43 protein-coding genes, 1 other RNA gene and 1 pseudogene (1 of these 45 running past the window's edge) are annotated in these 57,671 nt (G+C 44.3%); 27 read left to right on the top strand and 18 right to left on the bottom strand.

The window, feature by feature from the left end:
- Positions 1-56 precede the first annotated feature (56 nt).
- From efpL to BM528_RS10750, 4 genes are all read right to left on the bottom strand, one after another.
- The gene (efpL, locus tag BM528_RS10765) at positions 57-623 is read right to left on the bottom strand and encodes an elongation factor P-like protein EfpL (RefSeq protein WP_071981271.1); all 567 of its coding nucleotides are present in this window, start codon (positions 621-623) and stop codon (positions 57-59) included.
- A gap of 229 nt (positions 624-852) precedes the next feature.
- Positions 853-1,038, bottom strand: coding sequence for a hypothetical protein (locus tag BM528_RS10760; RefSeq protein WP_071979804.1), 186 nt, complete (start codon positions 1,036-1,038; stop codon positions 853-855).
- A gap of 27 nt (positions 1,039-1,065) precedes the next feature.
- On the bottom strand, positions 1,066-1,668 hold the full coding sequence (locus tag BM528_RS10755; RefSeq protein ID WP_232230473.1) for a demethoxyubiquinone hydroxylase family protein: 603 nt from the start codon (positions 1,666-1,668) through the stop codon (positions 1,066-1,068).
- Positions 1,668-2,084, bottom strand: coding sequence for a DUF4149 domain-containing protein (locus BM528_RS10750; RefSeq protein WP_071979803.1), 417 nt, complete (start codon positions 2,082-2,084; stop codon positions 1,668-1,670). The genes BM528_RS10755 and BM528_RS10750 overlap by 1 nt, the downstream gene beginning before the upstream one ends.
- A 239-nt stretch (positions 2,085-2,323) precedes the next feature.
- Between BM528_RS10750 and BM528_RS10745 the strand changes: the two genes are divergently transcribed.
- The 3 genes from BM528_RS10745 to BM528_RS10735 all read left to right on the top strand — a co-directional run bounded on the left by BM528_RS10745 (position 2,324) and on the right by BM528_RS10735 (position 5,880).
- Positions 2,324-3,409 (top strand): SMP-30/gluconolactonase/LRE family protein, encoded by a 1,086-nt coding sequence (locus tag BM528_RS10745; RefSeq protein ID WP_232230472.1) that lies wholly within the window; start codon positions 2,324-2,326, stop codon positions 3,407-3,409.
- Between the two features lie 246 nt (positions 3,410-3,655).
- Positions 3,656-5,314 (top strand): S41 family peptidase, encoded by a 1,659-nt coding sequence (locus tag BM528_RS10740; RefSeq protein WP_071979802.1) that lies wholly within the window; start codon positions 3,656-3,658, stop codon positions 5,312-5,314.
- A complete protein-coding gene (locus BM528_RS10735; RefSeq protein WP_156844050.1) occupies positions 5,311-5,880 on the top strand; it encodes a hypothetical protein in 570 nt (189 codons plus the stop codon). Before BM528_RS10740 ends, BM528_RS10735 begins: the two co-directional genes overlap by 4 nt.
- A 115-nt stretch (positions 5,881-5,995) precedes the next feature.
- Here BM528_RS10735 and BM528_RS10730 read toward each other — a convergent pair whose 3' ends face one another.
- Positions 5,996-8,302 carry a YgiQ family radical SAM protein gene (locus BM528_RS10730; RefSeq protein WP_071979800.1) on the bottom strand — a complete coding sequence of 769 codons (2,307 nt, stop codon included), beginning with the start codon at positions 8,300-8,302 and terminating at the stop codon, positions 5,996-5,998.
- A 169-nt stretch (positions 8,303-8,471) separates the two neighbouring features.
- Here BM528_RS10730 and BM528_RS10725 point away from each other — a divergent pair, with 169 nt between their 5' ends.
- Complete coding sequence (locus tag BM528_RS10725) at positions 8,472-8,942, top strand: EVE domain-containing protein (RefSeq protein ID WP_071981268.1); 471 nt, start codon at positions 8,472-8,474, stop codon at positions 8,940-8,942.
- Between the two features lie 14 nt (positions 8,943-8,956).
- On the opposite strand, the gene BM528_RS10720 is transcribed toward BM528_RS10725, so the two are convergent.
- On the bottom strand, positions 8,957-9,439 hold the full coding sequence (locus BM528_RS10720; protein WP_232230471.1) for a hypothetical protein: 483 nt from the start codon (positions 9,437-9,439) through the stop codon (positions 8,957-8,959).
- Positions 9,440-9,594: 155 nt separating this feature from the next.
- Between BM528_RS10720 and BM528_RS10715 the strand changes: the two genes are divergently transcribed.
- The 9 genes from BM528_RS10715 to BM528_RS10675 all read left to right on the top strand — a co-directional run bounded on the left by BM528_RS10715 (position 9,595) and on the right by BM528_RS10675 (position 21,872).
- The gene (locus tag BM528_RS10715; protein ID WP_071979799.1) at positions 9,595-11,955 is read left to right on the top strand and encodes a TonB-dependent receptor; all 2,361 of its coding nucleotides are present in this window, start codon (positions 9,595-9,597) and stop codon (positions 11,953-11,955) included.
- A 19-nt stretch (positions 11,956-11,974) separates the two neighbouring features.
- Positions 11,975-14,128, top strand: coding sequence for an FAD-dependent oxidoreductase (locus BM528_RS10710; protein ID WP_071979798.1), 2,154 nt, complete (start codon positions 11,975-11,977; stop codon positions 14,126-14,128).
- A gap of 47 nt (positions 14,129-14,175) precedes the next feature.
- Positions 14,176-15,090, top strand: coding sequence for a DUF547 domain-containing protein (locus BM528_RS10705; RefSeq protein WP_232230470.1), 915 nt, complete (start codon positions 14,176-14,178; stop codon positions 15,088-15,090).
- 119 nt (positions 15,091-15,209) lie between these two features.
- Positions 15,210-16,334: an ABC transporter substrate-binding protein gene (locus BM528_RS10700; RefSeq protein WP_232230469.1), complete on the top strand. Its 1,125-nt coding sequence runs from the start codon at positions 15,210-15,212 to the stop codon at positions 16,332-16,334.
- Positions 16,334-18,124 (top strand): ABC transporter permease, encoded by a 1,791-nt coding sequence (locus BM528_RS10695; protein ID WP_071979796.1) that lies wholly within the window; start codon positions 16,334-16,336, stop codon positions 18,122-18,124. Before BM528_RS10700 ends, BM528_RS10695 begins: the two co-directional genes overlap by 1 nt.
- Positions 18,125-18,763, top strand: a complete 639-nt coding sequence (locus BM528_RS10690) for an ATP-binding cassette domain-containing protein (RefSeq protein ID WP_442855883.1) — start codon at positions 18,125-18,127, stop codon at positions 18,761-18,763. It begins immediately after the preceding gene.
- A complete protein-coding gene (locus tag BM528_RS10685) occupies positions 18,757-19,392 on the top strand; it encodes a CDP-alcohol phosphatidyltransferase family protein (protein WP_071979795.1) in 636 nt (211 codons plus the stop codon). The genes BM528_RS10690 and BM528_RS10685 overlap by 7 nt, the downstream gene beginning before the upstream one ends.
- Positions 19,393-19,436: 44 nt before the next feature.
- Complete coding sequence (locus BM528_RS10680; RefSeq protein WP_071979794.1) at positions 19,437-20,258, top strand: sterol desaturase family protein; 822 nt, start codon at positions 19,437-19,439, stop codon at positions 20,256-20,258.
- 141 nt (positions 20,259-20,399) lie between these two features.
- Complete coding sequence (locus tag BM528_RS10675; RefSeq protein WP_156844049.1) at positions 20,400-21,872, top strand: sensor domain-containing diguanylate cyclase; 1,473 nt, start codon at positions 20,400-20,402, stop codon at positions 21,870-21,872.
- A gap of 23 nt (positions 21,873-21,895) precedes the next feature.
- Here the strand turns inward: BM528_RS10675 and BM528_RS10670 are convergent, their stop codons facing one another.
- From BM528_RS10670 to ssrA, 3 genes are all read right to left on the bottom strand, one after another.
- Complete coding sequence (locus BM528_RS10670; RefSeq protein WP_071979793.1) at positions 21,896-24,097, bottom strand: TonB-dependent receptor; 2,202 nt, start codon at positions 24,095-24,097, stop codon at positions 21,896-21,898.
- Positions 24,098-24,235: 138 nt separating this feature from the next.
- Positions 24,236-25,429 (bottom strand): MFS transporter, encoded by a 1,194-nt coding sequence (locus BM528_RS10665; RefSeq protein WP_071979792.1) that lies wholly within the window; start codon positions 25,427-25,429, stop codon positions 24,236-24,238.
- 449 nt (positions 25,430-25,878) lie between these two features.
- Positions 25,879-26,235, bottom strand: a transfer-messenger RNA (tmRNA) gene (gene ssrA / locus BM528_RS10660).
- A 131-nt stretch (positions 26,236-26,366) separates the two neighbouring features.
- Between ssrA and BM528_RS10655 the strand changes: the two genes are divergently transcribed.
- Positions 26,367-27,605, top strand: coding sequence for an NADH:flavin oxidoreductase/NADH oxidase family protein (locus tag BM528_RS10655; RefSeq protein WP_071979791.1), 1,239 nt, complete (start codon positions 26,367-26,369; stop codon positions 27,603-27,605).
- A 23-nt stretch (positions 27,606-27,628) separates the two neighbouring features.
- Here BM528_RS10655 and smpB read toward each other — a convergent pair whose 3' ends face one another.
- On the bottom strand, positions 27,629-28,108 hold the full coding sequence (gene smpB, locus BM528_RS10650) for an SsrA-binding protein SmpB (RefSeq protein ID WP_071979790.1): 480 nt from the start codon (positions 28,106-28,108) through the stop codon (positions 27,629-27,631).
- A 207-nt stretch (positions 28,109-28,315) separates the two neighbouring features.
- Here smpB and BM528_RS10645 point away from each other — a divergent pair, with 207 nt between their 5' ends.
- Both BM528_RS10645 and BM528_RS10640 read left to right on the top strand, forming a co-directional pair.
- A complete protein-coding gene (locus BM528_RS10645; protein WP_071979789.1) occupies positions 28,316-28,747 on the top strand; it encodes a type II toxin-antitoxin system RatA family toxin in 432 nt (143 codons plus the stop codon).
- Entirely contained in the window at positions 28,744-29,088 is a 345-nt protein-coding gene (locus BM528_RS10640; RefSeq protein ID WP_071979788.1) for an RnfH family protein, read from the top strand. The genes BM528_RS10645 and BM528_RS10640 overlap by 4 nt, the downstream gene beginning before the upstream one ends.
- 5 nt (positions 29,089-29,093) lie before the next feature.
- On the opposite strand, the gene BM528_RS10635 is transcribed toward BM528_RS10640, so the two are convergent.
- Together BM528_RS10635 and BM528_RS10630 are read right to left on the bottom strand one after the other, a co-directional pair.
- Positions 29,094-29,573 (bottom strand): MarR family winged helix-turn-helix transcriptional regulator, encoded by a 480-nt coding sequence (locus BM528_RS10635; protein WP_071979787.1) that lies wholly within the window; start codon positions 29,571-29,573, stop codon positions 29,094-29,096.
- A gap of 41 nt (positions 29,574-29,614) precedes the next feature.
- Positions 29,615-31,582, bottom strand: a complete 1,968-nt coding sequence (locus tag BM528_RS10630) for a BCCT family transporter (RefSeq protein ID WP_198033552.1) — start codon at positions 31,580-31,582, stop codon at positions 29,615-29,617.
- Positions 31,583-31,921: 339 nt separating this feature from the next.
- Here BM528_RS10630 and BM528_RS10625 point away from each other — a divergent pair, with 339 nt between their 5' ends.
- Positions 31,922-34,609 carry a TonB-dependent receptor gene (locus BM528_RS10625; protein WP_071979785.1) on the top strand — a complete coding sequence of 896 codons (2,688 nt, stop codon included), beginning with the start codon at positions 31,922-31,924 and terminating at the stop codon, positions 34,607-34,609.
- Positions 34,610-34,894: 285 nt separating this feature from the next.
- Here the strand turns inward: BM528_RS10625 and BM528_RS10620 are convergent.
- Positions 34,895-35,314 (bottom strand): annotated as a pseudogene (locus BM528_RS10620) (fasciclin domain-containing protein); the annotation flags it as partial.
- Positions 35,315-35,804: 490 nt separating this feature from the next.
- Positions 35,805-36,359 carry a glutathione peroxidase gene (locus BM528_RS10615; RefSeq protein WP_071979783.1) on the bottom strand — a complete coding sequence of 185 codons (555 nt, stop codon included), beginning with the start codon at positions 36,357-36,359 and terminating at the stop codon, positions 35,805-35,807.
- Positions 36,360-36,891: 532 nt separating this feature from the next.
- Between BM528_RS10615 and BM528_RS10610 the strand changes: the two genes are divergently transcribed.
- Positions 36,892-39,387 (top strand): S9 family peptidase, encoded by a 2,496-nt coding sequence (locus BM528_RS10610; protein WP_083595391.1) that lies wholly within the window; start codon positions 36,892-36,894, stop codon positions 39,385-39,387.
- 150 nt (positions 39,388-39,537) lie between these two features.
- Here the strand turns inward: BM528_RS10610 and rrtA are convergent, their stop codons facing one another.
- Positions 39,538-40,122, bottom strand: coding sequence for a rhombosortase (gene rrtA, locus BM528_RS10605; protein WP_071979782.1), 585 nt, complete (start codon positions 40,120-40,122; stop codon positions 39,538-39,540).
- Between the two features lie 114 nt (positions 40,123-40,236).
- On the opposite strand from rrtA, the gene BM528_RS10600 reads away from it, so the two are divergent.
- From BM528_RS10600 to BM528_RS18960, 3 genes are all read left to right on the top strand, one after another.
- Entirely contained in the window at positions 40,237-41,001 is a 765-nt protein-coding gene (locus BM528_RS10600) for an enoyl-CoA hydratase (protein WP_071979781.1), read from the top strand.
- A gap of 14 nt (positions 41,002-41,015) precedes the next feature.
- Complete coding sequence (gene ggt, locus BM528_RS10595) at positions 41,016-42,773, top strand: gamma-glutamyltransferase (RefSeq protein WP_071979780.1); 1,758 nt, start codon at positions 41,016-41,018, stop codon at positions 42,771-42,773.
- 129 nt (positions 42,774-42,902) lie between these two features.
- Positions 42,903-43,034, top strand: a complete 132-nt coding sequence (locus BM528_RS18960) for a hypothetical protein (RefSeq protein ID WP_269529434.1) — start codon at positions 42,903-42,905, stop codon at positions 43,032-43,034.
- 17 nt (positions 43,035-43,051) lie between these two features.
- Here the strand turns inward: BM528_RS18960 and cdd are convergent, their stop codons facing one another.
- Complete coding sequence (gene cdd / locus BM528_RS10590) at positions 43,052-43,459, bottom strand: cytidine deaminase (RefSeq protein WP_071979779.1); 408 nt, start codon at positions 43,457-43,459, stop codon at positions 43,052-43,054.
- 134 nt (positions 43,460-43,593) lie between these two features.
- On the opposite strand from cdd, the gene nlpI reads away from it, so the two are divergent.
- Positions 43,594-44,496: a lipoprotein NlpI gene (gene nlpI / locus BM528_RS10585; RefSeq protein ID WP_071979778.1), complete on the top strand. Its 903-nt coding sequence runs from the start codon at positions 43,594-43,596 to the stop codon at positions 44,494-44,496.
- A 12-nt stretch (positions 44,497-44,508) separates the two neighbouring features.
- The gene (locus BM528_RS10580) at positions 44,509-46,218 is read left to right on the top strand and encodes a hypothetical protein (RefSeq protein WP_071979777.1); all 1,710 of its coding nucleotides are present in this window, start codon (positions 44,509-44,511) and stop codon (positions 46,216-46,218) included.
- 57 nt (positions 46,219-46,275) lie between these two features.
- On the opposite strand, the gene cysZ is transcribed toward BM528_RS10580, so the two are convergent.
- Positions 46,276-47,007 (bottom strand): sulfate transporter CysZ, encoded by a 732-nt coding sequence (gene cysZ, locus BM528_RS10575; protein WP_071979776.1) that lies wholly within the window; start codon positions 47,005-47,007, stop codon positions 46,276-46,278.
- Positions 47,008-47,314: 307 nt separating this feature from the next.
- Here cysZ and smc point away from each other — a divergent pair, with 307 nt between their 5' ends.
- The 3 genes from smc to ligA all read left to right on the top strand — a co-directional run bounded on the left by smc (position 47,315) and on the right by ligA (position 54,592).
- Positions 47,315-50,812: a chromosome segregation protein SMC gene (gene smc / locus BM528_RS10570; RefSeq protein WP_071979775.1), complete on the top strand. Its 3,498-nt coding sequence runs from the start codon at positions 47,315-47,317 to the stop codon at positions 50,810-50,812.
- 19 nt (positions 50,813-50,831) lie between these two features.
- On the top strand, positions 50,832-52,382 hold the full coding sequence (gene zipA, locus BM528_RS10565; RefSeq protein WP_071979774.1) for a cell division protein ZipA: 1,551 nt from the start codon (positions 50,832-50,834) through the stop codon (positions 52,380-52,382).
- 173 nt (positions 52,383-52,555) lie between these two features.
- Positions 52,556-54,592 carry an NAD-dependent DNA ligase LigA gene (gene ligA / locus BM528_RS10560; protein ID WP_071979773.1) on the top strand — a complete coding sequence of 679 codons (2,037 nt, stop codon included), beginning with the start codon at positions 52,556-52,558 and terminating at the stop codon, positions 54,590-54,592.
- 192 nt (positions 54,593-54,784) lie between these two features.
- Here the strand turns inward: ligA and BM528_RS10555 are convergent, their stop codons facing one another.
- Positions 54,785-55,309, bottom strand: a complete 525-nt coding sequence (locus tag BM528_RS10555) for a DUF2062 domain-containing protein (RefSeq protein ID WP_071979772.1) — start codon at positions 55,307-55,309, stop codon at positions 54,785-54,787.
- 249 nt (positions 55,310-55,558) lie between these two features.
- Between BM528_RS10555 and BM528_RS10550 the strand changes: the two genes are divergently transcribed.
- Positions 55,559-57,671: the 5' portion of a DNA internalization-related competence protein ComEC/Rec2 gene (locus BM528_RS10550; protein ID WP_083595262.1), read on the top strand. The gene runs 734 nt beyond the window's last position; only the first 2,113 of its 2,847 coding nucleotides appear in the window; it begins with the start codon at positions 55,559-55,561; the stop codon falls past the right edge of the window.

Below are 57,671 nucleotides of genomic sequence, written 5' to 3'. Positions count from 1 at the left end.
TATAATTTTCAGCCGTAATGAATGCAGGCTGACCAGAGAATAGTTTTACTCAAACGTTAGGCGCGACTTTGAAATTTACGCTCTTCCGTGTTTACCTTTATCCACTCACCTGTGCTGATGTACTCGGGAACTTGCACAACAAGACCTGTTGATAAGGTGGCAGGTTTAGTTCGCGATGTTGCAGACGCCCCTTTGATTGACGGGTCTGTTTCCACTACTTCAAGCTCTACACTCATAGGTAGGTCGAGGGCCACGGGAACGTCGCTTACAATTAAGACTTGGATAGATTCAGTCTTTTCATTAATAAACAACGCTTCATCGGCAATGCTTTCTTTATTTAAGTGGTAAGGAGTGTAATCTTCATTATCAAGAAAAACATACTCATCGCCATCCATGTAAGAAAACATCACCGGACGGCGGACTAAGTCAGCCATTTCTAGCATATCTGAATCTTTAAAAGTTTCGTCGAATTTAGCGCCGCTTACCACGTCATACATGCGCATGCGGTAAATACTGCCGCCGGCTCTGCCTTGGGGAACAGAGCGTTCAATATCTCTCACAATACATGTTTTGCCACCATAAACGATGGTGTGATTCTTTTTAATTTCACTTGCCTTTGGCATTGTCTTACCTTGTTTTCGATGGCCTTCAAGCAAAAACTGATATAAGCGTGTTTGGGCCATGTTGCGTTATGCGTATATCTTCCGCTATTTTCATTCTTTGCGGAAGTACAATTAGTCGAAAAGTGGCAAGAGTGTGTAAATTAAACACGTTATTTGGTTGATAAAGCTGGTCGGTAAAGCTGGTCGTTAACGCTAGAAGGCATATTTAGCAGGCATAGCTAATTTGCTATCAATTTCGCTTTTTACGTTTCCATGTACCGCCATACATGTAATCAGATGCATCAGAAGCTTCCAGCTGACACTGCTTACATACAATGTGCCATTTGTCTTCAAACCAAACACGAAATTGAATGTCGGCTTCAACACCGCACTTATCACATTGTCTTGGTTCTCGTACCCTATTTCGCTTTCCCATGCCTACCGTGTATTAATACTGTTCAAATTAGATGAGTTTTGCGACAGCGACTGCCGCTGCCGAGCCTTTACCCACAATCTTACCCCACAGCTTCATCGTAAAGGAAGGTGTTGATGTCATTGCTTGATAGGCCTCGTCTCGATGACTTTGTTCGTCTTGTTGGCAATGCCTGAATTTTCGTAGTACTTCCCTTGGCAAAGGGTCAACATTCTCAAGTAAACAGCACTGCGCCTCGTAATGCTGGTCGACAAAATATTCAACACAGTAAATTGTGTAGAAGAACCAGTTACGCCCCAATATGCGAGGAATAATTCCGGTTAGGAAACCCGCAACCATCCATAGCAACAGCATATAACTGCCGCGAAACGCGGGCATTTCGTTCTCGAATATGCTTAGGTGCGTTTTCTCTGTTTGCAGATGTTCGTTGGCAAATGCCTTAACGCTAAGCGCTTTGTTATTTTTATGGGGGGAGCGAGAGAAACTCACCAAACTAACCAGAAATTCTGCGGTTAGGGCGCCGCGATAAATCCACACCGCACCTGTTTCTCCGGCGTGGCTGGCTCGCAATTCTTTATCTACCTTTGCGCTAGTGCGAGATAACACGCTTTTACTGATTGACGACATAATCATTACCCTCCATACGCGAGCTGCGACGGAATGAGCCAGTACATACACAGCGCTAGCGCAACAAGTTGCACCGTGTTAATCAACACAGTTAAACGATGATAAAGCTGAAATTTACTGTTTTGTTGACTATCAGTGGCTTCGTTTGCCAACGGCATGAGTATTTGCCGGCTTATAACAAAACCCAGTGTAACTGGAACAAGAATGAATACCTGTTCCCATCGTGTATCAACCGCAGCGGCAACGGTCGCTATAGCGGAAAGTGCGCCGAAGTATAAATAGTAAAACGGAAAAAATTTTCGTATGAAGGGACGTGCTACATCACTCGGTAATTTGATAAACACAAGAGGGGCGAAAAGTGCCTGAAAGGTCACCATTCCCCCCAATGTAACTACAAGGGTGCTAAACAGTAAGAAATACATATAGAACTACACAAACCTTTCGACACAGATTATGGTTAGTGTTAATACATAGCTTGGTACTGCAAAAGTTTGATACTTAATGAATTGTAATTTTACTTGCGATTTCTATGCGTAGCCATCTAAACGCGGGTTAAACTTAAGGCAAAGAGTGGGCTTAGTGAATAACAGCTTATAATCAAAAAAAAGCGGTTGCTGTTGATTAAGTTGATAAGCTCTAAAAAAACAGTCGGAGAAACCTTTTGCGCGCATTATTTTTATTGTTTCTTTTTTTATTACTTTTCACTGTGCTTTACCTTTTGTTTTGGCCGGTTTCAATTGACCCGGTTTCTTGGCAGGCGCCCTCAAGTCAAGGGTTGGTTAAAACACTCAAGGCTAACAATAAACTCGATAAAGTTCAGCGTATTGACATGGGAAGCGATTATGGACCTGAGGACTTTGCCATCAATAGTAAAGGAGTTATTGCTGTTTCCAGTCACTCAGGGAATATTTTGCTCAAGGGACCAAGCGATACAGTGTTTAAACCATGGGTAAATACTGGCGGCAGACCACTTGGGCTGGCCTATGATAGTGCCGACAATTTGTATGTGGCAGATGCTCATATGGGGTTGCTAAAAATAGATAAAACAGGAAACATTACCGTAGAACTAGACGAGCAAGAAAGCGCAGATATTGTTTATGCAGACGACGTCGATGTAGCCGAAAATGGCGTAATTTATTTAACGGATGCCACCACAAAATTTTCTGCCCAGCGCTTCGAGGGCACCTTAAATGCAAGCTTGCTGGAAATTATGGAGCATAAAGGTAACGGAAAGCTTATTGAATTTAACCCAGCAACCAAGGTGAGCCGGGTACTTATAAGCGGGCTTGTTTTTGCCAATGGCGTAGCGGTGTCGAATAATGGAGATTGCGTATTTGTTAATGAGACCGGAAGTTACCGTATTCTGCGTTATTGGTTGCAAGGCCCCAAAGCCGGTTCGGTTGAAACTTTTGTCGATAACTTGCCAGGTTTTCCCGACAATCTGAGTATTACCAGCGAGGGAAACCTCTGGGTTGGGCTGGCAACACCCCGAAATAAGTTAATCGATTACCTGTCAAACAAACCCTTGTTGCGAACTATCATCCAGAGGTTTCCTGCTGCACTTAGGCCAAACGCAGTAAAATACGGTCACGTTATAAAAGTAGGCCCAACAGGACAAATAATAGAAAGCCTTCAATCACCTTCTGGAGAATACTCTTTTACCACAGGAGTACTTCAAACAGCCGAGGGACTTTATTTTTCAAGCTTAACCGAGACAGATGTGGGTTTTTTAGCCATTAGAAAATGATTTTTTCGCTTATGCTTGCTTTGCATTTGTTTACAAAAATTTAAACTCAATAAATGTTAAACACGAAAGCCTTGTGGCAATATCTTGGTAATAGGTAATGTTAGAACGAGTGCGAACAAGGCGTGTTGAGCAAACCTCTCGGTTAAATCAGTGGTTTGATACTGAGCTATACAACCAATGCCGAGTTAACATGCTCTCGTAAAACTCATGAGCAGATATAGCTGCTTTATAGAAGGAAGCGAATTAATGAAAGTCGTAGATGTAAAGAGCTGGTTTTCTCTCGCCTGTATTGTCACCGCACTCTCTGCCTGTGGTGGAAGTGGCTCATCCTCAACTACACCAGATCCCATATCCGTTGCTCCTCCTGCAGCAGAAACTCCCAGCGAGCCTGTTTGGCAAGCTGGAGTTTATGAACCTGAGTCTGAGTTTATCAATCAATGCGTAGCACCTAGAAGTGGTATCGATCCTTTTTCTGGAAACGCGTATCCAGATGAACAGGGCACAGCTATGGATGAAAAGCTGTGGATGCGTTCATGGACCAATGACACTTACCTCTGGTATGACGAAGTTGAAGATAACGACCCGGCAAATTTCACAATTGCGGGTTACTTCGATCAACTTAAAACAACGGAGTTAACCCCAACCGGAACACTCAAAGATAATTTTCACTTCTCTCGGGCAACAGATGAATATAATACGCTTACCCAAACCGGCGTTTCATCGGGTTATGGTTTTGAATGGGAATTTGTCAGTTTAGTGACCCCGCGCGAGCTTATTGTGCAGTACACAGAACCCAATTCACCTGCTGCTCAGGCAGGTATTCCACGTGGCGCATCATTAAAAACTGTGGATGGTGTTGATTTTGTTAACGCGAATACGCAAGAAGCGGTTGATGTGATAAACGCAGGCTTGTTTCCTTCTGAAAGTGGAAAAACAACTAACTTTACCTTTGACTTAGTTGATGGCAGTGAACTGACGGTGAGCGTTACCTCGGCAAATATTGAAGTCTCTCCGGTGCAAAATGTTCGGATCCTCGATACTGACATAGGCAAGGTAGGGTACTTCCAATTTAATACTTTCATTCGCACAGCCCAAGATTCATTAATTTCCACCTTCGAGCAATTTATTGATAATAACGTGACTGAGCTGGTCATTGACTTGCGTTACAACGGAGGAGGGCTGTTAGCGTTAGCGTCACAGCTGTCTTATATGGTGGCGGGGCCAAACCAGACGAACAATGCAATATTTGAAACATTGCAATTTAATGATAAATACCCAACAACCAACCCCGTTACTGGCGGCACCATTAGACCAACGCCATTTTATTCTAACGAAATAGATTATAACGAGGGAGTCCTTACCAATAGGTTACTACCTAGCTTGTCGGTGAGTACGGTTTACGTCATTACTACCGGCTCGACTTGCTCAGCGAGCGAAGCTGTTATCAACTCATTACGAGGCATTGATGTTGGGGTGGTACAAATAGGCTCTCCTACTTGCGGTAAACCGTATGGTTTTTATCCTACCGACAACTGCGGCACTACGTATTTTACTATTCAATTTCAAGGCGTAAATAATAAAGGGTTCGGTGATTTTGCAGATGGATTCATTCCTACTTCTACACCCAACTTTGCCTTTGAGTTACCAGGCTGCTCAGTGGCAGATGACTTCACGAATCCGTTAGGTGACGCCAATGAAGGTATGTTAGCCGCGGCCCTTGCGTATGCTCAAACTGGTTCATGTCCAGCAAGTGCTGCTGGTACGGAAGGCACAGCAGTTGCAGAACAAAGTCAGCGTGTGCAGTCGAGTTTCGGTACAGCGAAAACATCGTTGGCAATTAAAGCTCCTCATAGAGAACGCGATGCGTTAATTTTGCACAATAAAATTAACGAACCTATTTTATGAGAAAAACAATAATGGTTATGAGGCAAAGGGGTCTGGGACTGTGCTATCTGGGACGATGGTGTCTTGGGCGATTAAATCTTGGGCAAGGCAGGACAATTTCTGCAGCGTTTATAGTGGGCACTGTTTTGCTTATCGCTGGTTGCGCCGAGCTTTCAGCGAAATCAGCGAAATCAGAGCAAGCACAAATGCCAAGCACCGATTTGCCATTTCAGCCAGCGCTGTTGTCAAAAACCTCTGCCAAGCAAGTGTCAAAACAACTGGCTGAAATAAAAGCAGCGATGAGTGCGCAATTTAGCGGGCAATCAATAACCCTGGCTAGTAACGCTTTTACTACATCGTCCACGGTAACTATTGAGCGCAAAGCTATGCAAGACAATCGAGGGCTACCCATTCAGGGACGGCATACTAATCCCGCTTTTGTATTTACCCTGTTAAAACAGGGCGATAGTTGCTTTCTTCGCTTTGAAAACAATGTAAGTAAAGTGAGTGCTAGTGATGAGGCGAGTGACACAAGCGCAAACCTAACTTCCCTTGCTGGTGTTACGTGTGTGGCCTCTGCCGAATAGGGTTGCAGCATAAAGGCCTCTTACTGCTCTAATTAGCATTTAAGAGTAAGAGGCCTCCTCATTTTTATTAAGCTTTCTTCGTATTCAGCGTTATTCGCTTGTTAAGAGCAATTCACTACGCTTTGACGAAGGTGCAGTTAACGTTTGCTGGTTGCTGACGCTGACCGCGAGACTTTGGTGGTCTGTTACCTGATGCCTTTCCTGCGTTACTTTTTGTAGTATCGCCGCTGCTTTTGCCTTGGCTATTCACACGGTTAGACTTTTTGCCATTAGATTCGCGCTGGAATGACGGGGGCAAACCTGTGTGTTTAGTTAACGCACGCTCTCCGCGACGGCCTTTTTGGGCTTTCTGGCGTTTTTCGTTGGCGCTCTCAGGTGGCACAAGGTGCTGTGGCCCTCTACCAATCAAATCCTCTCTACCCATTTTGACTAGCGCTTGGCGAATTTGAGCAAAGTTCTTAGGGTCGTGATAACGCAGCATAGCCTTGTGCAGGCGGCGGTGAATCTCACCTTTTGCTGATGGCACCTCTTCGCTGTCTTTCGTCACTTTGCGCAGAGAATTTACCTCTGTGTGATACATGGTTGTTGCAGTAGCCATGGGTGACGGGTAAAAGTTTTGCACTTGATCTAGCTTAAATTTATTTTCTTTAAGCCATATTGCAAGACTAAGCATGTCTTCGTCGGTAGTACCCGGGTGCGAGGCAATAAAATACGGAATTAAGTACTGTTTTTTGCCTGCTTCTTCAGAGTACTTGTCAAAAAGCGCTTTAAACCTGTCGTATGTGCCCATGCCCGGCTTCATCATTTTGGACAAAGGGCCTTCTTCGGTATGCTCAGGAGCAATTTTTAGATAGCCACCTACATGGTGTAAGGCCAGCTCTTTAATGTACTCAGGATCTTCAATGGCTAAGTCGTAACGAACACCTGAAGCAATAAGTATTTTCTTAATGCCCGGTAAATTACGCGCCCGACGATATAAATCGATAGTGGGTTTGTGATCGGTATCCATATGGGCACAAATACTCGGGTACACGCAAGAGGGGCGACGACAGGTTGCCTCAGCTTTAGGGCTTTTACAGCGCAGACGATACATGTTGGCGGTGGGGCCACCTAAATCGGATATCACACCGGTAAAGCCTGGAACGGTATCGCGAATCTGCTCTATTTCTCGAATGATGGAGTCTTCTGAGCGACTTTGTATAATTCGGCCTTCGTGCTCGGTGATAGAGCAAAAAGTGCAGCCGCCGTAACAGCCACGCATAATGTTAATACTAAAACGTATCATGTCGTAGGCAGGAATTTTCGCATCGCCGTATGCAGGGTGAGGAACTCGTTGATAGGGCAAATCGAAAACCGCATCCATCTCCTCAGTTTCAAGAGGCATTGCGGGTGGGTTTATCCAAATGTGTCTGTCGCCGTGTCGCTGCATGAGCGCACGAGCACAACCAGGGTTAGTTTCTTGGTGAAGAATACGGGATGTATGCGCATACAACGTTTTGTTATCTTTTACTGTTTCATATGCCGGTAGTTTTACGTACACATTTTCCCAAGGTTTGCGCTTTTCCTTTTCCTTTTGCGGCGGCTGAATAACAATCGGTGATGCATCGGGCGCTTCACTGCTTTTACTGTCCTTCTCCTGTGAATCGCATTCTGGCTCCATTATGTAGGGGCTTGGAATTGGGTCTATTTTTCCCGGGCGATCAAGTGAGGTGGAGTCGACGCCTTGCCATTCTGGTAACGCCTCTTTAACGATAATAGCGGTACCGCGAATATCGCGCATGTCTGCAATACTCTCTCCAGCCGCTAAACGGTGAGTAACCTCAACAAGCGGGCGCTCAGCATTTCCAAAGAAAAGCATGTCGGCTTTTGAGTCAAAAAGCACAGAGCGACGTACTTTTTCACTCCAGTAATCATAATGAGCAATTCGACGTAAGCTTGCTTCAATACCACCAGCGATAACTGGTACGCCTTTAAACGCTTCTCTACAGCGCTGTGCATATACGGTTACCGCTCTGTCGGGGCGCTTACCGCCAACATTGCCGGGTGTGTAAGCATCGTCGTGGCGTAGCTTTTTATCTGAGGTGTAGCGGTTGATCATGGAATCCATGTTGCCCGCAGTGACACCGAAATACAGATTGGGCTTGCCCAACTTCATAAAGTCGTCTTTGCTCTTCCAATCTGGCTGGGCAATGATCCCTACGCGAAATCCGTGGGCTTCTAAAACACGCCCAATAACAGCCATACCAAAGCTTGGGTGATCAACATAAGCATCGCCGGTTACTAATATAACGTCACAGCTGTCCCATCCTAGTGCGTCCATCTCTTCTCTCGACATAGGAAGAAACGGCGCTGTACCAAGACAGTGGGGCCAGTATTTAGGGTAGGAAAACAGACTGCGGTCGGCTTTAATGGTGGCTTGCATAATGATCACATTTTGAATAAACAGAATTTGCCTGAAAAGCGCTTAGGCAAATTTTCAGAATTGAGCGGCGATTATAGCAGTGTTGGGGCATGGGCGGTATAGCGCTGTCATTAAATAAGCGAGCTTTGTATACTCAACTTCATAGTTCCATAGCAATGAGATGTTCACCATGGCCTTCTGGTTATTTAAAACCGAACCCGACGCATTTTCCATTAGTGATTTAGCCCGCCGACCTCAGCAAACTGAGCCTTGGGACGGCGTGAGAAACTTTCAAGCAAGAAACTTTTTACGTGACGGCGTAAAGCGAGGAGATAAGGTATTCATATACCATTCAAGCTGCAAATCTGTAGGCATTGCTGGCGTTGCTGAAGTGGTAAAAGAGGGCTATCCAGACGTTAGTCAGTTTAACCCTGAATCTCCGTATTACGATGCTAAGTCAACATTGGAAAACCCTAAATGGTTTTGTGTTGACGTAAAATATGTTGAGGCTTTCGACAAGGTTTTGTCGCTAGCGAAGATAAAAGCTATGCCTGATATCACTGAAATTGCGTTGGTTAAAAAAGGTGGGCGGCTTTCAATTATGCCAGTTACAGAACAAGAGTGGCAGCACCTTTACCGAGCTGCCACAGCTCAATCTTAAAATTAAACCCTCGATCAAGACGCCTGAGTTTTTCCGAGGGTAAATTTAGTGTCTGCATCACGCAATAAATAAAGTGCAAAGCATGCTCCCCACATTGGCCAAGCAGCGAAGAAAAGCAGGTGATTGAACGCGTCAATGTACTGTGGAAACGACGATAACGTAGAGCCGCCGTGGAGTAGAAAAATAAGTCCGTACGTGTAGCGTTTTGCTAAACCAAAAACAAAGGCAAAAACAAGGACTAACTGAAAAGCTCCCATGATATATACTGCAAGCTCCGGCACGCCACCTATGCCGTAAAATTTTTCGAATATCGCCATGCCATGGGCAGGATTCAAAAATTTATCCAAGGTCCACACAAACATTACGATAAACACGGTAATACGCAGGGATAGCAGTACCCAAGGCAGTCGAGTAGCAATAACATCGCCAGCGGTTGAGGTAGAGGCTGTTGAGGCAGACGCGGTTGAGATAGAGGGAGTAACGCTAGATTGACCCATTGATGGTCTCCAAGGATAAAATTAAAAGTATGGCTAATGAAGAACGGTATTTGTTGGTAAATATTTCAAAACTAATAAAAAAGAAAATGCGCTCTGAAATTTTTTTAATATCGTATCGGTCTTGTCACATAATATAAAAACATCGGAAAACAGACATGAAAATTGTAGTAAACCTCGCCATGAGTGCCCTCGCTTTAGCCGTTAGTCAGGGCGTATATGGGCAACAATCTCAAGAACAAGATATGCAAGAAAAAGACATAGAGGTTGTAGAGGTTAAAGGAAACGCATCGTTAATAGGCAATTTAAATCCCGGCGATAATCAGCTAAAAGGTATTTTTGGTGCTGGCATGTCTGTGGCTGACACCCCTCGCTCTGTAACCTCTTTGTCTAGTGAGGCACTAGAAACATTTAATATTGATGATTTACACGACATTGTAAAAGCTGCGCCTAATGCCTATGCATCCAGTGGCTTTGGTACGCCAAGTTTGCCAAGTATTAGAGGCCAGTTAGGTGAGCTTTTTCAAGATGGTATTCGTCGTCAGGCAGGGAACAATGGTTTTGGCCTGCCGCTGTCATTTAATGGCGTAGAGCAAGTAGACGTGGTGAAAGGTCCATCGCCGGTATTGTTTGGCAGTACGCAGCGCAATGGCGGATTTGTTAATTTACAAACCAAGGTGGCATCTACCGACGAAACAAGAGGTAAGGCTACCGTGCGTGCTGGTCGCTGGGATCAATATTCTGCGCAGCTAGACGTAAGCACTGCCATTGACGAGGGCGTTAGCGGTATTCGCGTGAGTGCAGAGTATTTAGACCACGGTAGTTTTTACGATTTTGCCGAACGCGACAGTGTTAATTTGTTTATTGCCTACCGATATACACCAAGTGATGCCTTAACGTGGGATATAAGCGCGGAATATTACGACACAGACTATCCAGACAATGCTGGTATAAATAGGCCTACACAAGCGCTTATCGACGAAGGGCTTTATATTACAGGGCAGGGTACACAGCCTAACGGCAGCACAGTGCCTGGAGCTGGAGCCGTTATTTCACCAACCGGCGAAGTAGTGATCCCTCGCAACAGAGTATTTACCAACCCAAACGACATTAACGGTGCAAAAACTACAGTTATTCGAAGTGGTCTTGAATATCAATACGCCGAAAATATCGCTATTAGAAATCTGTCGTATTACCAATATCTTGAGCGTGAAGAAATTGCTCAAAATAGTTTTGTAGAAATCATTGATGGTGCAGATACTTTTGAAAACAGAACTGAAGTTGACGTAGCTTGGTCCGATACGCAAACCACTACGTTTGGCCTGGCAATTCGATACAACGATGTGCTCGGTTACAGCCAGTTTACCACCGAAGCCGACAACCCAATTGATTTAACTGGGCCTATTTCTAACCGTGTTATTCCCCTTACCGATGAACAAAAAGCAAGACTGGTTCAATTGCGCCCCGGGCTATTTGTTTCTCCCGGTGCACAATACGATGTAGACGGTGACGGGGCTGGTGATTTTAATTTATCTGATACCACCGACTCGACGACATGGCAAACCGGTTTGGCGGTTCAGCAGCAGTCTACATGGACCGACAAGCTCACCACTATTGCAGGTTTGCGCTTAGACTACTACGACGTTGAAGCCCGAGACCCATTGGCTCCACAGGGTGTTGATGCTGCCTCAGATACTTACAGCGATACCTTAACCAGCTATCAATTTAGCGCTGTGTATAAACTAACAAACGCAATAAATACCTATGGCGCGTTTTCGCAAAACGACGCCACGTCTAACAGCATGGCTGGCGGTACGGTACTTGGTGGCAACAATCAAATAGATCCACAAAATTTTGCAACAGAAAATACGTTGTACGAAATAGGTTTGAAGTATGCGCCAAGCGAGGCATGGTATGCCGAGGCTTCTGTGTTTGATCAAACCCGCAGCTTGCGCAACCGGGACGGGAGCAACAGCGGCGTTAAAACCAAGGGTGCGGAATTACAAGTGTTCTATCAGTTAGATGATGTTTGGGTAAATGCAGCTTACAGCTATCTAGATGCAAGGTTTGATAACTCGGCCGCGTTTCAGGGCACAGCACAGGTCATTGATGCCTTTGATAACAGCCGTCCAGATATTATCAACGGCACAGGCGTTGGCTCTCCCTCATTTGCAGCTTTCGCACCATCAGATAGTCGGGTGCAGGGAATCCCCCCACAAATGGTGTCGCTGAATGCAGGCTGGCAGGTTAATGACAAACTTGCCGTTGGCGCTAGCGCACTTTATACAAAATCGTTTCCACTCGATTTTTTGCAAACCGTTAAAATTCGAGATCAATACACCCTCGATCTGAATGCAGATTATCAAATTAACGAGCAGCTGAGATTACGTGCCGATGTAATTAACATTACCGACCAAGAGAATTGGCAGCCACTGTTCGAAGGCGGCTTCTTTGGCGCAACACTCGTGATGCCAAATGTACCCCGTCACGTTCAGTTCACCATGCAATATGCGTTTTAAGTGCAAATAAGGAATTACGATGTTTAAGAAAATTGCGCTGCTTGCGCTTATGGCTGCGGCTGCTTATGGTTTTTTCTATTTCGATTTGAACACGTACTTAACGCTTGAGGGAATGAAAGGGTCGTTAGATACGTTTAAAACACAAATAGCAGAAAACCCAGTGCTCAGCATTGCTATTTTCTTTGCTGTGTACGTAGCGGTAACGGCACTTTCGTTACCGGGAGCCGCTATTCTTACGCTGGCTGCCGGAGCACTTTTTGGGTTGTTTCAGGGGCTTATTATTGTCTCGTTTGCGTCAAGCATTGGTGCAACGCTAGCCTTTCTCGTAGCCCGTTTTGTGCTTCGTGACACGGTGCGAAATAAGTTTAAAGATAAGCTCAAGAAAATTGATGAAGGCGTTGAAAAGCAAGGGGCTTTTTATCTATTTACCCTAAGGTTAGTACCGGTATTTCCTTTTTTCCTGATTAACTTATTGATGGGGCTAACCGCATTAAAAACGTGGACATTCTACTGGGTCAGTCAGGTAGGGATGCTTGCTGGCACTGTTGTATATGTTAACGCTGGTACCCAGCTTGCACAAATTGATAGCCTTTCCGGAATTTTATCGCCTGGGCTACTTTTATCTTTTGTTTTGCTTGGCGTCTTCCCTTGGATTGCCAAAGGTATTGTTGCTGTTGTAAATAGACGCCGCGTCTATAAAGGCTACACCAAACCTACTAGCTTCGATCGAAATCTTGTGGTGATTGGAGCTGGCGCTGGTGGTCTGGTAACCAGCTATATTGCCGCGGCAGTGAAAGCCAAAGTAACCCTTGTCGAAGCCGGTGAAATGGGAGGAGACTGCCTCAATTACGGTTGTGTCCCAAGTAAAGCCATAATAAAAACTGCGAAAGTGGCCCACCAAATGCGCAATGCAGATAATTACGGACTAGATAGCGTTACACCCACCATGTCGTTTAAACGCGTGATTAAGCGGGTACATGAAATCATAGCCACAATCGCCCCGAACGACAGTGTTGAACGTTACACTAATTTAGGTGTAGACGTAGTAAAGGGCTATGCCACTATCATCGACCCGTGGACGGTAGAAATAAAAACCAATGACGGTGAAACACAGCGTCTCACGACAAAGACGATTGTTGTTGCCACTGGGGCCCGACCTTTTGTTCCGCCACTGCCGGGTATTGAAGAAAGTGGTTACGTTACCTCAGACACCCTTTGGACAAAATTTGCTGACCTAGATGAAGCCCCCAAAAGGTTAATCGTCCTTGGCGGAGGGCCCATTGGCTGTGAGTTATCACAGGCGTTTGCCCGTTTGGGAAGCCGCGTGACTCAGGTTGAAAAGGCACCTAGTTTAATGGGGCGCGAAGATAGCGATGTGGCCGAATATGTCGAGTCTGTGTTGAAAGACAGCGATGTCAATGTATTAACTGAGCATGATGCGTTGCGTTTTGAAAAGCGCGGTGTAGAAAAAGTGTTAGTTGTTGCCAAAAATGGTACCGAAATAGACATCGCTTATGACGAAGTAGTTATTGCAGTGGGACGCAAAGCGAGACTTAACGGCTTCGGTTTAGAAAATCTAGGCATACAGTTTGATAAAACCATAGACACCGATGAGTACCTACAAACGCTAATGCCCAACATTTTTGCAGCGGGGGACGTCGTTGGTCCATACCAGTTCACCCACGTGGCGGCTCATCAGGCGTGGTATGCCGCGGTAAATGCTTTATTCGGCACATTTAAAAAGTTTAAAGTTGACTATAGCGTGATCCCTTGGACCACCTTTGTCGACCCCGAAGTAGCCCGAGTAGGGCTAAGTGAAAGGGACGCCAGTGAGCAAGATATTGATGTAGAGGTAACCCGCTACGAGTTTGCTGAGTTAGACAGAGCGGTAACAGAGAGCTCGCGCAAAGGGTTTATTAAAGTACTAACACCGCCGGGTAAAGATAAAATACTGGGCGTCACCATAGTATCTGAACACGCGGGTGATTTATTGGCAGAGTTCGTTATTGCTATGAAGCACGATTTAGGGCTTAACAAAATCTTGGGCACTATTCATACGTATCCAACATGGGCTGAAGGAGCAAAGTATGCAGCGGGTAACTGGAAAAGAGCGAATGCGCCAGAAAAGCTGCTTAGCTATGTTGAAAAATTCCATACTTGGCGCAGAGGTTAATACCCGTTTCTACATTTTTTGCGGCTAATAAAACCATGGTGAATAAAATGAAGAGTTTATTAATGAGTGCGTTTATTTCACGAGGTTGCGGCAATGTGTATGTTGCGGCCTTAATTAACGCGAGAAACAGCGTTTTGCGTTTAGGGTGCAAGTTGCTATATAAGTTACTAAATAAGTTACTAATTGGTATTCTCGCCGTTACTTCAGTACAGGCATTGGCCGACAGTAAATTGCACGATAAATATAATTCGTTGCTCAACAAGCATGTTGTCACTATAAACGACGGCGCCAGTACTCAAGTTAACTATGAAGGTTTTAAGCGCGATCAGAAAGCACTGAGCGATTATCTTAATCAGCTCGCTGCCGTGCCGCCTAAAACCTTTGGCAGTTGGGATGAGAATACTCAGCTTGCCTTTCTAATCAACGCGTACAACGCCTACACCATAAACCTGATCCTTACTGAGTACCCGTCTCTTGACTCTATTCGCGACCTAGGTGGTTTCTTTTCTTCCCCTTGGAAAAAAGACATAGCCCCGCTTTTAGGCAAGTCGCGCTCTTTAGATGATATAGAGCACAACCTTATCCGGGGTGACAATAAATACAGCGAGCCACGAATTCACTTTGCAGTAAATTGCGCAAGTGTCGGTTGCCCAGCACTTCGGGAAGAGGCATATATTGGCGAGCAACTTGATAAACAACTTGAAGATCAAACCAAACGTTTTCTGGGTGACAGCACGAGAAACAGTATGAAAGACAATACCCTTTACCTGTCGAAAATTTTCACTTGGTACGAAGGCGATTTCGAAAAAAATTGGAAAGGAACATCAACGGTAAAAGAGTTTATTGTTTTATATCGTGAAGCAATGTCTTTAAATCAGTCGCAAGTTGACGCTATAACTAGCGGTGAAGTAGAAGTGGACTATCTTGATTACAACTGGTCACTGAACGATGTTAAACCTTAAATAAATAGGTAAGAGAGTGTATTAGTGACTTTTGCAGTGAATATACAATCAATATGCGCATAAAAACGTGCCTTTACGCTTTAGCGGTATTTATAGGTATTTTTACCAGTAGATATGCCATGTCAGAGGCAGTAGTGCGACTGCACGCATGGGGAGGTAGTGCACAGGTAAACAGCTATTTGCAATGGGTAGCTCAACAAGTTGAAAGCAAATACGATATTCGGTTGCAGCACGTGAAGTTGGCAGATACCAGTGATGCCGTTTCTCGGGTACTTGCTGAAAAAGCGGCGGGAAATAACACTAATGGCAGTGTTGATTTAATTTGGATTAATGGCGAGAACTTTGCGGCCATGAAAAAGCACGGCCTGCTTGTTCAAAATTGGGTAAACGATATCGATAATTTCGCCCTCACCAATCCAGAAGATAACCCTGCGATGATAACTGACTTTGGCGAGCCAACCGAGGGAATGGAGGCTCCGTGGGGCAAGGCGTCGATGGTGTTTTATTATCGTAAGACGCACCTTGAAAAGCTCAATTTCACTGTTCCGAAGAATATTCATGAGCTGATGCAGTTCGCTCAACAAGCCCCAGGACGCTTCACCTATCCGGTACCCACAGATTACTTGGGTATAAGTTTTGTTAAGTATGTTGCTATTGCACTAAACCAAGCGCAAAGCGAACTCTTTTATGCGCCGGTAACGCCATCGGCTCTGAGCCAAATTACCCCCGCATTATGGCAGTACCTCGATCAGTTACACCCTAACTTATGGCAAAAGGGGGAATATTTTGTGCGCCAAGCGTCGAAGCTGCAAAGAATGGTTGGCAGCGGCGAGTTATCGTTAGCGTTTTCATTTACTGCGGCTGAAATTCCAAGTGCCGTAGAACGATTCGACTTGCCATTAGATATCCGCACCTATTCAATGTCGGACGGAAGTTTGGCCAATGTTCATTTTATTGGGTTAACGTTTAATTCTGCCAACAAAGCAGAGGCAAAAGCTGTGGTCAATTTTCTTTTGTCGCCAGAAGCTCAGGCAAAAAAGCAGCGCGTGCAGGTGTGGGGCGATGACACAGTATTAGCGATGTCTAAGCTCTCGCAAGCAGAACAGGCACTGTTTAGTACTACGCAATCGCACCCCTCCGCATTGGATAAAACCCAATCTACTTTGCTCTTTGCAGAGCCGCATACCAGCTGGACAGATGCCCTTAGACAGGCCTGGGAAGAACGATATGGTGCGCGTTACTGATGATAGGTTATGGCAATTACTTTTATCGTGTAACAATACTAGCAAGGTGGTTGCTACTGATATTGTTAACCGTGCCGGTACTGGCCGGGGTAGTAGGTGTGGTATTGCCCGCATTTGGGTATTTTCCCGCCATTGGTGCCAATGCAGTAAGTATGGATGTGTTTGCACAATTGTTTGCGCTCAATGATGCAGCAGAAATGATCGCGCTGTCTTTAATTACTGGGGTGGCATCTACGCTTATTGCATGCTTGTGCGCGTTTAGCCTGTTAGCGGTATTTTATCGCACAAGAGTATTGTCTTGGTTGCAGGGGTTATTTAGTCCGTTTTTGGTGCTACCACATGCTGCGGCGGCCATTTCACTTCTGTTTTTACTCAGTCCATCTGGCTTTTTCGCTCGGCTCTTTACCTTTGATTCTGATGCAATTCCCTCTTCAAGTCAGTCGTATTTTCTCTTTGATGAACTGGGCTTAGGGATTGTACTGGCTTTGATAGTAAAGGAAGTGCCATTTATATTGCTTATGGCGCTTAGCGTTATGTCTCAGCCGCTAATGAAAGAAAAAATAAACGGGTATTTCAATGTGGGTGTTTCACTTGGCTACTCGTCAATATCTGTCTTTTTTAAACTGATTTTACCCGTGCTGTACCCGCAAATTCGACTTCCACTGCTTGCTGTTTTAGTTTTTGCCGTATCAAACGTAGAAATTCCTTTAATACTTGGCCCTAATAACCCAAGTACGTTGGCGGTAGCTGTACTGCATTGGTTCAATCACATCGATTTATCTATGCGCTTGATGGCTTCTGCCGCGGCAGTTGTGCAGGTGGGCGTTGCAGCCGTTGCTATTGGGTTAGTAATACTTATCGAGAACATCTTAGCCTGGTTAGGTGAGCGCAGTTGGCTTTCGGGAAAGCGAACCTTTGGCGATGATGGGCTAAAACTACTTTCGTTATTCGTTGTTGCTGGCTATGCCGTGCTTGTTGCGGGCACGCTTTTTAATTTGGTGTTGTTTTCTGTTGCACAACACTGGCCTTTCCCCCAAGTGCTTCCCTCTGGGTTTACGGTACTTCACTGGCAAAGTGTTCTTGAAGCGGCGTTAGAACCTATCATTAATACTTTAATACTAGGAGGCATGGTAAGCTTGACTGCATTGGTGTTAGTGCTACTAGCATTAGAAAATGAGGTGCTTGGTTCTTTTAATCGAGCTCCTGATAAAGCACATTCCTACCAATCAAACGCTGGAGCGCTGTTGAATATTGCCTTATTTCTGCCTTTACTTGTACCCGGTGTGGCGTTTTTGTATGGGTTAGTGTGGTTTCAACAAATTGCGCTTAAAAATGCCGTGTGGTTTCACGTCTACATTGCACATATCGTTTACGTCATGCCTTATGTGTTCTTATCGCTGGCTATAGCCTATCGTAAGCTAGATAGCCGCTACGCAATGGTGGCGCAGAGCCTTGGTAAGTCGCCTATACGCGTTTTTTTATCTATTAAATTGCCGCTGTTGGCTGGACCAATAATGGTGGCATTTGCCTTGGGGTTAGCCATTAGCTTTAGTCAATATTTACCGACATTACTTGCTACCGGCGGCGCTATATCCACAGTGACTACTGAGGCTGTTGCAGCAGCATCGGGTAGCAGTATGCGGCTTAGTGCTGCCTATGTCATTATTCAAGCTGTATTGCCACTTGTCGGATTTTTACTCGCATGGTGGTTGCCCGGTGTGCTTTTCACGCCTCGGAAAGTACAAATCAATAATAAAACCACTTCACCGCAACCATTTAGGGGGTCTTAATTGGCACTTCATCTAAAGCAGCTCAATATTTTTAAAGACGGCTCGCTTATGCTTTCTCTTGACGCAACTGTTAATAAAGGGGAAGTGTTATCGGTGATGGGCCCAAGTGGTTCGGGCAAGTCGACGCTGCTTCAAGCCATTGCCGGTCACCTTGCTACACCATTTTCCATGACAGGAAAGATACTGATAGATAATCAATCTATAGACGATAAGCCGCCTCATTTAAGAGGTATCGGCATTATGTTTCAAGATGCGCTTTTGTTTGAACATATGACGGTAGAACAAAACATTATTTTTGCTATGCCTAAGACCAAAAGATATTCGGTAAGTAAGAAGCGGGAGTCGGTATCGAACATGCTCGAGGCCGTAGGTTTAGAAGGGATGCAAAATAGAGCGGTAACGACACTCTCTGGCGGACAACAAGCCCGCATTTCTTTGTTGCGTTCGTTGGCTGCAGAGTCACGAGCGGTGTTGCTCGACGAGCCATTTAGCAAGCTTGATACCGCGCTGCGGGATCAAATTCGTACGTGGACGCTTGAGCAGCTGCGCTGTCGAGGAATTCCAGCACTATTAGTCACTCACGATAGTGACGACGCTGTAGCGGCTGGCGGACAAACCTTTGAGTTATTGCCATGCTAGACGCCAAAGTTACCCCATTCATAAAACCACTCCTTAAGCCTATTGTTCGAGCATTAGATAAACGCTGTATTACGCCAAATCACGTTACCGTAGCGGGTTTCTTGATAGGTTTATTAGCGGTGCCTTTAATAATTCTTAACTGGTGGATGGCTGCGCTGGCATGCATTATTGCAAATAGAATTTGTGATGGAATTGATGGCGAATTTGCTCGTTATCAGAAAAGCAGCAGTAGCGCGGGCGGGTATTTGGATATCTGTCTGGATTTTCTTTTTTATGCGGCGGTTCCCCTTGCTTTTGGTATTGCTAACACCGCAGAGTGGGGCATCCCTGCCATGGTGCTTATGGCTACATTCATTGGTACTGGCAGCAGCTTTTTAGCCTTCGCGGTAGCCGCAGAAAAGTTTCAAATTGAGCGCCCGCAATTTTCCAATAAAAGTTTCTACTACATGCAGGGGCTTACTGAGGGTACAGAAACTATTCTGGTTTTCCTTGCGTTTTGTATATGGCCACAGCATTTTGCTGTTATTGCGTATTGTTTTGCCGCTGCGTGTGCTGTCACCGTGGTGACAAGAGTAGCGGGTGGTTTTACGACTTTGCAAAACGAAGAACTTCGACAAAAAAATACATAGCGTATGAGACTAAATAATCTAACAAAATGTGAAGGCATACTTTGATGGAAAACGAATCAATCATCAGAGTTTCAGTGTTCTTGACTATTTTTGTTGTCATGGCCACGCTGGAAGCACTTCTCCCAGCGAGAAAAGCCGTGTTAGCGCGCAAAGAAAGGTGGGTTGGCAACCTAAGCATGGTTGTTCTCGGTGCAGTGGTTTCTCGTCTTCTAGTACCTGCCTCATTGGCCGGAATTTCGCTGTGGGCGAGTGCAAATAATGTTGGCCTTTTCAACATGGTCTCGGCAAACGAGAGTGCTGTTGCAGTGTTTGTCGCTGTAGCGACCAGCGTTGTGTTATTCGACATCATCATTTACTGGCAGCACAGGCTTTTTCATACCGTTCCTATACTGTGGAAAGTTCACAAGATGCATCATGCAGACAGTCATGTAGACACGACTACAGGGTTGCGATTTCACCCAATCGAAATTGTCATTAGCTTAGCAGTTAAAGCGGCAGCTGTAGCAATACTTGGGGCCCCGGTAATGGCAATCGTGATATTTGAAGTAGCACTAAACGGTTTTTCATTATTCAACCACGCTAACATTCGAATTCCTCAAAAATGGGATGACAAGTTGTCTTGGTTCATTATTACCCAGCGCCTGCATAGAATTCATCACAGTCAGGCAAAAGATGAATCTAACTCAAATTTTGGTTTTAGCGTTTCATGGTGGGACAAAATATTCAGAAGCTTTAAAGCGCGAGCCAGCGACAGTGATGAAAATCTGCTTATTGGGCAAAGTGATGTGCCGCCTACCAAAAAAAATGCCAGCGTGCTATCGCTGCTTTTACAGCCTTTTTCAAAAGCGCAGTCTGTAAACGAATAACTTCGCCTTTTTCGTGCACTGATCTTATTTGCCCAAGTTTCCGTTTTATAAAAAATTATCCACTTACTGGTTTGCTCTGCTAAAGTAATAGAGAAGACCATGGTTCCAAGTTAGCGTATTACTTACTAAAGGGCTTTCTATTTGCAGAGTATCAAAGGATTGGCATTGCTACAGCAACTGCCCACTGCACTTATGTACAAGCGTCGAGGTGAAGAGCACTTTCATTTAAATGACGCGTTTATAAAGTTGTTTGGTATAAGTAGCGAACAACTCAATGGTGTGCGCAACTTTTCTTTTTTTGACCCTATCAACAAATCACAGCTTACCGATACTCAGTGTCCCTTCGAAAAAATAGAGAAAGAGGCTTTTCCTACCGCCTGGGTAAGACTTCAAACTCCAGCTCGCTCATTGCATTGTTTTATTACTGGCAGTGTCATTGCCGATGCCGATGGCGATGGCGATGGCGAGTGGCTCATTATCAATGTAGAGAACAGTGCGCATTATGCAATGGCTGAGAGCGAGGAAGGAGCGCATGCTCAGCGTCATATTACTTTCAATCAGCTGCTGACCAAGTTTTCATCAAAGTTGATTAAGGCAAGTGCAGACGAACTAGACGTTATTATTGGCCAAAGTTTGGCTGCTTTTGGCGAATTTTGTGATGTAGACAGATGTTATTTATTTGAATTTAGTCAGGAACTTTCATTAATGTCGAACACCCATGAATGGGTTGCTGCCGGCGTTACACCTTACATCGATGACTTGCAGAATATGCCTACCAGTGACATGCCTTTTTTGATGGAACACATTACCGAGGGGATGTTTAAAGTCGACGATGTAAAAGACATCCCCGACTCTGCGATTGCAGAGAGAGAGGAGTTTCAAAAAGAGGGGATATGTTCAATTCTGTGCGTCCGAATAATGGTTGACGGTACAACATACGGTTTTATCGGTTGCGATATAATTGGAAGTCCTTATACCTGGTGTGCGTCAGACATAGAGTATCTCAAACGAATAGGCGATATGCTGGGCAATACTCTGCAAAATATTTACAACCGCAGGGCAATTCATGCCATGCAGCAAGAGTTGGTAGAGGCGAATAAGCAGTTACAGAAGCTTGCCAATATCGATGGATTAACGGGAATCGCTAACAGACGACTATTTAATACAACGCTAGAAAAGGACCTGTCGCAAAGCTGCCGAAGAAATGAATCATTATCGCTTCTTCTTATCGATGTGGATTTTTTCAAATTATACAACGATAACTATGGTCACGTTGCCGGAGACCATGTTTTACAACAGGTAGCCCTGACAATATCTGAAAGCTGTATTGGTACCGACGATTTAGTAGCGCGTTATGGAGGTGAGGAGTTCGCCATAATTCTGCCGGCCACCACCACTGACGAAGCAGAAGCTTTGGCAAAACGTATTCTCGACAATGTTAAGCGGCTTGGCATTGAACATGAGCGATCTCCCCACAATAAATTGCTCACCGTAAGTGTTGGTGTAGCCACTCAAGACTTACCGTGCGATGAAACCTGTTCCGATTTGGTCAATAAAGCAGACCAAGCGCTCTATCGCGCTAAATCAGCAGGTAGAAACTGCGTTAGTCAGTAACGCAGCTTCTAGCCCCTAGAAGGTTACCGACACTTTCTGTTAAAACTCATAGGATACCGTTGCACCAAACGTTCTAGGTTGGTTAGGGTAAGCGTTAAAACTGCCGCTTTGAATAGGGGGGGGAATGCAGATAAGAAATATTCATCGTTATTCAAGTTACGCACCCATATCTTCACGCTTACACCATTATCCATAGATAAGCCCGCGCTTGCGTTCAGTGTACCTACTTCTCGTGTTAACTCCGGCGGAACGTTTTCAACAATTTGCGCTTCACTTTCGTAAATATAGTCGGTACGGATGAAGCCATACATTCCTTCGCCAAGATCAACATTATAGGTTAACCCACCCACAAAGCTCCGCTCGTGAATACCGGCAGGCATCGTGCCAGATAAATCTACTGGGCCATCAACGCCGTTAGCACCTACGAAAGAGTCATAAACGGGGTCTAATATGGTTCCGCCAAACGATAGCACTAAGTTATCGGTTAAATTGAAACTTGAGTCGAATTCAATACCCTGCGTAGACTGTTCACCAGCGTTAGCTAGCACAAATCCGGTACCCACAAATATACTCGATTGAAAACCTTCGATAGTTTGGTCGAACAAAGTGATATTAAATGCGCCGCGTTTAAACCTGGCTTTTACACCTAGCTCGTAAACTGTCGATTCTTCTGGGCCTGCGTACCGTGTACCATAACTTTGATTTGCCCGTGTAAGGTTGGCAGTTTCAAGCGCGCTTTGATCGCTAGCAAAAGGGCGTGTATCTCGTGATAAATTCCATGAAGACGCTTTAAAGCCTGTTGCGGCAGTAGCGAAAATATTAAAGTTTTGGTTTACCTCGTAAGCTAATCTTACGCTCCACGTTGTTTTGCTATCGCTAGTATTGCCACTTTCAACTTCATTCGGAAAGACAAGTTGGGGAGGAAGAAACTGCACGCCTTTCAGTGTTGGTACAAACGGCTGTAAGTCTGGAATGAAAGACAAGGGCACACCAAATACAGTAGGGTCGGTGTCGAAATCAATAGCCGATAGTGTTTCATTATGAATTTGAGCTACAGATACGTCTTTTTCATCGTCGGTATAAGAAAAGCCAACGGTGGCGGTTAACCTATCGCTAAGGTCGTAATCTACAGTGGCAAAAAGACTAAACGCATCGTTTTCTTGCAAGAAATCGGTGGCCAGAAAGTTATTAGCTGCAAAGAACGCATTGCGAGGGAACGCATATAGATCTTCGGCGGTTTCAAGCAAGGGCTGCAAACCTAATAGGTTGAAGAAAGGTCGTGTTCCGTCTCCATAATAAAGCACATCGCCAGTGTCTACTTCTTCAGAAAAGTAAAAGCCCCCAATCATCCAGTCAAATTCATTATCACCGGTAGAGGTTAATCGAAACTCTTGCGTAAAGGTTTCAATGTCAGTCGCACCGGTTTCCGTCAGAATATCTAGCGACGTGTAATCAACATCAGAGTCGTAACTGCTGGTGTTTTTTCTAAACGCGGTAATAGAGGTTAAGGCAAATGAGTCGTAGTCGACATCAACTTGAACCGAAATGCCGCCATCCTCAACCGTGTTATTAGGATCTTGATTTAGAGCAGATTTAAATTCAAATTGGTCTTCAACGTCTAATACCGTTCCGCCCAGTGCTCTAACAGCGGCTGTAGTAGGGCCGTTTATAACATCGGCAACGGTACAGCAGCGTTCATCAATTTCGCTGTAATCGGCAATGAGTCTAATGCTGGTATCTTCGGTAGGTTGGTATAAAGCTTGACCGCGAATGTTCCAGCGATCCCGGTTGTTCATGTCGTCAAGCCCAACCACACTCTCGGTATAACCATCTCGTTTGTTTAAACCGCCAGAGACGCTAAAAGCAAGTTCTTCGGTAATGCTGTTGGTGTAGTAACCTTTAAGTAAACGCTGATTAAAATTACCAATACCTAGTTCTACTTTGGCCTGCTCAACAAACGATGGGCCCGCGGTTCTTACGCTTATTACACCCGCAGACGCGTTTTTACCAAACAAGGTGCTTTGCGGACCGCTTAATACTTCAACCTGTTGAAGGCGAGGTAAATCACCTATTTGAGCAGCTGCGCGGGAGCGATAGACGCCATCAATAAACACGCCTACTGAGGGTTCGATGCCGGTGTTGTTGCTACCGTTGCCAAAGCCTCTAATAGAAAAGTTGGTATTTGTAGAGCGCTGCAGTGGGGTAACGCGCAATGTAAACGTCATGTTATCATTTAGTTAAATAATATTGCTTCTTAGGTTTGGGTGATATTTGTACAATGAGCGAAAGAGTACGATAAAAACGCGCCACACATAGCCCTGGCGCGTTTTTACGTAGTTGGGAAACGAGTATACTGGAAAAAGTTACGAGGTGGCGGGTACAAGCGCCTTGTGCCGCATCTGTATGTAACTTAACGCCCACATGATAAATCCGCCGAAAAACAGCATGGCAGACGCATAGCCTGTTTGATTAAAACTTGCACCGCTGGCCAACATTGCTCCTCCAACCATAGGACCTATCGCGTTAGCCGTATTAAACGCACATTGAACAAGTGCCCCTATCATGGCATGACCTGTGGGTGAAACATCAAGCAGCATCGATTGAATAACTGCCGCTAGACCCACGCTTGCACCGAGTAAGAAAACTGTAATGTAAAGCCACCAAATATTGCTCGCTGCAAACACATACATAATAGATACACCAACGCTGCACATAAGTGCGATACCTGTAGTGGTGAGAGGTGACTTATCGGCCAGTTTGCTTATCAACCAATTGCCAATAGTGGTACCGATACCAAACATCATCATGGCTATAGATATAGTGACTTCAGGCGTTTGCGTGACGTTAATTATGGTATCGGCGAGGTAAGTGTAAATACAAAATACACCGCCAAAACCCACAAATATGATGCCTGATATTGACCACACTAATTTGTTTTTTAGCACCCCAAATTCTTCACGCAATTTCGACGGCTGGGTAACTGGACAGCTGGGTACTAAAAAGTAAATAAGTACGATAGTAAGAAGGGCAAGGGCAGCGACTATGCCCATACACACTCGCCAACTCATGTTCTGACCAATCAGTGTAGCCATGGGCACGCCGACAATAGTGGCTATAGTTAGGCCAGCAAATACCATTGACATATAACTTGCTCGTTTGCCCTCTGGCGCCATACTGGCTGCAACCAACAGCGCGGTGCCGAAATATGCACCATGGGGTAAACCCGATAAAACGCGATAAAAAACAAGCTCTGGCAGACTAGATGCGATAGCGCTCAAACCGTTGGCTACAAAAATCATAGCCACAAAAATAATGAGCGAAGTTCGCCTATTTGTTTTATTGGTTAGCAGCATAAACAGGGGCGCGCCTATTACTACTCCAATGGCATAGCCGCTTATAACATTACCGGCCATAGAAGGCGATACGCTATAGGTTTCAGCAATAAGGGGCAGCATCGACATAGATGAAAATTCTGTTAGCCCTAACACAAATGTGCCAAGTGCCATAACAAAAATGGGCCAAACTACCGCGCCTCGGTGAGATTGTGAAGCAGACATAAAAAACCTTATCAATTTGATGAAGCCATACTCCCTGGCGTCATCACCAAAAAATACGTTACGTAAAACCGTTTACTCAATAACAGCAAACACGATTAAAGCAACGTTGACGAAAATAACTGTTTGTAGGAGATACAGACATTTGAAACAAAGGAGGCCTAGATAATGAATAACCGGACGCTACGCTAGGCGCAAATATTGAACAATGTTCTATTATTTGAGCCATAACTATACGCTACATGTAGCCTAAAGTTCTATTGTTAACGCCACGGGAAGCTGAATTTTATCGATTATGGGTTAAAGTTTACCCAATGTTTGCGTTTCATTTACTTCATGCAACATTTCAACTGCTGTAATCGGCATTAGATGTGCTTAATTGATTGAATTCAGTGCATGTGAATTGAAAGCTTAAAATGCAAAAAGCCCCTAAAAAGGGGCTTTTTGCGAATTGGTGGAGCTGGCGGGATTTGAACCCGCGTCCAGAAAATGTCTACCTTTGGTACTACATGCTTAGTTTGTCTTTTCTTTAACTACTTTAGACCCCGACAAACAGGGTTCCTGGTAGCTGTCCTAATACTATTTCGCGGTTCAACCTTAGGAAAGTTTCCCTCGCTAGTTTGCTTATATGACCTTCCAAACCCACGCTAGCAAACTAAGCTGTGGTGGAAGGGCCTATACCGGTTATTAAGCGGCTAGTGCGTAGTTTTCGTCGTTTGCGACTATTTAAAGCGGCTTTTTTAAGAGGCCAGCCGCACCTCTGCATGCACCTCCGGCTTCCTAGATCCTGTCGAATCCTAATCAGCCCCGAGTGTGATTGCAGAGTATAACATAACTAGAATGAGGTTAAACGCTTCTTTTATAAAATCGCTTTCAAAAGATGCATTTATAATCGATAAGCTTTAATATGCCAGTCTAATAATCTTCATTTGTGTTGTGCATGCCTTCAAACTCAATTCTATATTCACCTTATACATTGCCCTGCGGTAAAACAGTTAGAAATAGACTGGTTAAAGCGGCAATGGAAGAAAATATGTCGAGCTATGGTTGTCTTCCGGGGGAATCGCTGTTTTCTCTTTACCGCTATTGGGCTCACGGCGACTTGGGAATGGTCATAACCGGCAATGTTATGGTAGACAAAGAAGCCATGACCGGCCCTGGTGGCGTAGTATTAGAAAAAGATACGCCCTTAGCACCGTTTGAGAGATGGGCAAAGATTATAAAGTCCAATGGTGCCCTGGCTGTTATGCAAATTAATCATCCTGGGCGACAAGTATTTAAAGCAATGCAGGGCAAAGCAATTGCTCCATCTGCTATTCCTTTAGATATGGGTAAGCATTCCAAGCTTTTTGCCGAGCCTAGAGAAATGACGTGCCAAGATATCCACGACGTATGCAAGCGCTTCGTTGAAACCGCAAAACAAGCTGAAAAAGCTGGCTTCGATGGGGTTGAGGTGCATGCGGCGCACGGCTATTTACTTACTCAGTTTCTTTCACCGCTCACAAATCAACGACAAGACGAGTGGGGTGGGTCTATTATTAACCGTGCTCGTCTGCTTATTAATATAGTGAGCCAAATTAGAGCGGTGTGCGCCAAAGACTTTATTGTGATGGTGAAGCTTAATTCAGCAGATTTCCAAAAAAATGGATTTTCTTTCGATGATGCCAGCGAAGTGGTAAACCGATTAGAAGCGCTGGGTGTGGATGTTGTTGAGCTATCAGGGGGCAGTTACGAAGCTCCCGCTATGCAGGGACAAACAAAAGACAATACAACACTCGCGCGAGAGGCCTATTTTTTAGAGTTTGCCAAAACCCTTGAAAGCCAAACTCAGATTCCTTTGATGACAACAGGTGGTATTAAGCGAGCGGAAATTGCCGAACGAGTTATTCAAGAAGGATGTGAGCTTGTTGGGTTGGCCAGTGCGTTAGCTATCACGCCCAATTTGGCGAAAAAGTGGCAGCAAGAGTGGACTTACTCTGGCGTTATTCCACACTGTACGTGGAAAGATAAATCATTAGCAAGCTTGGCTAATATGGCTATTGTTAGGCGTCAATTGCGCCGGCTGGGTAACGATTTAACCACGTTAAGAAGTCCGTCACCGTTGTGGAGCTTAGTGTTAGATTTAGTACATCGCAAGAAAATGACTAAGCGAGATGTGGCTTATAGAAGTGAAAAGTAACTGATGAAATGAAAAACACAGCGTTAAACGCTGTGTTTCATCATTCTTTCTTTCTGGCGCTGCCAATCTTTGTCTTTCAATGAGTCGCGCTTATCGTGAGCATGTTTACCTTTCGCAAGGTGAATCTCTAATTTTACCCAGCACTTTTTCCAGTACATAGATGTAGCGACAATAGAGTACCCCTGCCTATCTCTCGCGCCCATTAAGCGATCTATTTCTCGTTTGTTCAGCAACAGCTTACGCGCTCTTTCAGGCGCAGCAATAACGTGGGTAGACGCTTGGCTTAGTGGACTTATTCTACACCCAACAAGATATGCCTCTGCATTTTGAATAATGATGTAGGCATCGGTAATATTCACCTTACCAGCGCGTATACTCTTTATCTCCCATCCCTGAAGCTCTAAGCCGGCTTCAAATTTGTCCTCTAAAAAGTAGTCGTGACGCGCTTTTTTGTTCTGCGCGATATTTCCGGTGGTATTTTTGTTTGCTTTATTCTTTTTCATGAGCGCTATTATACTGATAGTGTGAATAAATGTCTTTAAATGTGTCGCACAAATTTGCGCTTGGTGCGTTTTAGATTTCAACGCTACAAACAATGAATACGAACAAAATTATAAGTAAGACTTAATGGGAAATGTGATTTGGGATCTAAAAAGATAGAAAATAACTGTGATATAATTTTTAAATTAATCATAGTGTCAGATAAATAAATGCCAAGTATTCACCGAAGCGCGCTGGTAGCACATAGCGCAGAAGCCATGTTTGAACTTGTGAATGACGTTGAATCTTATCCAGCGTTTTTACCAGGTTGTGCAGACAGCAAAATTCTAAACAGTGACGAACAAGCCATGAGCGCGTCGTTGCTGGTATCAAAAGCGGGTATTAAACAGTGGTTCACCACTGAAAACACCTTGTTTCCTAATGAGCGTATTGAAATGCGGCTGGTAGATGGACCATTTCGCTCACTCTCCGGCGGTTGGACGTTTTCTGCGCTTTCGGATGAGGCGTGTAAGATCGAATTGAATCTACAGTTTGAGTTTGCCAACAAGCTAGCAGAGATGGCGTTTGGAAAAGTGTTTAATAGTTTAGCCTCTAGCATGGTTTCAGCGTTTACCGAGCGAGCAAGGACTGTTTACGCATGAGCAACTCGCTAATCACTATAGAAGTTGCTTACGCACTACCTACTAAGCAATCGTTAGTCAGTATTGCGATAGACAAAGATGCAACAGTGGAGGAGGCAATTCACGCCTCTAACATCCTAAATGAATACCCTGATATTGATTTAACAAAAACCAAAGTAGGAGTGTGGAGCCGCGTTGTTAGGCTAAAAGACACCTTAATAGATGGCGATAGAATTGAAATTTACAGACCGTTAATTGCCGACCCGAAAGAAATTAGAAAACGACGTGCAGAAAAAGCTAAGGAAGAGGGAAGAGCGGACAAAATTACCGGCGGTAAACCCAACCCTCTCAAAGCAAAGTAACGCTGTTACAAGGTTTTATCTGAAATGCTTCCCAATTCAAGAAATGGTGAAGCATCAATGTTTTCAGCATCCATCATGGTTGCTATGCGTTGCATAGTGGCTACCATCTGGCTTTGTTCCCACTCTTTTAGCTGAGAGAAGCGCTCAACGAAATGCTCTTGCAGAGGACGTGGTGCGTCTTTTACCGCCTCTTTGCCACGCTCGGTAAGAAACACGCCCACTTTGCGCTTATCTTTGGTGCTTCTAATTCTTGTAGCAAGGTCTCGAGATTCAAGTCTGTCTAAGATATTTGTGATTGTTGCAGGGCTCAAATTGATATTTTCTGCAATCTCGCGAACCATAATGCCAGGCCGCTCTTCAATATTTTGCATAACAAGCAGTTGTGGACCTGTTAGGCCCACGTGCTTGCTAAGTTGTTTGCTGCGCAAGTCCACGGCGCGGATAACGCGCCGCAGTGCAACAAGCAATTCTTCTTCTTTTCGCATATTTTTTCCAACAAATGCGTAACGTTAGCGAATAGCTTCGGTTACTTAAGCAAATGAATAAAGTGCTGGTGTTTGTGATAATGGTCGATCACGTCATTAATTACAGACAGCTTCGACCAACCCATAATATCGTAGTTCTGACCGCCTTCACTAAGGTGAACTTCCGCGCGATAATACGTTTGTTGTGCCTTACCGTCTACTTCTTCTTCTGACGGTGCAAACTCAGGCTGTTCTGTAGATGTGGGATAAACCGCATAAATAAAGTCTGGGTCAGTACCCATAGTCACTCTAAGAATAAGTGCTTCATCGGTATCTTCCAAACTTACATCAAAATGCTGTTCTTTGAACTCTTTACCAACTTCGTCCAATGCAGGTTTCGCAACTTTACGAAGGAAACGGCGAACAGCCTCTTCATCAGGAAACGTAACGATATTTTCTAAACGCTCTTTCCAGTTTTTATCACCGTCGCTGTGTTGCGGTGTTCCGGCGAGAACTTGCAAACTTTCTCGCTTGTATCCTTCAACTCGAAGCGCTTTTAGTAACCCAAACATCGCAATAAGAAGCACAATAGCAAAAGGCAGTGCTGCAGCAATAGTCATGGTTTGAAGCGCACCAAGACCGCCAGCGTAGAGCAGTACCGCACTTACTACACCAACGCCGACAGCCCAATAGATACGTTGCCAAATAGGCGTGTCGTTACGGCCGTGAGAGCAAAGCATATCAACAACCATTGCGCCGGAGTCGCAAGAGGTGACGAAGAACACAATTACCATGAGTACGGCAATAAAGTTAAGCACACCAGAGAACGGGAATTGCTCTAAGAACACAAACAGTGCAACAGCACTATCTTCGTTCACCATAGTCGCCAGTACTTCCTGGCCTTGCGACATAACTTGGTCTATTGCGCTGTTACCAAACACGGTCATCCAAAACAGAGTGAATACCGAAGGGATAAGAAGTACACCTAAGATGAATTCTCGAATTGTTCTACCGTAAGAAATTCGGGCAATAAATAGTCCCACAAACGGAGCCCATGCTAGCCACCAGCCCCAATAGAAAATAGTCCAACCACCAATCCAGTCGGTTTTGTCATAGGCAAACAAATTAAATGTATTTCTTACAATGTCTGCAAGATAAGCGCCGGTGTTTTGCATGAAGGCTTGTAGCAAGAACACGGTCGGCCCAAGGATAAGCACTATCAATAACAGCGCTATCGCTAAAACCATGTTGGTTTCTGACAGTCTGCGAATTCCTTTATCGAGACCGGTTGTAACGGATATAACAGCTAAGCCAACTACACCCGCCATAATGGCAATTTGAACACCTGTATTCGAGGGAAGACCAAACAGATAGTTAAAACCAGCATTTACCTGCGAAGCACCTAAGCCTAGAGAAGTCGATACACCGAACACTGTCGATGTAACAGCAAAGATATCTACAATGTGACCGGGCCAGCCGTGAATCTTGTCGCCAATTATTGGGTATAATGCAGAACGAAGAGTAAGTGGTAAATTTTGTCTGTACGCAAAGTAGCCTAGGATCAAAGCAACAATGGCATAAATAGCCCAAGCGTGAATGCCCCAATGGAAGAAAGTCATTTTCATCGACTCTCTCACCGCATCTATTGTGCCTGGATCTGCTGTTGGCGGCGCAAGATAGTGCATGAGAGGCTCTGCAACACCAAAGAACATTAGACCTATGCCCATACCCGCGGCGAATAACATACTCAGCCACGTTGGGAATCCAAACTCAGGCACAGCATGGTCTGGGCCTAGTTTTATTTCTCCGTAGCGTGACATACCTAGATAAACCACAAAGATAACGATAACAGCTACCGCAAAAACGTAAAACCAACTGCCGTTGGACACGATCAGCGCTTGAGTCGCTTGGAATACTGTATCTGCAAGAGAAGGCGCCAATGCCGCGAATGCTAAGAGGCAAAGTATTATCGCAGACGATGAATAGAACACCGCTTTGTTTAAGGGAGATTTGTTTTCTTCTTTAATCACGCAGAATAAATCCTTCCACATCTAATTTAATTATAATTAATACTGACAAATATACCGCAAAGCGCACTTTTTATAAACATGTGTTTAAATAATTAGCTTTGAATGCACTATGCTTCCTCGTCTTCACTTTACACTTTCTGTTTATCCGCAATAGTCTGCTGAAAGCCGTATTTTATTAGCCATTAGTTTATATTTGCCGTGTTTTTGCGTGAAACTTAATCGTTAGAGTAGAAATTATTTGCCGTTTGTGGGTTAATAGATATGATCTTTTTGATATGTGTTTCAAGTAAACACTATCCGAAGAAAAAAAACCAATATACTCAAAGGGAAAACACAAATATGCGAAAAACTCAGCTTAGCTGTGCGATCGTCGCTGCATTGGCATCAACATCTATAGCCGCGCAGGAGTCGGAAGCACCCGCAAAACTCGAAACTATTGAAGTAACGGCAACAAAACGAGCAGAGTCTATTCAAGACGTGCCCGTAGCGGTGTCTGCACTCAATGGTAAAGCGCTTGAAAATTTAGGCATCGACAACTTCCAAGAGTACGTTGAGTTCTTACCTAACGTCGTGTTCCAAGGCACAGGTCCTGGACAAAACGAAATATATATTCGCGGTGCAGCGACAACACAATCAAACATCATGTTGTCATCAGTACAAGCACTGCAACCGTCTGTAGCGTTTTATTTAGACGAGATGCCGGTTTCAATGGCTGGCCGTAATCTTGACGTTTATGCCACTGACGTAGAGCGCGTAGAGGTTCTTCCTGGGCCACAAGGCACACTATTCGGCGCTAGCTCACAGGCTGGTACTATTCGACTTATCACTAATAAACCAGATCACGCAGGCTTTGCTGCGGGTTTTGACACCAACATCGGTTTCACCAAAGACGGTGAAATGAGCAATTCTGTTGAAGCCTACTTCAACATGTCACTTACCGACGATTTAGCGGTTCGCGTAGCTGCATACAACGACCAGCAAGGTGGTTGGATTGATAACGTGAGGAACGTTCCAGGCGAAGGCGGCTATATTGGAAGTGCGGTAGTTATGGATCGTATATCTGCAGGCTTTGGTAAATTAGCAGAGCCACAGGTTATGGATGATAATCGTATCACCAATCCGAACATCTCAGCGAACTCAGATGCTCGTGTAGTTTCCCCACAAAACGACGCGCTTGTTGAAGAAGACTTTAACGACGCGGTTTACTCTGGCGCGCGTTTTGGGTTGTCGTATCACATCAACGACGACTGGGATTTATTGGTACAGCATACTCAGCAAACGCTAGACACCGAGGGAGTTTTTGCTTACGACCCAACGCTAGAAGGCGAAACTTCTGCTCTTCGCTTTCAGCCGGATGAAAACAGAGATGAGTTTGGCCTTACAACGTGGACAGTTGAAGGTCGTTTAGACAAGCTTGATGTTGTCTACACCGGTGGTTATTTAGATCGTGAGATTGACACTCTGGCTGATTATACTGGTTACACAAACGGCGGATTTTACTCTACGTTTTACGTTTGTGATTACACTTCTGCTGCAGAAGACCAACGATGCCTTGATCCTACAAAATATTACCAAGAGGATACTTCTTCGACACGCAATACTCACGAGCTGCGCTTTAATACTACCATGGACACCCCATGGCGCGTAACCGCGGGTTTATTTTACGATGAACAAGAAGTAGCAACAGTTGGGCAGTTTAAGATTGCAAATATTGAAAAATTTGGTCCTCGAGCAGCAGAACTTGTAGGAAGAGAGGGGATTAATAGCGACGGCGGTCCATTTCCATCTGAAGTAAGCTTCGTCAATGATATCACTCATACTATTGAGCAGATTGCTGTGTTTGGTCAAGTTGAGTACGACCTAACAGAGAAGCTAACTGCAAGTATTGGTGCTCGTTGGTATCAAATTGATGATATCTACGTAGGGTCAACATCTACTGTTGACGTAACACGCCGGATTCGTGCTTTTGGTACGCAAGATCCTGACGAGCTTGCTGCTGTTGGCTTAGACCCTGAAGCGGTTAACGCAGCAATTCAGAGCGGTCAGTTGGAAACAGATCTTCTTGATGACAACGGTGTGCTTACCGTTGATGATACTATCTTTAAGTTTTCACTAGATTATAAAATAAATAAAGACGTACTTGTTTTCGCTAACTACTCTGAAGGTTTCCGTCCGCCGGTTACCAACCGTGTTGGTGGTGGTTTGTCAACAAATCAAGAAGGCAAGTTTAACAACTTCCGTATTCCAGTTTATTCAACAACCGATACTCTGGACAACTATGAGCTCGGTTTGAAAGGCGACTTCTTCGACGGTCTATTCCGTGTTAATGCTACTGCGTATTACTCAGAAATCACTGACCTTCAAACATCTCGTTACGACCCCACTAACATCTCATTCTTGGTATTCACCGACAACGTGGGTGATGCGGAGATTAAAGGTCTAGATGCAGATTTAACATGGCTTGCTACAGACGATTTAGTGATTAATGCTGCATTTAGCTTACTAGATACAGAATTAACAAGCGTTAACTCTGAGCTTGAGGGCATTGCTGCAGGTGTTGGTTCACAACTACCTTACTCTGCGGAGTTCTCTGGTAACATTAACGCGCGCTATTTCTTCGAGTTAGAAGGCGGTAAACGTGGTTATGTTAACGGCTCTGTAAGCTACACAGGCGATCGTTATGCGGGTATGGTAATGGACGCTTTTGTAATGGAAGACGCTACTCAAAACATTTATGGCACAGGTTCTGGTCTTAAAATAGAACAAGAAGCAGCCGTATATGAAGGTGTAACGTACGCAGATTCAAACGGCGAAACCTTCCGAGGTGGCCGCTATGTTCAAGAGTCTTATTTCCTTGCTAACCTGGCTGTTGGTGTAACTAACGATGTTTGGAAAGCTGAACTATACATTGATAACGTATTCGATGAGCGAGCAGTGCTAAACATTGATACACAACAATTTACGCCGAAAGTAGTAACGAATAGACCTCGCACTATCGGAATGCGTTTCTCATACGACTACTATTAAGATAGTTAGCGTTTGATACATTGGTTACAAAACCATAGGTATAACTTAAAACGGCAAACTTTTTGAGTTTGCCGTTTTTTGTTTGCCCAGCGAAGCTGGCAAACCCGTCAGGTTGAAAGAAACCTGAATCACCCTGACTGAGGGGAAGATAATCCGAATGGCAAGGGCGTTAAGGAATTATGCCAGCATGGTATCACTGGCATTTTCAATGATGTGGCTACCCATGTACTGCTGAGTGAAATATGTACAGCAAAGATCAACAGACCCTAGGAGATTATCTCCAGAAAGAGACAAAGCAACCGAAGCTCCGTTGACTGTCTCAACTAAATTTCCCGCTTGGCCTACTGCAGCATCTGCATCCACTTCTGAAGAAAGTACGTGATAAGTAAGGATGTCTGTCAACGTGTCTGTGTCGGCAAGTAACGCGTCAATTGTTTCCTGACCCAAGGCCGCAAACGCATCGTCGGTGGGGGCAAAAACAGTAAAAGTACCATCTTCGTCGTCTAGTGTTTCAACTAAGTCTGCAGCTTCAAGTGCTGTAACAAGTGTTGTGAAGTTTCCATCCGCCACGGCAACATCAACTATTGTTGTTGCTTCCGGTGGCGGAACAGGTTGTGGTGCTGGTGAGTCATCGTCATCATCTAGCCAACATCCAGAAAGTGTTAATGGAACAGCTAGGATTGCCGCTTTTACCTTTAGGTTCATAATTTGTTTTCCTTTAATTAACAAACATTGCAAAACACCTACGCTGTGTTTTGTCCTAAAGTTCTACTAAAGTCTAAATATTAAAGGATATTAATGAAGTGATTGCGCTTTTGCTTTAGTCGGAGTCGATAACAATATTTTGCGAAAAACGAAGTGATAATGTTGGTCTTTATGATGATGATATTTAGCATAGAAAATCACTAGCATACTTGTATGACGACTAAATAACCTTAAAGTTGCGGTGTAATGAATTGCGAACTGACTCCAACTGATGGCGCGCATAGCTTCGGAATAAATCGATTTCAGTGAATTTCAAAAAATAAATTGAACTATGTCGAAAAGCAGTGGACTAAATTACTGTAGTAAGAGAAAACGAAATTGAGTTTGTTTTCTGAAATGTGTGTTCCAAGTTGAGTGTGTTTGTTGCCCCGCCTTTGTAGCGGGGCTTTTTTATGGGCTTCGCGATCGAAAGCTGTGAAGCAAATACTACTTACTCGTTAATTAAAGCTTCAACATCTGCAACGAAGCTGTCATCAGTTGGTTTTGTTGCACTTGGATAATGGGTGATCTTCGTTCCCGTTTTGTCAATAAGGTATTTGTTAAAGTTCCAAGAAGGCTCTTTGCCAGTAGCCGCTTTCAGCATACGATACATGGGGTCGGCATCTTCTCCGCGCACGGCAGTAGGTTCAAACATAGGAAATTTTACGCCGTAAGTAAGCTCGCATAACTCTGCGGTTTTACCTTCATCTTTCGCTTCTTGATTAAAGTCGTGAGACGGAAAACCTAACACAACAAAGTCTTCATCTTTATATTCACTGTATAGTGCTTCTAGTCCTTCAAACTGTGGCGTAAAACCGCAATAGCTCGCAGTATTAACTACAAGAACGGCTTTGCCAGCGTATTCGTCGCACAAATTGACCGTTTCCTGTGAGTTAAGTTTACGCTTCATAAATTTCAAAACACTAGGACATTCGTTTGCCATTGCTGGCTGAAAAAGTAGTGCAGCAACCGTAAAAACGCCCGCTGATATTTTTGTTAGATTCATTTTTCTCTACCCTTTGACATAAATTAATTATTAATCGCTTGCGTGTAACACACTCCTTATACGCGCATTACACGCAAAACGGAGCATTCATACCAAGCCGCATAGATAATTACCCACTCAAAAGGCGCTGGCAAGTTTCCTGGCGAAGCGTGGGAATGCAGTAATGGCTGGCCCCTTTCAAATTCCCAGAATGAAGCTAGGAAGCTTGCCAGACCTTCCCGAAGGGCGAGTTTAAAATGTCCGTACTCTTTGTTGTGTCACCTTGATGTAGAACCACTATACCTGCGGTAACACGCCGCGATTACGAACATTTTAAGTCTCGCTGAGTGGTTAAGTATCTATGCGGTTTGGTATTTTATTTATTACTTGAGTGCTTACATTCAGGCCGATATTTGCACAGCAAATCTCAACACATCACATGCTAGTAAGCTTTTGTTGCGTTTGTTGCACATATGTTAAAGACGAACGTTGACGACACTATAAGCCCTTTGCGTATAATGCCGGTGGGTTTCACACAACAATGATGAAAAAAATGAAAAAATATAATTCTTTGCTTATTGCCGCAAGCGTAACAATTGCACTTGGTGGTTGCGTAAGCACCAATACTAAAAATGAAACGACTGCGGTGTCTGCGTCTAACACCATTGTTGAATCGGTAACGCCACAAACAAACCTTGCATCAGCACCTGCCGCGTCGAAAAACGGTGAGATAACGTTAAAACAAATTATGTCCGATCCGCAGTGGATAGGAGCCTTGCCCACCAATATGGGGTGGTCGGTAGATGGTTCAGCCATTGTCTTTGAAAGAGAGCGCGAGAACAGCGCTCTTAGTGATGTGTATGTTATCGATAGCAATAACGTAGGAAAAGAAAGCAAAGCGCCGCTAGCCGATATGCACACATACCGCTATGACGAACGGGTTGAGAGAGGCGATGGTGTTGTTGCCTTCAGATTTAAAGACAGTGTCTATGTGCAATTTACCAATGGTAAAACGGTACAGCTTACTCGCGGCGGTAACCCGCTTTCTACGCTATCGTTTATGACCGATGGTCGTCTCATGGCAACAAGTGGTAATAAGTTTATCGCTATCAACTTAGAAAACGGCACTCGGGAAGAGTTGGTCAGTTGGGTTTTCGACGACGCTCCAACAGCGGTTAACCATGCTAAGGATTATATTGCTGAAGAGCAACAATCACTTATCGAATATATCAAGCTGCAAAGGCAAAACCAAAAAGACCGTGACGCGGCAAACAAACAGCTGGCCTCGGTAAATACAGCTGTTGCGCCTTCGCCTTTTTACTTTGACAAGTCTCATCGCCTTGCGGGTATAAGTGTGTCTCCAGCGGGTAATTACGCTGTGGTAGCCACCACTGAAAGTAAACCTACCAGAGATGATAGCGATATCATGCCGCACTATATTCAAGAAGACAGTCGAATAGCTGCGAAGCCAGTAAGACAGCGAGTGGCTGATGCAGAGCCTGAGAGCCACGATTTATGGCTATTGAATTTAAAAACCGGCGAAAAATCTGAGCTTAATTACTTTAATCTACCAGGCTATAACGACGATGTGTTGGCAGACGTAAAAGCAGAAAATGCAAAGGCAAACGGTGAAACTTATGAAGTGAACCGCTTGCCCCGTCCCATTAAGTTGTTTCAAAGCTGGTATTGGACAAAGCCTTCTATTCGCTGGCACAAAAATGGAAATGCTGTAGCAGTTATGCTGGAGGCATGGGACAACAAAGACCGCTGGATTACTACCGTAGATTTAGAGGACATAACCCTCGACAGTCAACACCGCCTTCATGATGACGCTTGGGTTAACTATCGTTTCAACGACTTCGGTTGGTTAAATAATAGTGAAACGCTGTATTATCAATCTGAACATACAGGTTACGCTCATGTGTATTTGCAAAAACCGGGAAAAGACCCGGTAGCGCTAACCAAAGGCAATTATATCGTTGATGACATCACTCTCAGCAATGACGATAATTATATCTATTATAAAGCAAACAGTGAGCATCCAGGTATCTACGAGATTTATCGAGTTGATACGCAAACAAAAGCAATTGAAACGCTTACTAATTTAAATGGCATCACAGATTACTCATTAAGCCCAGATGGCGACACGCTACTTCTCAGTCACAGTAAAGTTAATCGTCCGCCCGAGCTTTATGTTAAGCCCGCAGAAGCTACAACCGTAGCAAAGCAAATTACATCGAGTTTGAGCGAAGAGTTTGCTTCGTTACCTTGGGCTGTGCCTAACGTTGTAGCTATAGAGTCGTCGCATACCGATGCACCAATTTATGCTCGCGTGTACTTACCTGAAGGATACGACAGCACTAAGAAAAATAAGGCCGTAGTGTTTAATCATGGCGCAGGCTATTTACAAAATGCCCATATGGGGTGGTCGGGCTATTTCCGTGAGTACATGTTCCACAGCATGCTGGTACAACAAGGTTATGTAGTGCTAGATATGGATTACCGTGCTTCTGCCGGGTATGGCAGAGATTGGAGAACGGCGATTTATCGTCAAATGGGCACGCCAGAGGTGCAGGATTTGCGCGATGGCATCAACTATTTAGTGGAAAATGCTAATGTAGACAGAGAGCGCATCGGCACATATGGCGGTTCATACGGTGGGTTCCTAACCTTTATGTCTATGTTCACAGCGCCAGATTTATTTGCTGCTGGTGCTGCATTAAGACCGGTTACCGATTGGGCTCATTACAATACGCCGTATACATCTAATATCCTCAATACGCCTGATGTGGATCCTATTGCCTACGAGCGCAGTTCGCCTATTTATTTTGCAGAAGGGTTAGAAAAGCCGCTGCTGATAAATGCGCCTATGGTTGATGACAACGTCTTTTTCCACGATACCGTTCGTTTGGTACAACGGCTAATTGAACTAGAAAAAGAAGACTTTGAGACTGCAATATATCCTGTAGAGCCGCATGGCTTCGTTCAGCCAAGTTCATGGTTAGATGAATACCGTAGGATCTATAAGTTATTTGAAGAAAACTTGTAGTCGTATTTACCATTTATAAAAAAGCCCAACATTCGTTGGGCTTCTAAAGTTAACGCACTAGGGGCTCGAAAAGGGCCCTTTTTGTGGATGTGCTTATTTGTAATTATTACCGAGTGAAAAGTGGTAAGTGAGACGCAGGGCCAAGAGAGATTAAGTACGCTTTGCTGTACTTATCATGAGTAGAAAAATAATTAATCCGCCCACTGCACCAAACATATGGGCATCAACAGCAACTTTTGCATCAATCAGCTCAGCAACTTGTGCGCTACTGCCATTGTATTGTTCGTAGCCCACCTTAATCGCAATGCCTACAAGTAATAGCCAGCCTGATGTCATTTTTTCTTTGATGTCCATACAAGCGCCCCACACGAATAAACCGTGTAACGCACCGGATAAACCCGCATACCAAATGAGGTTTTCTGAAAAGAAATAAAGGCCAGCGCTGGTGGCTAGGCAACACCAAACAAAGACTTTTAAAAATCGAGTAGGAAGGTAGTGTTCGCCGTGTAGTGCCCAGAGTAGAGTTAATCCAACAATATTTAGCAAAAGGTGATAACCATTTGTATGGACGATATTTCCAGTAATAAGGCGCCACGTATCCAAACCCTGAATAGCGTAGCGGTCGTAAGCTAGCCAATCACTTGATTGAGGTTCAAAGAAGAAGGCAATAAACGAGCACAAGGCTAATATTAAAGGGCCTGCACTGTACTTAAACGAAAACGGCAGTGAAATCATTAGCGATAGTTATTTTTTTATTTTGAGTTTGGTCGCTATGATACAGAAAATTACCCTACGGGTGAAAACAGATATTTACCCGAATAATAAAAACTCGACAGGAAAGGATAAAAAATGTCTTTGATATTAGTAGAGAGAGCTCAGCAAACGCTAACTATTACCATTAACAGAGCGGATAAAAAAAATGCGCTCACCCGTGAGATGTATCAACTCATGGCCGATGCGATTTTAAGTATCAAGAACGATGGTGTGACAAAAGCGGTTGTAATAAAAGGTAATGGCGACTGCTTTACTGCGGGTAACGATATTAGTGACTTTGCGGCGCAAAAAGAAGGTGCTCAGGTACCTGAGACAGCAGCGTTTATGCGATCTCTTATGACCTGTGTTGTACCTGTTATTGCACAGGTGCATGGTCTAGCGGTAGGTATTGGTACCACTTTACTTTTACACTGCGACTTTGTTTATGCCACACGGGATAGTAAATTTGTTTTGCCATTCATTAATTTAGGCCTTGTTCCTGAATATGCATCAAGTTATCTTTTACCTAAAATGGTGGGCCACATCAAAGCGGCGCAGTGGTTAATGCTCGGTGAGCCTTTTTCCGCTAACGATGCCTATCAATTTGGCCTTCTTACTGAGATAGTAGATGAGCAAAACATTGCGCATGCAGTGGCCTCTACTGTTGAGAAATTGGTTAGTAAACCGAGCTTTGCGCTTCTTCAAACTAAAGCGCTCTTAAAAGGCGAAGCTGAGGATGTGACTCAGCAGATGAATGCCGAGTTTGATATTTTCCTTGAGGCGCTTACCATGCCTGCAGCGCAAGAGGCATTTGACGCATTCCTTAAGAAGCGCCCCATCAATCCAGAGAAATTTAAATAAGAGGAAACACTATTTTGAGGTTCAGTTCTTTCTTTCGCACATCGTTATTAGCATTTGCGGTTACCGGTGTTTTATCTACGACGTTACAAGCAAAACAAGCACGAGAGGTTGGAGAGCCAGAAGCCGCCACGGGATATGTTGAAAAGAAGGCTTTTGAGGCTAATGACTACATGGTTGTTGCAGCAAACCCTTATGCTTCTTGGGCCGGAAAGAACATTATTGAAAAGGGCGGAAGCGCAATTGATGCGGCTATAGCAATTCAATCTATGCTGACATTGGTCGAGCCTCAATCTTCGGGTATTGGCGGTGGAGCATTTATTCTCTATTGGGATAATAAAAACAAAGTGCTGCATACCTTTGACGGCAGAGAAGCAGCGCCAAAAGCGGTGAATTCACATTGGTTTATTGAGGGTAATAAGCCAATGAAGTGGATTGATGCAGTGGTTGGTGGCAAGTCAGTGGGAGTACCTGGAGCGGTAAAAGCCTTGGAATTAGCCCACGGCGAATTTGGGAAGCTGCCATGGAACACGTTATTTGACGACACCATCAACACAGCTCAAGAAGGTTTCAAAGTATCGCCTCGGCTGGCAAAGTTAGTCGCTCTCGATTATCACCCCGGTTTAAAAACGTTTCCCGCAAGCGCAACTTACTTTTTCCCGGCAGGAATGCCGTTGAAAGAGGGGGCAATACGAAAAAACAGAAAACTAGCCAAAACATTGAAGGGCATTGCTGAAAATGGCAGCGATTATCTTCTTAAAGGCGAACTTGCCGAAGAGATTGTGGCCGCAGTTAATTCTGCTGAAATCAATCCAGGGCAAATGTCGGTAGACGACTTAGCTAATTACGAAGCGAAAAAGCGCAGCCCAGTTTGCGGTACATACCATGAAAAGCGTATTTGCGGCATGCCACCGCCAAGTTCTGGTGGCGTCAACGTTTTTCAAATTTTAAAAATGTTAGAAGACAAAAATATTGGTCAATATCCTCTAGACTCTGCAGAGTTTGCGCATTTATATACTCAAGCAAGCGCGCTCTCCTACGCTGACAGAGAAAAGTATATTGCCGATAGCGATTTTACCAACCTTCCTTTCGCCGCAATGATTAACACAGCCTATTTAGAGCGAAGAGCAGAGGGAATAAGTTTAGAAGAGCGCTGGCATCGTGCAAGAGCCGGTAATCCTTATGCGGGAACAGAGATTGCTATGGGAACCTCCATGGAATTACCGAATACGTCTCATGTATCTATTGTAGATAAAGAGGGTAATGCGGTTTCGATGACAACAAGTATCGAATTCATGTTTGGTTCGGGCATTATGGTAGGTGGTTTTCTACTCAATAATCAGCTAACAGACTTTTCATTTTCGCCTACGAAAAACCGCTTCCCTGTTCCTAACCGGGTAGAGCCGGGTAAGCGTCCTCGCAGTGCAATGAGCCCAACAATGGTATTCGATGAAGAAGGCGAATTAGAAATTGTGGTGGGCTCGCCAGGTGGTTCAAGAATAGTGAGTTATGTCGCACAAACTCTTATTGGTATGTTGGATTACGGGTTAAATATTCAAGAGGCCATAAATCTTCCTAAAATAACCAATAGAAACGATTACACAGCGCTCGAGAAAGGCACCCCCATTATTGGTTTAGAGGAGCCGCTCAAGGCGTTGGGTCATAATGTCAAAGTGATAGATCTGAACAGTGGGTTACACGGCATTCAGGTCAAATCAGGTAAGTTGATAGGTGGCGCCGACCCGAGAAGAGAAGGGATTGCAGTTGGGAAGTAGCGAAGCTAGCTCAACATAAAAGCTAATCGATATCCAAATAAGTATAGAGCGGTTCGCAGATGGCTTATTGCTCTATACTTTAAATACGGTGTCACTAAAATTTAACTTGGCAAAAGGAAAGCTTGTAACATGGATTTTTTATTGAACGTTTTAATATGGGTAGGCGTTGTCATTTTCGCTGTTTTCTTTATTGGTTTTCTTGCAGCAATGAAACTCAATGAGCGCCAAGACGACAACAACAATAACAAGCCTAACCCGTAAGCCCTTCCATTTTGTGGTTACTTCTCTAAGTCGTAAGCCCTAAATGCGTTGGGTAATAGTTCGCCAATGGTTGTTTTAAGTCTTTCACCGGTATTGGTTATCATGGTTACTGGGGTGTCATCGCTGGCAAACTCTGCAATCTTTTGCCTACAGCCGCCGCAGGGAAAGCACATATCTTCATTAGGGCTTGCAATAACGATGTGAGCGATACGCTTGTGTCCATTAGAAACCATACTGCCAATTGCTGAAGCTTCTGCACACTGACCCAAAGGGAAGGCGGCATTTTCTACGTTGCAGCCTGCAAACATATCACCAGAGTCAGTTTCTATAGCGGCACCAACTTTAAAACCAGAGTAAGGGGAATGGGAAAAGCGCTGTGCGTTAAAAGCAAGTTGTGACAGTTTTTCTAGGTTATTTTTCTTCATAGCTACCTTTGTTACCCGCCTATTACACTTTACTTTTCTCACTAAATGCGAGAAGGTTGCGGCATCAACGCCGCGCCAGGTGTGTACTTTTTATACCAGCGGATTTTTCTTTTTTTACAGAATGCTTTTTTACCATGCGCAGAAACGTTAGTCTCATCTTTTTTTTCCTAATTGCTTGTATTTTAACCGGTTGTGCGCAAACACAGCCAGAAGCTCAGCGCAGTCAAATGGGTAACCTCCTACTGGCCGAGCCGGCGCCCGCGAACCCACGCTCGCAAATGGCGATTGCTCGATATAATCAGATATTAACAAGCGCTGCTTTATCTGACGGAGATAAAGCAGAATTGCATTTTCAGCGCGGTATGTTGTACGACAGTGTGGGCCTTAATGGCTTAGCGCAGTTCGACTATAGCCAAGCAATAAACCTAAAGCCAGACTACGCAGAGGCGTACAACTCCATTGGCATTCACTATATTCAACAAAACGATTTTATTCAGGCGTATGAAGCGTTTGATTCAACGCTTGAGATAAACCCAGATTTAGACTTTGCGTTTTTGAATCGCGGTATAGCGCTTTATTACGGTGGCAGAGCAGAGTTGGCTACCAGTGACTTAGCGGTATTTCTTAAAAAAGACGAAAAAGACCCGTTCAGAGCGCTGTGGTCTTATTTTGCAAACTATGAAGTATCACCGCAGCAAGGCGCAGAATATTTAGCGTCGATAAGACCTTTATTAGACAACGGACACTGGGCTACTTCACTTGTTGATTTGTTTTTAGGTGTTGTTGATGAAAATACGGTACTTAATTCATTACTAAAAGGTATCGCAAGTCAAAAAGCACTTACCGACCGTTTGTGTGAGGCTTACTTTTACTTAGGTAAGTACCATAGCCAAAGAGGAAATAAAGGCATTGCCTCGAACTATTTTAAATTAGCGCTGAGCACCAATGTTTATGACTATGTTGAACATAGATACGCACGTATAGAGCTAAATCGATTGCGTCAGCGAACCGACGATGTGTCGGTAGACAGCGAATAGTTCGTTTAAACAATGCGCGGTTTATTCTTGGCTGTGCTTGCACTGCTTGTTGTGGCGGGTGATACAAGCCGCTACATCCCTCAACTGGTGTTTAATGCCAACGCCATCCTTACTAGTGCGGACCAAGAAAGCACGAGCGATGTAGAGGCAGATCACATGCGAGCGGCGTTTTCATTATTGTGGCGTGCCGCATTACTGCAAGCCCGCGAAGAAAGCTCCCAAGAAGCTTCTCAACAAAGCGCTCCTTCTGCTGCGCAAGCAGATGCCAGCGCAGAACAATTACTAGTAGCCGCGTTAGAGAAGATAAACGCCCACAGCGAGAAAGAAAGTGCTTCTGCTGATTCAGTAGCGTTTCCAGAACTACCAAACAATATTGAAACCACGGAAGTCGCTACGCAACAAGTTAATCAAAACGCTGAGCGTAATCACGCAAGCGAGGCTTATCCATTAGGTACCGAGTATTGGCTGCAAAAGTTGGTGACGCTAGACAACGCGGATGCGGCCTGGTTGCTCTATCAACAAAAAGGCAGTGACGGTACATCAGAAGAGTTCATGGCGTTAGCTGCCAAGGGAAACGTGCCTGAGGCGCAATTGGCCTATGCCATGTCGTCGCAAAACCCTAAAAAACGAGAGAAATGGTTGATTCGTGCGGCAGAGCAGGGCTATGTGCCTGCTCAGGCGGCTTTGGCCGACTGGTATCTTCTGCATGATGAAAATGCGAAAGCAAAGCCTTTACTTGCTGCAACAGCCTCTTTAGATATGCAGAGCGCGTTCAAATATGGCCGTTTGTTATGGGATGACGGTGAATTTAACGAAGCTAAAAAATACCTAAGTGAAGCGGCTCAACTAGGACAAACGCAAGCAAAAGATGCATTGGCCATTATAGAGCGCTATTCACCTACAGCGCTTAACAATATTAAACCGTATAACTGGGGCGATGAGGGGCGCTGTTTACAGCGAATTCAACCTTTTGCATCAACGTTAGCCACTATGACTAGGGCAGATAGCTTTTATCGTAAATTTAATAACGATGACAGGCTTGCATCGCTCTCGCTCTGTGTTGCACCTCCAGTATGGCTTCAAAAAGACGTACTAAAATGTACCGACAGTTTCAATAATAGGAATTTGTTGGGGTGCGACGTGACACCTTTAGCAAGCATTGCCAAAAAGCGACAATTCAGTCATGCGGTTGTTGTTGCCAAGCAAGGCAAGGCAAACGTGCAAAACGGTGTCATGTATTTGGATATCGGCGATACGTATTCAGTATTTGTTCATGAACTCGCCCACTTTGCAGGTTTTGCTGATGAGTATCCGATAGCAAAAAGTATGGCAAAGAAGTTGTGTAACACACAGCGTATAGGCGACTTTGCGCCGCCAAATTTGGTTATCGATAGCCCCAATTACTATTCACCCATAGAAACCGTTGCTCGCTGGTCGGCAATCGACCCGAATACAATTGTTGCAAAGGCAAAAACCTGTGAAGGGCTGGCGCTGAAAAGTTATAAGCCAAGTAGGCGTATTACATTTATGGAACACCACGATTCCGGCGTAATACCGCCACTCTATTTAGTGTTATGGCAACAGCAATTGGAAAAACAAGAGGCTCAGCGCCCTATATCAATGAACTTTTTTCAGGCGTTTCATCACAAAGGTGATCAAAACGAGGCCGCTTACTGGCTAGCTACCTACGAAGCCTTTGTTGCTAAGTCACAGTCCAATTAATAATTCATAATTGCATAGCCGCATAATTGCGTTCTCACGTATCTACGATGACGCCTGTTACGCGTCATCTTTTAATTCATTTACCCACATTGCCGTTGCCCCGCAAATTGCTACCGGCATAATGATAAAATTCACTACGGGGATTAAAGAAAAAATATTTACCATCATACCAAAACTCATGGCTTTGCCTTTATGCTCGGACAAATGAAGACGCATCCGGGTAAAAGGAACCTTATGATTATCATACGGGTAGTCACAATATTGAATAGCCATCATCCAAGCGTTGAAAAGAAACCACAAAACTTGGCCTATTACGGGCAAGATAAAGAAAAGTAATAGAAACCCGATTGCACGAGGCAAATACCACGCGAGCTTAGTTACTTCACGGCCCAATGTGCGGGGAATGTCTTTAATTAGGGCCATTACTCCTTCATCACCTAATGCTTGTCCGCTCAAGTGGCGCTCTACTTTTTCTGACAATACGCCGTTGAATGGCGCTGCAATCCAGTTGGCTAGGGTGCCAAAGATAAGTGCAAAAATCAGCAAAACGCTTATTACAGCCAAAGGCCAAAGTAGGAACGAGATAGCGGTTTTAATCCAGCCAAGCCATTCGGGAACTAAGTTGATGACATAGGCGATACCTGACTCAATTTGACCAAATAAAAAGTAAAAAGCCACTGAAAATAGAATAAGATTTATGGCAAAAGGAACAAAAACAAATCGCTTCAGACCCTTCGTCTTTATTAGTGAAAATCCCATGAAAAAATAATTTACACCGCCAGCACTCATTCGCTCTCCTTAAAAAATTACGTTAAAACAGTACCGCTCACTGTCAAACGTTATATTAAAAATCACATCAAATATAACACCAAACACTATCATCATATTATCCAACACGGTCAGACAGAAATGTTAATTGTTACAAGCTGTATGATTTGGTAGAGTCGATAAGATAATAAAAAGACAATACTGTGTGCTATTGCATTAAAAAATAACGTGAAAACCGCTCATTCACCACCCATTTTCGCTAAACGTGTAAACAATACGCAAACCATTGTTTGTCGTTTTGCTGTGCCTGTTTATATGAGGGCAGAGTGTGCGCCTTAAAAAAATAAAGCTTGCTGGCTTTAAATCTTTTGTTGAACCCACCGTTATTCCCTTTCCTGGTGAAATGACCGCAGTAGTGGGGCCAAACGGTTGTGGAAAGTCCAACGTCATAGATGCGGTTCGATGGGTGCTTGGCGAAAGCTCTGCAAAAAATTTGCGTGGTGACGCAATGACCGATGTTATTTTTAACGGTTCTACGACAAGAAAGCCTGTAGGTCAGTGCAGTGTTGAATTGATATTCGACAACACGAGCGGGCGTATTGTTGGAGAGTATGCTAACTATAACGAACTCTCTGTAAAACGTCTGGTAACACGGGAAGCGCAATCTACTTATTTTCTTAATGGTACAAAATGCCGAAGACGTGACGTAACAGATCTATTCTTAGGAACAGGGTTAGGGCCCCGGTCATACGCCATTATTGAGCAAGGTATGATTTCCCGTCTTATTGAGTCAAAACCTCAAGAGTTGCGGGTGTTTATTGAAGAAGCCGCGGGAATTTCCAAATACAAAGAGCGCAGACGTGAAACTGAAAACCGCATCAAACATACCCTCGATAATTTAGACCGCCTCACAGATGTGCGCGATGAGCTTGGCCGGCAGTTAGAAAAGCTGCAAAGACAGGCAGCAGCAGCGACGCGATATAAAGCGCTACGGTCTCAGGTAAGAGAACTAAAAGGGCAGCTTGCTGCAATTCGGTTTTTAAAAAACAGTGAGCATATTGAAAAACTAGAAACTGAAAAAGCGTCTCAAATATCTGAGATGGAGGCGTTAATAGCGCGTCAGCAGGGTGATGAAGCTGGCGTCAACATGTATAAAGAAAAGCAATCAGACCTAAAACAAACAGTAGATGATATTCAACAATCCCTTTTCACCACCAGTACATCTATCACTCGTTTAGAGCAAAATGCGCTGCATGCCAAACAGCGAGCAACACAAGTTGAACAGGAGATATCCCGTATCAACGAACAACAGCAGCTGTTACGGCACTCGTTGCAAGAAGCGCAAACATTGCTGTCGCAATCCCACGATTCACTGCTGGAAATAGAGCCCGAGCTTGAAATTAACGAGGCAGAACTGTACAGCGTGAAAGAGCGTTTTGAAGACGCTGAACAACTGTTGCGCGATGTAAATGCGTCTGCAAGGCAGCAAGAAGCTGCATTCAACCAAATTAAAAGCAAGGTGCAAGAGAGCCACAGCCAAATTCAATCTCTTATGAATGTTCAATTGCGCACCTCTCAAAGAATAAGCGAAATACAACAAGAGCTTTCTCAAACCCAAGATGAGAACTTTGAAGAGCAATTGGCGATTTTGGATGCGCAAGCTGAAGAGGCAGAAGAGAATGTGTTTGCGCTTCGAGAAAAAGTGAGTGACCTTACAACCTCAGAATCTGAAGCCAGTGAAGAGTTAGAGTTAGTCCGCAATGAGCTAGAAGAGGTAACCGGAAAACTTCATGCTGCAAGGTCTACGCATTCCGCATTAAGCGCACTGCAAAGTGATGCATCGCGCTATGTTTCTCATCAAGACAGCAATGAGCAAGTGGCGAAAACGCTGTGGCAATCTATTTACGCTCCAGACTTGTTAGCGCCCTGTATTGAGGTAGTGCTTCAATATCTCAATCAACCACTTTTATCTAAAAAGGATGAAGTGGCTTCTGTGTTTTCACAACAGGAGGCGTTACCTAGCGGCGTGAGGATATTTACTGAGTCTGTATTTACAGATAAGGCAGAGCCTGGAACGTTGGCTTTCGCACTTCTTGAGTTTTCAGAAAATCAGCGAGTGCCCAGCTTTTTGAACGACATTTTTATCTTTCAAAATGACGAAGATCTCTTTAGTGACCAAACCAAAGACAAATTAAAAGACAGCGGCAAGAGTGCGATGTCGCACAGTGGCTTATGGTGCGGTGAAAATTGGTTATTAAAGCCTGGTAAAACTGAAGACGGAGTACTTCAACGTGCGAATAAGCTAACTTTATTAGAAAACGAAATGCAGACTCTTGAGGAAGCAAAACTGTCAGGCCAAGAGCGGGTTGAGATGGCTCAGCTATCGATTAATAACATACGTCAAGAGATACAGAAGCATCAATCAGAATTGTTAGAGTGTGAGGGTGCGTATCAGCAAAGTAAAAATGCTCGTTCGTTGTTAGCGATGCAGCAGCAACAGCAGCAGTCGAGAATGACTAAACTGCAAGATGAATTGGCAGCGCAGCAAGCTCTTCAGCAGGAGGAAGAGAGCCAGCTAGAGATGCTTTCTGAGTCGCTCACTCTTTATGAACAGCAGCTTTCAGAGTGTGAAGAAACACTTGCAGATGTGAATGAAAGGCGAGAACGAGAAGAGCTCAGTATAGTGGAGCTTAGAGCGCAAGTAGAAATGTTAACCTCTAAAAAGCACGAGCTTGCGCTAAAAAAACAACAGCTTGATAATCATCAAAAAATGTACAGCGAGCAGGTGAGTCGAAATGAAAGTCAGATGAAAGAGTACGTTGAAACCACATCTCGACTTACCGACGAGCTTTCACAGTTAACATCACCGCAAGAGACCCAGCATGAAGAGCTTCAGGTGCTACTCGAGAATAAGCACGAGTTAGAGCACCAGCGTAGCGAAGCGCTCGCACAGCTAGAAGATATAGAACAATGGCTTCGCGAGGCTGAAAAAGGGCAGCAGGCTTTAGGAAAGGATATTCAGGCTAGACAGGCGCACATCGACACACTCAAAATAGAGATAGAGGGTCATCGAGTACGTGGGAATACGGTATTAGAGCAACTTCAAGAGTCTAAGCAGTCGCTAAAAACACTTCTTGCCGAACTTCCTGAAGACGCCGATGAAAATAAATGGCAGCAAGAGCTAGAGAAAACACAAGCGAGTTTACAGCGTTTAGGCGCTGTAAACCTTGCTGCGGTAGAAGAGTTTGAAACACAATCTCAACGCAAATCGCACTTAGATGAGCAGCATGAAGATTTAACCAATGCACTGGAGACCTTGCAGGCTGCAATCCGAAAAATAGACAAAGAGACACGAAGCCGCTTCTCGAATACCTTTGAGCAAGTAAACGAAGATTTAAAAACGCTCTTTCCAAAGGTGTTTGGCGGTGGTTCAGCCTATCTTGCGCTTACAGATGATGACTTACTTGAAACAGGGGTGACCATTATGGCTCGTCCACCGGGTAAGAAAAATAGTACAATTCATCTTTTAAGCGGTGGAGAAAAAGCATTAACCGCTTTATCATTGGTATTTGCAATTTTCAGATTAAATCCGGCGCCCTTCTGTCTACTCGATGAAGTTGACGCGCCGCTAGACGATGCTAACGTGGGCCGTTTTTGCAATCTGGTGTCACAAATGTCTGAGACAGTGCAGTTTATTTACATTACCCATAATAAAATAGCGATGGAAATGGCGAGTCACCTAACGGGTGTCACAATGGCCGAACCTGGTGTATCGCGCATGGTTGCCGTTGATGTCGACGAAGCCGTTGCATTCGCAGAAGCATAACAAAGGGCGAAAGAATTAAATGGAAGATGAATTACGTCTATTTCTACTGTTAGGTGGTTCTGTTTTTATCATAGGCGTGTTGGCCCATGGTATTTGGAAAATAAGAAACAACAGTAAACCGGAAGAAAAGCAGCGTCTTGAGCCACGTCAGTGGGACGAGAATGATGACGATGAGTATACAGAGTCGCGCGATGACAGTGGTTTTGACGAACTCGGTATTGGCAGTGTAAGGGTAGTGGGCGATAGTCCAAATTCTGAACCCGCTTCTGACAGTGAACAGAACAAGGCATCTACCGACTTCAGCAATGAAGAAAACAGGCAGTCACTTTCCAGTGATCATTTGGCCAGTGATTATTTGGCCAGTGATTATTTGGCCAGTGGTGGTTCAGCTGATTCGAGCGAAAAGGAAGACAGCGCAGATATTGATGCGGCTGATGACGAGAAAAGCAGAACCGTTATTGCCACGCCTGCAGAAGAAAACTCAGATTCAAAAGAGCAGCGTTCTACGCTCTATGGTTCGGTAATAACGAATCCAAAACCTCACATAAAAAACAGTAGTCGTCACGCAGCTGAACCAGCAACGCTAAGAAATGACAATATTGCTGACTTTCCCGAGCCACCCGATTTTTTACTCAGAGATTCTGAAACCTCTGAAGACACAGAAAGTTCCATGCAGGCTGAGACTTCGGGACAAGCAGATAGCTCTGTAGATGATAGCTCTTTGCCAGTAAGCTCCACATCTGAAACAAGTGCCTCGACTCATGAGTCTTCTCATGATGCAACTTCATCATCAAATACTCATGCAAACAGCACAACGGCACAGATGAAAAGTGCACCTCGTTCAGAAGTGCCTAAGGCCACCTCAACGCTTTACGTAGACGCGACAAGAGATGAAGGTGAGAATACTGGAGCACGTGTTGAGCCTATCTTTTCCGACCCGTTGAATAATGAAAGCTATGATGAAAAGCCGCAGGGTAGACAGCGTTTATCAAAAACACGACGTAGTAAAAGTCCTGCGAGAAAACGTGAAGAGCCAAACTTTGGTGATGATCAGATGCGCATTGATTTTGATGACAGCGAATCGCAAGCATCATCTGCCTCGAAAGAGTCATCGAGCAGCAATTCATCAGAACCTCCGGCGCAAGAAGTATTAGTACTTAACGTTCGAACACCTAATGATGCACCTATCTCGGGCGCTGCCTTGCTACCCATGTTGCTAACCCTAGGTTTCAAGTTTGGCGATCAGGATATCTTTCACCGCCACGTCAACTCTAATGGCAAAGGACCCGTTTTATTTAGTCTTGCCAATATGTTCAAACCAGGCGTTTTTGATATAGATAATTTAGAGAACTTCGATACTCAGGGTGTGTCTTTATTTATGATCCTACCTATTGAGGGCGATCCGCATCAGGTTTTTAATATGATGCACAACGCTGCGCGCAAATTGGCTGATGAGTTCAATGCTCAGGTTCTCGATGGTCGCAGAAGCATGCTTACCAAACAAGGCTTGCAGCAGTATGTTGAGAAAATTCGTGAATTTGAGCGTAAAAGAATGATCTCTCGAAGCTGATTGAGTGTTTCTAAGCTGTAGTTGAGTCGAGGGGTAAAGGCCCTAAACGACATTTAGCATTTATTTTTACAAGGACTTGAACAGCAGGTCCTTTTTCATTTAAGCAGAAGTGTAAACGCTAATTTTACCTCTACTTTAATAATTTCAAATTTTTATGGTGTGATTTCGACTCTATGTCCAATACCTTAGAGAAAGCAAAAAACGACGTGGCAGCGCTACGTAAACAACTCAATGAATATAACTATCAGTATTATGTTCTTGACGACCCGTCAGTGCCCGATGCCCAGTACGACAGGGATATGCAGGCATTAATTGCGCTAGAGCAAGAATTCCCAGAACTGAAAAGTGCTAACTCTCCCAGTCAAAAGGTAGGCGGTGCTGCACTATCTGCTTTTGAGCAAGTGACACACGAAGTTCCTATGCTGTCTTTAGACAACGCGTTTGACGATGCATCTTTATTGGCGTTTGAAAAGCGCCTCAAAGATCGCCTTAAAGACACTGCATCACTCTCATTTAGTTGTGAACCCAAGCTTGATGGCCTTGCTGTGAGTATTTTGTACGAAAATGGCGAGCTTGTGCGTGCTGCAACAAGAGGCGATGGACAGGTAGGGGAAAACATAACTGCCAATGTACGAACTATTTCTAATATTCCATTGTCTTTACGAGGAGAACAATGGCCTGAAAGAGTTGAAGTGCGCGGTGAAGTGTTTATGCCTAGAGATGGGTTTGAAAAGCTGAATGAGAGTCAGCGTGGGAAGGGGGCAAAAGTTTTCGCCAACCCGCGCAACGCGGCCGCGGGCAGCTTGCGACAGCTAGACTCGAAAATTACCGCAAAAAGGCCACTCATGTTTTACGCCTATTCTCTAGGCGTGGTGCAACCAGACACTTTTGAATTGCCAAATAGTCACAGTGAGCGCCTTAATAAACTGGCATCGTGGGGGCTTCCCTTATGCCCAGATATCAGCACTGCCGATGGCGGGAACGGGTGTTTGGAATACTACAATCTTATTCTTAATAAACGGGATGCCCTGCCGTACGACATTGATGGAGTGGTGTTTAAGGTAGATGATATTGCTATACAAAACAGGCTTGGATTTGTCGCCAGAGCACCGCGCTGGGCAATTGCACAAAAGTTCCCTGCTCAGGAAGAAGTCACAACACTGATTGATGTAGAGTTTCAGGTAGGGCGCACTGGCGCAATTACGCCTGTTGCCAGGCTCGAACCTGTGTTTGTTGGTGGTGTTACAGTATCAAACGCTACGCTACACAACCAAGACGAGATTGAGCGATTAGGCGTAAAGGTAGGCGATACCGTTGTAATTAGGCGAGCTGGAGATGTTATTCCTCAGGTGGTTTCTGTGGTTGAAGCGAACCGTACTGGTAGTGAAACTGAAATCAATTTTCCCCAACAGTGCCCAGTGTGCGATTCAAATGTTGAGAAACTAGAAGACGAAGCTGTGGCAAGGTGTACCGGTGGTTTAATTTGTGCAGCACAAAGGAAACAAGCGCTTAAGCACTTTGCCTCTCGTAAAGCGTTTGATATCGATGGACTTGGCGACAAGTTAGTCGATCAACTTGTTGATGCTGATTTAGTGCACACTCCGGCCGACTTTTTTACCTTACCTTTAAGTAGCTTAATAGGTTTGGAGAGAATGGCAGAAAAGTCGGCCACCAAACTGTTAGATTCACTGGAAGCCTCTAAAAAAACGACACTGGCAAAATTTCTTTATGCGTTAGGTATTCGTGAAGTAGGCGAAGCAACTGCGGCTAATTTGGCCATGCACTTCACCATGTTAGATGCTATTCAAACCGCAACCCTTGAAGCATTAGTAGAGGTTCAGGATGTTGGTAAGGTTGTGGCAGAACATATCTTTAACTTTTTCAACGAAAGCCACAATACCGACGTAATCAATGCTCTATTAGAGGTAGGAATACATTGGCCTGCGGTTGAAAAAAGAGAAGAAGCAAACTTACCGCTTAAAGGACAAACTTGCGTGATTACGGGCACATTAAGTGAAATGGGGCGTTCAGATGCCAAAGCTCGTCTTCAGGTGTTAGGCGCTAAGGTTGCAGGTTCGGTATCGAAAAACACCGATTTCTTAGTGGCTGGTGAAAAAGCAGGCTCTAAACTGACGAAAGCTCAAGAACTTGATGTTGATGTATGGGACGAAGCTACTCTGATAGCTTTTCTGAACGAGCATGAGGCATAAAACGAGCATGAGGTGTAGCATAGAACAATACCCGTGTAGGGTATTCTGACTCATTTCACGCAGCGCGTTAACTGCAGGGAGTGCACGTTAACGTCTTAAGCCTCTAAAAAAAGCTAGTGAGCAGTGCGCGCTAGCTTTTTCATATCTTAGCGCAATATAGCATGCGGAAGTTAACGCTCTTCTAACGCTCTTCTAATTCTCATCTATGCGGTTGTGTTTTCTGCGTTCCCACGCCTTTCTTACCTGAAAGCGCCATATCCAGTTAAGCGATAGATAGCCCGCTAATCCAAAAACCACTGAACATATTCCGCATCCCACCAAAAACGCAGGCCCTATGGTATTGATACTTTCAACTACCCACTGCCAGCTAAATTGAAATTCAAAGTGTTCAGGTTTGGTCCCAAGTACAGTAGTTCCTACCTTATAGGCACCATAGAATATGGGAGGAATAGTGAAGGGATTGGTTATCCATACGGTAGCAACTGACAGGGGGATATTGGCTCTAAACGGAATAGCAACACCCGCAGATAGCCACATTTGAAATGGCACCGGCCAGAATGCAAAGAAAAGCCCAATGCCAAACGCACCAGACGCTGAGCGGCGATTTAGATGCCATAAATTCGGCTCATGAAGAACATGGCCAAACACTTTAAGGGCTTTGTTTTTCTTGATGCTTTGATGATCTGGCAGAAAGCGTCGAATAAATTTCTTAGGCATAGAGTTCGATGCTTCTCAAATTAAGAGTCAAAAAGAACATGATAGCTCGCAATGTTAATCATAAAAAAGAAAAAAATATTTTGCCAATTTTCGCCACGTACACCTTCGAGGATTAAACCCAAGCTCGTTAAACCCAAACTCGGAAACTGGCAAGTTTATTAACCCTAATAAAGTTTGGCAGTCTACGCTACTAAGCTACCTAAATAAGCTACCTAAATAAGGTCTAGATAAAAATAGTTACGTGAATCAATGGTAAATCGTATCACAATTTGGCTATTTAGTTTTTGCGTTGGCGCAATCAGTGCGGTTTTTTGGCCTCGCTTACCTTCAAAAAGCGAACTTTTTTTACTAATCGCACTGGTGATATTGTTGCTTACCATTCTAGCCACTTATCACCGGTTTGCGTTAAGCCCAACAACAAAACTCAAGCCTGAACATATACCAAGACAATTTCCATGTCAGTGCGCGAGTGAAGCCTCTTTTTACACTTTCAACCGAAACCTATACAAGGTCTCATCCTTAAGACTCTTCCCTCTTAGCAGACGCTCTGTCGCTTTCCTGAGCATGCTTGTTGCCTGCGGCGCATTGACGGGCGTTTTAATGGAGGCGAGTGTAGGGTATTACCACTATGCTTGGCAACTCCCAAAAGACAAAATTCAAAAAGACATCATATTACAAGCTCGCGTTTTAAGCGGTGGCTGTATACCCAACCCTAAAGGTCCAGTACATAAAAAAAGCCTCGATACTTCCCCCAATACAACTATCAGTACATCTATCAATACATTCACTGAGGTAAAAAGTCATCGCTATATGGTTGAGTTTATAGCGCCAAATGACACCGAACAATCACCTCAGTCTACCTTTATAGAGGGGCTTGCTGGCAAAAAAGGAAGGCTTACAGCTCCCACAATAAATGATTCGAATCAGCTTGATGAAAGCAGCTGCCTTCATAATGGCGATATCTTCCTGGCGTTGGTAAAACTAAAGCCAAGCTATAGCACTCAAAATCCGGTGGGGGCTAATCAGCAAAAGCATCTTATGGCGGATCATGTTCACGTTACCGGTTACATTAAAAAGCTTTATTTTGCCCATGTATCTCACCGTCACAGCTTTCGCTTGCGTATGGCATCAGTACTTAATGAGTTAAGGGGCAATAACCTTCAATGGTGGCAAGCGCTTCTTTTAGGGCTTCGAGGTGGTTTTACACCGTTACATTGGGAGCTTTTGCAAGTTACGGGCACGGGCCATTTATTCAGTATTTCAGGCATGCATTTAGGCGTAGTTGCAGGTTATGTTTTATTGTTCTGCTGTTGTATCGTTTACTTGAAAGCTCAGCTAAGCAGTGCTTTTTCGGCATTGTTTGCTTCAACGAAGAAGTCTCAAAGCCTGTTCAAGCGAGAGCATCTATTAGCTTCGTATATCAACTACAGACACCTTGTTATATCTATCGTATGGATAGGTTGTGGTCTTTACACTTTGCTAAGCGGCTTAGCGTTGCCCGTTGTAAGAGCTTATGTACTGCTAACTGTAGCCAGTGTGTTGACACTGTTATGCTTTACATACAGGCCTCTTCACCTTGCAGTTGCGATGGTAGCGGTAAGTATAGCGCTATTCCCATTATCCATATTAAGTGCAAGCTTTTATTTAAGCGTGAGTGCTGTACTTTACATTTGGTTCTTAGTTGCCAGATTCCGATTATCTACACAGTCATTTGTAAAAACATTATTTAGCTTACAAATATTGTTAAGCATATTTATGATCCCCGTCACTGTTATATTCTTCAGCACATTTTCTGTCGTAGGGCTTTTGGCCAATATTATTGCAGTACCCATTATTACCTTGCTGTTGCCGCCTGCTTTGCTTGTTCTGCTCATTTTAACGTTGTTAAAAATGAATTTAGTTGGTGAGAATAGGGTTGATACTTCAGGAAACGCTTCGATAATTTCAGAGGTGTCTGAATTCTGTATTTCAGCGGTAGAAAAGCTGTTCAGTTACTTAGATACCGTCATGACGTGGCTTATTGAATTTTTGAAATTTTTAGCACGCTACGAAAATGCTTCAATAGATATTAACTTAGATGCTAAAGCAGCGGTCTGTGCACTGGCATTTATGTTTTTACTCATTGGCCCACGTTGGCGCTATAAAAAGGTAGCGGTGATTGTACTTCTTGTTCCACTTTTAACACTACGCGTACCCAGTAATCCAAAACAATGGAATGTACATGTTTTAGACGCGGGGCAGGCCAGCGCAATTGCAGTGGTAAAAGCAGGTAGGGCTTTAGTTATTGATTCTGGCGCTAGTTACAGGGGGGTAGCTTATACGGCCAGCGAAGTGCTATTACCCTTGCTGAACAAGTTAGGTA

It is taken from the genome of Alteromonas sp. RW2A1, assembly GCF_001886475.1.
In the GTDB taxonomy this organism is placed as follows: Bacteria; Pseudomonadota; Gammaproteobacteria; order Enterobacterales; family Alteromonadaceae; genus Alteromonas; species Alteromonas hispanica.
Note: the sequence above shows the minus strand (reverse complement) of the source record. Positions and strands in the feature narration are given on the sequence as shown.

Bases quoted from the DNA above. Each gene is read 5' to 3' on its own strand.
- efpL (WP_071981271.1), bottom strand. From the start codon at position 623: ATGCCAAAGGCAAGTGAAATTAAAAAGAATCACACCATCGTTTATGGT.
- BM528_RS10760 (WP_071979804.1), bottom strand. From the start codon at position 1,038: ATGGGAAAGCGAAATAGGGTACGAGAACCAAGACAATGTGATAAGTGC.
- BM528_RS10755 (WP_232230473.1), bottom strand. From the start codon at position 1,668: ATGATTATGTCGTCAATCAGTAAAAGCGTGTTATCTCGCACTAGCGCA.
- BM528_RS10750 (WP_071979803.1), bottom strand. From the start codon at position 2,084: ATGTATTTCTTACTGTTTAGCACCCTTGTAGTTACATTGGGGGGAATG.
- BM528_RS10740 (WP_071979802.1), top strand. From the start codon at position 3,656: ATGAAAGTCGTAGATGTAAAGAGCTGGTTTTCTCTCGCCTGTATTGTC.
- BM528_RS10735 (WP_156844050.1), top strand. From the start codon at position 5,311: ATGAGAAAAACAATAATGGTTATGAGGCAAAGGGGTCTGGGACTGTGC.
- BM528_RS10730 (WP_071979800.1), bottom strand. From the start codon at position 8,302: ATGCAAGCCACCATTAAAGCCGACCGCAGTCTGTTTTCCTACCCTAAA.
- BM528_RS10725 (WP_071981268.1), top strand. From the start codon at position 8,472: ATGGCCTTCTGGTTATTTAAAACCGAACCCGACGCATTTTCCATTAGT.
- BM528_RS10720 (WP_232230471.1), bottom strand. From the start codon at position 9,439: ATGGGTCAATCTAGCGTTACTCCCTCTATCTCAACCGCGTCTGCCTCA.
- BM528_RS10715 (WP_071979799.1), top strand. From the start codon at position 9,595: ATGAAAATTGTAGTAAACCTCGCCATGAGTGCCCTCGCTTTAGCCGTT.
- BM528_RS10710 (WP_071979798.1), top strand. From the start codon at position 11,975: ATGTTTAAGAAAATTGCGCTGCTTGCGCTTATGGCTGCGGCTGCTTAT.
- BM528_RS10705 (WP_232230470.1), top strand. From the start codon at position 14,176: ATGAAGAGTTTATTAATGAGTGCGTTTATTTCACGAGGTTGCGGCAAT.
- BM528_RS10700 (WP_232230469.1), top strand. From the start codon at position 15,210: ATGTCAGAGGCAGTAGTGCGACTGCACGCATGGGGAGGTAGTGCACAG.
- BM528_RS10695 (WP_071979796.1), top strand. From the start codon at position 16,334: ATGATAGGTTATGGCAATTACTTTTATCGTGTAACAATACTAGCAAGG.
- BM528_RS10685 (WP_071979795.1), top strand. From the start codon at position 18,757: ATGCTAGACGCCAAAGTTACCCCATTCATAAAACCACTCCTTAAGCCT.
- BM528_RS10680 (WP_071979794.1), top strand. From the start codon at position 19,437: ATGGAAAACGAATCAATCATCAGAGTTTCAGTGTTCTTGACTATTTTT.
- BM528_RS10670 (WP_071979793.1), bottom strand. From the start codon at position 24,097: ATGACGTTTACATTGCGCGTTACCCCACTGCAGCGCTCTACAAATACC.
- BM528_RS10665 (WP_071979792.1), bottom strand. From the start codon at position 25,429: ATGTCTGCTTCACAATCTCACCGAGGCGCGGTAGTTTGGCCCATTTTT.
- BM528_RS10655 (WP_071979791.1), top strand. From the start codon at position 26,367: ATGCCTTCAAACTCAATTCTATATTCACCTTATACATTGCCCTGCGGT.
- smpB (WP_071979790.1), bottom strand. From the start codon at position 28,108: ATGAAAAAGAATAAAGCAAACAAAAATACCACCGGAAATATCGCGCAG.
- BM528_RS10645 (WP_071979789.1), top strand. From the start codon at position 28,316: ATGCCAAGTATTCACCGAAGCGCGCTGGTAGCACATAGCGCAGAAGCC.
- BM528_RS10640 (WP_071979788.1), top strand. From the start codon at position 28,744: ATGAGCAACTCGCTAATCACTATAGAAGTTGCTTACGCACTACCTACT.
- BM528_RS10635 (WP_071979787.1), bottom strand. From the start codon at position 29,573: ATGCGAAAAGAAGAAGAATTGCTTGTTGCACTGCGGCGCGTTATCCGC.
- BM528_RS10625 (WP_071979785.1), top strand. From the start codon at position 31,922: ATGCGAAAAACTCAGCTTAGCTGTGCGATCGTCGCTGCATTGGCATCA.
- BM528_RS10615 (WP_071979783.1), bottom strand. From the start codon at position 36,359: ATGAATCTAACAAAAATATCAGCGGGCGTTTTTACGGTTGCTGCACTA.
- BM528_RS10610 (WP_083595391.1), top strand. From the start codon at position 36,892: ATGAAAAAATATAATTCTTTGCTTATTGCCGCAAGCGTAACAATTGCA.
- rrtA (WP_071979782.1), bottom strand. From the start codon at position 40,122: ATGATTTCACTGCCGTTTTCGTTTAAGTACAGTGCAGGCCCTTTAATA.
- BM528_RS10600 (WP_071979781.1), top strand. From the start codon at position 40,237: ATGTCTTTGATATTAGTAGAGAGAGCTCAGCAAACGCTAACTATTACC.
- BM528_RS18960 (WP_269529434.1), top strand. From the start codon at position 42,903: ATGGATTTTTTATTGAACGTTTTAATATGGGTAGGCGTTGTCATTTTC.
- cdd (WP_071979779.1), bottom strand. From the start codon at position 43,459: ATGAAGAAAAATAACCTAGAAAAACTGTCACAACTTGCTTTTAACGCA.
- nlpI (WP_071979778.1), top strand. From the start codon at position 43,594: ATGCGCAGAAACGTTAGTCTCATCTTTTTTTTCCTAATTGCTTGTATT.
- BM528_RS10580 (WP_071979777.1), top strand. From the start codon at position 44,509: ATGCGCGGTTTATTCTTGGCTGTGCTTGCACTGCTTGTTGTGGCGGGT.
- cysZ (WP_071979776.1), bottom strand. From the start codon at position 47,007: ATGAGTGCTGGCGGTGTAAATTATTTTTTCATGGGATTTTCACTAATA.
- zipA (WP_071979774.1), top strand. From the start codon at position 50,832: ATGGAAGATGAATTACGTCTATTTCTACTGTTAGGTGGTTCTGTTTTT.
- ligA (WP_071979773.1), top strand. From the start codon at position 52,556: ATGTCCAATACCTTAGAGAAAGCAAAAAACGACGTGGCAGCGCTACGT.
- BM528_RS10555 (WP_071979772.1), bottom strand. From the start codon at position 55,309: ATGCCTAAGAAATTTATTCGACGCTTTCTGCCAGATCATCAAAGCATC.